The organism is Chondromyces apiculatus DSM 436 (assembly GCF_000601485.1).
Lineage (GTDB): Bacteria > Myxococcota_A > Polyangia > Polyangiales > Polyangiaceae > Chondromyces > Chondromyces apiculatus.
On the sequence record NZ_ASRX01000061.1, the window covers coordinates 1 to 56,529 of the forward strand.

Here is a 56,529-nt window from a genome sequence, read left to right on the forward strand (position 1 = left end):
TCCATCCCTCCCCCACCCGTCTCCATCCCCCGGGCACCCTCTCCCCCTTCATCACCCCCCGGCGAAAGCCCCAGCCCTTCCAGCGCTGCCCGTGCCGCCGCCTGCTCCGCCAGCTTCTTCGAGCGCCCGCTCCCCTGCCCCAGCATCTCCCCATCCGCCTCTGCCACCGCCGTGAACATCCGCTCGTGGTCTGGCCCCTCCATCCCCACGATCCGGTACCGCGGCGACGGCCCCCCGCGCGCCTGGATCCGCTCCTGGAGCTGGCTCTTCGGATCCCTCCCGATCCGCCCTCCCCCCTGCAGCTTCCCGATCGGCCCCGACGTGATCCGCCGGCTCAACGCCCGCGCCACGTCCAGCCCCCGATCCAGGTACACCGCGGCCACCAGCGCCTCCGTCGCGTCTGCGAGCACGTTCGTCTGATCCCGCTCTCCGGCCACATCGGCTCCCCGCCCCAGCCGCAGCGCCGCCCCCAGATCCACCGCCCGCGCCCACGCGGCCAGTGCATCGGTGTTCACCAGCGCCGCCCGCATCAACGACAGCTCCCCCTCGCGTGCCTCCGGGAACCTGTCCATCAGGATCTCCGTCACGCACAGCCCCAGCACCGCATCACCCAGGAACTCCAGCCGCTGGTTGTCCAGCCGCCGCGCTCCTCGCTGCTCGTTCGCGAAGCTCGCGTGCGTGAGCGCCTCTTCCAGGTGCGGCAGCTCCCCCGCCAGCTCCGGCAACTGCCCGAGCTCCCCTGGCAGCGCCGAACCGTCCACGCGTCGCTCCCCTCCCTTCAACCGACGTGCAGCCGATCGCAGAGCGTGGCCATCTCCGCATCGAGCCCCGTGATCCCACCCGCATCATGCGTGGACCACGACACCCGCACCTTCCCCCAGCTCAGCAGCATGTCTGGATGGTGATCACGCCGCTCTGCTGCCAGCGCCACGCGCATCACGAACCCCACGGCCGCGCTGTAATCCGCAAACGAGTAGATCCGCTCGAGCGCCTCTCCCGCACGCGCCCACCCGGGGGAGACCCCGAGGAAGGCCGCGACCGCGTCGCCAGAGAGCAGCTCCCGCTTCGACATCCAGCGCCGACGATGGGCCAAGCGGCGGGAGATCGCAAGAGCCGCTAAACTCCCCCCGTGCTCGAAGCGTGCCCCTTCTGCCGCCAGCTCTTCAAACCTGGCGAAGTCAGCACCTGCCCCGAGTGCGACCTTCCCCTCGCCGACCTCTCTCGCCTTCCCCCCTCCCACGACGCCCAGCACCTCGATCCCGATCTCCCCGAGCCCCCGCACCACCAGACGCTCCCCTGGACCTATCCCGGGCGTGGCCGCGCCCTCCTCCTCATCCTCGCCCTCCTCGGCCTCATCGCCTTCTTCGTGCCCTGGGTTCACGAAACTGCGCCTGAGCTTCGCGACCTCAGCGGCTTCGATCTCGCCCGCCGCCTCTTCTGGATGTGGGCCCCCCCCATCGCCTTCTTCGTGATGATCCCACTCGTCCTCACCCGGCGATCCATCCACCGCATGCGCGGCGCCCGCCTCGCCATCGCCCTCCTCGCCACCACCGCCCTCCTCACCGTCGTCCTCCGCGTCGGCTTCACCCCCCCCACCACCACCCTGCGCCCCGTCCGCTTCACCTGGGGCGCCGGCCTCTACGCCACCGCCGCCCTCGCCATCGCCACCCTCGCCGCCTCTGTCCGCTTCGGCGGCCGCCTCCCCCCTCCGGTCGACACCACCCCCCGCACAGCGTAACCTTCCCCTGCTGGCCACCCCGGCCCGCGTCGAAGGTGCGCCATGGGCAACAAGCCAGCCATCGACCGTCGCCAGCCCCTCCGCGACGACGAACCCTTCGACGTCCCCGCCGCCGTCCTCTGCGCCACCTGTGGCCAGCCCGACTGCGCCGGCTGCCTCCCGGCCACCGAAGAAGGCTCGGGCATCGTCGCCGTCATCCCCTGGGAGCGCCGCGACACCGGCACCTGGACCCGCCTGTGGGCCACCTCCAAGGCCACCACCCTCGGCGCCAGCACCTTCTTCGCCGCCCTCCCCGACGGCGCCCTCGCCCCTGCCCTCCGCTTCGCCTTCCTCGCGGAAGCCCTGGCCGTCCTCGCCATGCTCACCGCCCTCCTCCCCCTGGGCGCCATCGCCCTCCCTGGCCTCACCCTCGAACTCACCCGCAACCCTGCCGCCCGCGCCAGCGCCTTCCGCTGGCTCGCCCTCGGCGTCCCCGCCCTGGTCACCTGGATGGTCATCGCCCACGCGGCCCATGGCGCAGCCCTCGACCTCGGAGCCCGCCGCCAGGGCGCCCGCCCTGCCCGCCGCCGCGCCCTCCGCTTCGGCCTCTACGCCTGCGGCTGGGACCTCATGACCGGCCCCCTCGGCGCCCTCACCTTGCTCTTCAGCCAGGGGAAGAAAGGCATGGGCGACCTCCTCGCCACTGCTGCCCGCGCTCCTGGCACCTCGGCGGTCGCCTTCCTGCAGGGCATCCACGGCCTCCCTCCCGCCGCTGTCGCCCGCGCCCGCCGCACCAGCAGCATCGCCGCCGCCGCCCTCACCCTGCTCTCGGGCTTCGGCATCATCACCGCGCTCATCCTCTTCCTTTGAGCGCGCGCAACCTCCGAACTGAGCGAGCGCAGCCTCCGAACGCGGCCTCAACCACACGGCCGGGACAAGGTCCGCTTCCTGAGGCGACGGGCGTCAGGCCCGAAGCGGCAGAACGCTCCGGAGATCGCGGGTGGATCGCGGAGTGGGGGCCCGACGAGCTTTGCTCGGCGGGGGGCGGGGGCGCGAGCCCCTGCCGCGGGAATTAATGCTGGTGCTGCTGATCCTTCGGCGAGGGTGCGAGTGGCTTCCGGCTCGACGGCAGCGCCCCCGGACGTCGCGCGGGCTGCAGCTCCCCTGCCCCTGACACCTCCAGCAGCGCCACCGCCTCTGGATTGAAGTTCTTCACGTGCTCCTTCCGGAGCCCCTCCAGGAGCTGCTTCACCCGCGCGTCAGCCTTCTGATGCGCCAGCACCTGCCGGATCCCCGTCGCCTCTTGCTCCAGGGGCCGCGTCACCGCCTTCATCCCTTGCCGGCGCCACACCACGGCCCACCGCCCTCCCTCGGCCACGGGCTCCGGCACCAGCTCACCGTCCTTCACCTGCGACGCCGCCGCGAGCAGCGCTGGATCCACCCTGATCTCCGGGTCTGCCGTCGACCCGTCAGGCAGCACCGCCCCGAGGTTTCCCCCGCGCAGGCTTGTCGACTTGTCGAGCGACTTCTCGCGCGCGAGATCGTTCCAGATCTGCGGCGTCGGCGGCACCTTCTTCAGCTCTGCCAGGATCCCCTCCGCCTCCTCCCGCGTCCCCACCAGGATCCGCCACAGCGCCACCCGCGAGGGCGCGTTGAACTTCTCCCGGTTGCGCTCGTAGTACACCCGTACCTCGTCGTCCGTGACCGGCGACTCCTTCGCCACCTCGGCCCGCAGCCGCGCGAGCAGCGCGCCCCGCAGCAGCGCCCTCATCCGCTCCTGCACCTCCGGCATCTTCTCCATCGCCGAAGCCTCCGCCCCCTGGGCGAAGAGCAGATCACGCACCACCACCTCGTCCACGAAGCGCGTCCGGATCTCCTCCGGCGTCTGACCGTAGGCCCGGAGCTGGAAGGGCGCGAGTTGCCCCATCCGACGCTCCACGTCCCCCACCGTCACCGCCTCGGCCCCCACCCGCGCCACCACCGCATCTCCCCGCGTATCGGCCTGCACGGAGCGGCTCACCGCCACTGTCGCCCCCGCCGCGAGCACTGCGAGCACCACGAGATCCAGCCCGAGAGCCGCCGATCTCCCCCACCGCGACCACAGCGTGCGCATCGCCCGCGTTATTGTCGCGCCACGGGGTCGGGTCAAGGACCCTGGCAGCGCCCCAGCACCGCCGCTGCCGCCGCGATCACCCACAGCGGCCACGTCACCCGCAGAAACCCCAGCACGTCTGCGAGTGCCCCCCGCCGCGCCCGCCGCGCAGACTCGGCGACGCCCACCCGCCGCACCTCCTCCGTCGCGATCGCCCCCCGCTCCTCCTCGTCCAGCGGATCCACCCCCGACAGGAAGTGCAGGTGGTGCGTCACCTCGTGATCGAGCGTCTCCTCGATCTCCCCCCGCACGTCGAACCCTGGATCCTCGCGGAACGCCGCCTCGAATGATCGGTAGAACACCCGCACCTCCGGCGCCCGCGCGATCCCCAGCTCCGGGTCCACCCCTCCCGGCGTGTAGCACCCGAGGAGCGGCTCCCCCCCGTCGTCGCAGAGCGGCACCCCTGCATCCACGAACAGATCGACGTTCCGCACGCCCCGCGACCGGTACACCCGCTCCGCCGCCCCCCGCACCTCCTCCTCGAACGCATCCAGATCCGGGAACGCCGCCTCCCGCCTCCGCGCCCTCCCGCGCACCGTCCGGCGCCCCCACGCCTCCTCCACCTCACCCCGCGACAGCTCCCGCTCCAGCGGCACGTCCAGATCGTTCCGCGCACCGCACCCCGCGCACCGCTGCACCCCCACCAGCCTCGCCGGGTACCGCGCCTCCATGTACAGCTCCACCACCGCCGCCCACGCCCCCTCCGGCGCCTCCGCCAGCGCATCCGCGATCGCCACTGCACGCCGCTCATTCCCGAGCCCCGTCACCCCCATCGCCGCCGCCACGGCCGGCGTGATCCGCAACGACCGCTTCCCCGCCGCCACGAGCAGCGCCATCGCCTCGTCCACCGTCCGCTCCGCGAACCGCACCCGCCGGCACACCCGCCCTCTTACGCGCAGCGCCGGCAGCGCGTGCCACGCCCTGACATCGAACGGCCGATCCAGCTCCGGATCGTGAAGCTCACCGTCCGTGAACGGCCCCACCTCCAGGAGCGGCGAAGGCGCCACCGCGAACGCCTCCCCGCAGTTCCCGCACGTGAACTCCCCCGCCTCCTCCGGCACCACGCCCGCCCACGCGAGCAGCGCGCGCAGCACGTGCGCATCGTCGAGCCGCATCTCCCCGACCGCGACCGCCGCCCCCGCGTCGTCCGTCACCACCTCCGCCCCGCCGAGCACCCGCAGATCCCGCAGCCACGGCGCCTCGCCCCGCGCCTCCCCATCCGCCGCGACCTCCGCAGCCCGGGCCCGCGCCACCGCGTCCGACAGCCGCACCACCCGCCCCGAAGGCAGGTGCACCCGCCCTGGCAACCTCCGCGCCTCGACGCGGCTCTCGCTCTCGCTCTCGCCCACCAGGCCCGCTCAGCGCTTCGATGCAGGCGACAGCCGACCCTCGCTCACCGGCTGCAGCGACCGCAGCGACGACGAAGGAGGCCCGCTCACGCCGGACTGCTCGTCGTCCATCAGCTCCGGATCCGACCGCCGGTCCCGCCCCTTGGCCCGCCCCGAGATCGGCGCCCGCTCACCATCTCCCGAGGGATCCGGCGCCGCCGCGCCCACCCGGTGCAGCGTCGGCCGGAGCTGCATCCGCCCGAGCCGCTGCGACGTCGAGCTCACCGGATGCACCGACGGCCTCACCCCCAGCGGCGTGGCCCCGGTCCCCAGATCGATGTACCGCGTGATCGCCAGCGCATACACCAGGCTCCGGATCGTCTCCTCCGGCGCCACCCTCGAAGCGAGCAGCGCCTCCAGCGTCGGCGCCTCCACCCGCAAGGCCCCGAGCACCGAAAGCTCCTGCCCCCCGAACCCGAACGTCCCTGGATCCAGCGCCGAGTGCACCTTGAGCGGCAAGGCCGCGATCCGCTCCAGCATTGCCTCGCGCTGCGTCGAGCATCTGCCGTGCTCCCGCAGCCCCGCCCACAGGAGCGCCAGCGGCGCCACGCTCGCGGGCTCCCCGCCCCACTCCTCCAGCGCCGCCTGCCGATCGAAGTAGCTGTACTCCGTCTCTGGAGGCAGCGCGAACAGCCGCACCATCCGCTTGACGAACTGGACCTCTGCCACCCACTCCAGCGTCACCGAGTCCACGCACCCCGACAGGAGCAGCACGTCCCCGATGAGCCCCCGCGTCGCCAGCGCCGCCTCCACGATGTCCGCCGGCACCAGCCCATCCTCGACGAGGAGCTGCCCGAACAGCGCGTAGTCGTCCCCCGGCCGCACCTTCACCGCCGCCCCGCGCACGAACTGGATCACGTGCTCGGCGCCCCCCGGCTCCGTGAGCGACATCGCCCCGGTGAGCTGCCGGTCCGCCGCGTACACGAGCAGATGCGCCATCGGCGTCCCCTCGAGCTTCCCGGCGGCGGTCACAGCGCCCGACAAAGGCATGATCGTCGCTCACGCTATCACAGCCCGGCAACCCAACACCGGCTTTCCCGCGCCGGTCACCTCGCCTGCCACCTCGGCGTACCCTCACCCCTGGCTGCGGCCGGCATGGTCCTGGTTTACCGTGCTCTCCATGCCCCGCGGCCATGTCCTCGTGCTCGATGACGAACGCTCGATCCTCACCACCTTGCAGAAGGCGTTGACCCTGGAAGGCTACACCGTCGACGTCGCTGGAGGCATCGCCATCGCGGACGACAAGCTCCAGAAGCGCAGCTACGACATCGCCCTCTTCGACGTCGCCCTCCCCGACGGCGACGGCGTCGATCTCCTCAAGCGCCTCCGCGCCTCCGGCTCCGACCTCCCCGTCATCGTCATGAGCGGACACGCCACCATCGATGCCGCCGTGCGCGCCACCCGCCTCGGCGCCCTCGACTTCCTCGAAAAGCCCATCTCCACCGACCGCCTCCTGCTCGTCCTCGACAACGCCCTCCGCCTCGTCCGCGCCGAGGCCGAAGCCAAGATCTTGCGCGCGCAGACCGGCAAGATCGGAGAGCTCATCGGCGACAGCCGCGCCATGCTCGACCTCCGCGATCAGATCGCCCGCGCCGCCAAGGCCACCGCTACCGTCCTCGTCACCGGCGAGCGCGGCACCGGCAAGGAACTGGTCGCCCGCGCCATCCACCTCGCCTCGAAGCGCGCCAAGGGCCCGCTCGAAAAGATGAACTGTGCCGCCGTCCCCAGTGAGCTGATCGAGAGCGAGCTGTTCGGCCACGAAGCCGGCGCCTTCACCGGCGCCACCAAGCAGCGCCGCGGCAAGTTCGAGCGCGCGAGCGGCGGCACCCTCTTCCTCGACGAGGTCGGCGACATGCCCCTCTCCATGCAGGCCAAGCTCCTCCGCGTCCTGCAGGAGCGCGAGATCGAGCGCGTCGGCGGCAGCGAGACCCTCAAGGTCGACGTCCGCGTCGTCGCCGCCACGAACCGCGACCTCACTGCCGCCTGCCAGGCCGGCCAGTTCCGCCCCGACCTCTACGACCGCCTCAACGTCCTCCCCCTCGCCCTCCCCCCGCTCCGCGCCCGCCGCGAGGACATCCCCCTCCTCGCCCGCCACTTCCTCGCCCTCGCGACCGAGGCCAACGACCGCCCTGGCATGAAGCTCAGCGACGCCGGCCTCACCGTCCTCGCCGGCTACAGCTACCCCGGCAACGTGCGCGAGCTGCGCAACGTCATCGAGCGCCTCGTCATCCTCACCCCCGACGACACCATCGACGCCGACGACGTCCGCACCTGCCTCGGCACCCCCGTCACCGGCTCCAAGATCAGCCTCTTCCGCCCCGGCGTCCCTTACCGCGTGCTCTCCGAGGAAGCCGACCGCATCCTCATCGAGGAGGCCCTCGCGCACTACGGCGGCCAGATGGCCGGCACCGCCCGCGCCCTCGGCATCGAGCGCAGCCACCTCTACAAGAAGTGCCGCGCCCTCGGCATCCGCAACGCCGACAAGGGCGAAGGCGACGATCCCCCCGCCGGCTGACCCACCTCCGAGAAAGCCGAAGGCAGCGACGACGCCGACCAACGTCGCGCCATCGCCGCCCAGCCTCACACCGACCGACGCTCAGCGTGCGACGACGGCGCCGCGAGTCGACGCAGCGCCGTCACCGCCCGGCCTCGCGCCCGCCGACGCTCAGCCCTCCTCGGTCTCGCCCTCTTCCTCCGGCTTCGACCGCTTCGGGCGCACATCGAGGAAGAACCGCTTCACGTAGTCGCGCTGCCGCGGGAACCGCGGCTCCAGCGTTGGCGCAAGCTCGCCAGCGCCAGCGCCAGCGCCGACTCCACCACCAGCCGCGTCGCCTCGCTCTTCCTCTGCAGCAGTGTCTTCTGCCCTGTCTCACGGTCCTTCAGGAACTGCTTCTGCTGCTCCGCCCTGCGCGTCAGGTCCCCCTGGATCGCCACCTTGTCGTCGAACCCGGGCACCTCGTTCAGCCGCTTCACCGCCTCCAGCACCGCGCCTGGCTCCGCCGCGAGCGGCATCTTCACCAGCTCGTCCACGCGCGATCCGAAGGCGTGGTTCGCACCGAGCCCGCTCTTCCCTTGCAGCCCGAGCTTCGTCCGCGTGTTCGCCGCGCGCACCCCGCGATCGAGCACCTCGTCCCCCATCTCCACCTGGCCCTGCGCCACCTCCGCAGGCCCCAGCTCGTGATCCTCGATCGCCAGGTGCACCGTCCTGAGCTGCGTCGAGAGCGGCGCGAGCTTCACGCTCTCCGCCTCGAAGAAGGCGATGTCCTCCTCCGAGCGATCCAGATCCGCCGCGACCGCCGCCGCCATGGCCCGGAGAAGCGCAACGACCTCCCGCGCCGACGCGTGCACGCACTCCGCACGCACGGCTGCTCGCCGCGGCGACGTGCTCGACGAGCTTCCCTGGGTCCGGTATGGCGACGCCGTGGGCTGGCTCCTCTCCGATGTCTTCGACATGAAGATGAGACGCGGCGACTACACGCGGCACCCCTCCGGGGCTCCGAGCAGCCTGACGGAGTTGGACGAGAGGGCCCCGCTGATCGCCAGGGCGATCTGCAAGCAGCTTCAGCAGGCAGCTCAGGGCGTCACAAACACGTCACCACCGCACATTTCAAAATGACTCGGAGGGCTGCTCCGTAAGCATGTTCTCGCGCATCTCACGTGCTGCCGACATGCTGGTGCAGCGCGATCCGCTTTGCTACGCAGGTCCTCGTGGGACGCGCCGAGCAGTTCGCCAAGCAGACGTTCGCCAAGGAGACAGAGCGCCTCACGCACGGTGGCGCTGCGTGGCAGGACCCGCCGGAGACCCGCCTCGGACCGCTGCAGGCAGATGGGTTGCTCGTGGTGCGTCACGCCGAAGCGCTCACCCACCTGCCGCAACCCTGGCCCGCAGCGCTCGCCAGCGACGAGACGCTCGTGGAGCTGAAGATGGCACGCGATCACCTCGACGCCGTGGCCGTGGAGCGCGCGTTGCTCCGGCGGCAGGCGCGGCAGGTGCAGCGCGTGGAGGCCGCCGCAGAGCAGGACGCACCGCGACCACGGCAGCAGCCGCTCTGGGTGGTGGCGCCGCACGTGCCGATGTCGCTGCGGGACGACTACGTGCTCGATCCCCTGGGACCCGGTTGCTTCCGGGCAGGCCCCGCCCACTTTCCGCTCCTCTGGATCGAGGCCAACGCCTTGCCTCTCCAGGATGAGTTGCTGCCTTTCCTGCTCGCCAGGTCGGGCAAGTCCCTCGACGACTTCGTTCGCTGGGCGGCGGCACGACGCCCGCTGCCATGGGTGTACCAGATGCTAGAACTCCTTCCGATGTCGACCGCCATCAGCCAGGAGATCCTCGACGCCTTCCCGCCGACCGACGATCCGGAGCGGATCGCGCGCCGGCGGCAGATCGTCCAGTCGGTGCTCAAGGCCGATGCCGAGCTGAAGCAGGAGATCGTGGACGAAGGCATCCAGACAGGTCGCCTCACGGAGGCTCGCTCCGGGCTGCGCCGTCTGCTCAACCGACGCGGCCTCGGGCTCAGCGCGGCGGAGGAGAGCCTCGTCGAAGGCTGCGAGGATCTCTCCACGCTGGAGCGCTGGTTCGACCGCGCCGTGACGGCCACGAGCGCCGCCGAAGCGCTCCAGTAGCCCAGCACCTCACCTGGCGCTGCTGGGCCTCACCCCGGCGTCACCCCGCCTCTCGCCCTCACTCCGGCAGGAGCTTCGGCCTCGGGCTGGTGCCGCCGCTCTTCTGGATCTCCTGCTGGTGGGCGAGGGCCTGCTTCACCAGGTCGTCGCGCTTCAGCTTCTCGTAGGCCTTGGCCAGCTCGCCGTAGATCTCCACGGCTTCGGCGGGCTTGGGGTGGGCGATGAGGGCGCTGTTCAGCTCGTAGATGGCGGACAGATGGTGGCCGGTGCGGGCGAGGGCGCGGGCGTAGAGGCGGTGGGTCTCGGAGCTGGCGACGTCGACGAAGAGCGCGCTCTCGCCGACGCGGCGGGCCTCTTCCCACTGGCCTTGCTCGACGAGGAGGCGCAGAAGCTGGCGCCACACGCGGCGGTCGTGCTGGTCGACGAGGGAGAGGCGGCGCAGGGCGGAGAGCTCGCCGGCGGTCTCCTTGGCCTTGTGGGCGAGATCGTAGAGGGCCTGGAGGGGCTCGGACTGGGAGGGGTCGAAGCGGTTCGCGGCTTCGAGGTGGGCCTTCATCTTCACCCGGTCCTTCTTCACCTCGGCGAGGTCGGCGGCCTTCATGCGGAGGGCGTAGCCGTCGTGGCCGTCGGCGATCATCTTGGTGATGATGCGGTCGGCCTCGTCGAGCTTCTTCTGGCCGAAGGCGAGGCGCAGCTTCATGTAGTGGGCATCGGGCTGCTTGGGATCGATGCGGAGGGCCTCGGCGAGGACGGCGTCGCCCTCCTGATCTTGCCCATCGGCGTAGAGGGAGAGGGCGAGCTGCACGTGCTTCTTCGCGTCGCGCGGGGCCTTGAGGACGGCCTTGCGGGCGTCGTCGAGGGGGGGCGCGTGCAGGTCGGGGACGTACTGCTTCTCGTAGCGGGAGAGGCGGGGCTTGAGCCAGGCACGGAAGCGGCGATCCAGCTCGGTCGCGGAGATGCCGAGGCCGTTCTGGATCACCTCGGGGGTGCGCTCACCGTTGCCCCAGCGAGGGAGCAACGCGGCGACCTTGGGGAAGCCGAACTCCTCGACCATGAACACCACGATCTGGCTCGCGGCGAAGTAGGCCATGGTCACGTCGGAGACGTCGTCGACGTGGGTGAAGGCGCGGTTGAAGGAGTTCACCGCGGGGACGCGGCCGGCCTTGAAGGCGGCGTAGAGGGCGGGGTCCTCCTCGCGCTGCCACTCGGGGCGGCGCACGATGGTCTCGTACTCGCTGAGGCCCTCGGTGAACCAGCGGGGGACGTGGTTCTTCGAGTACTGGATGGCGAAGACGTGGCCGAGCTCGTGCCAGATCACGTTGCCCCAGTTGAACTCGGCGGCGGCGGGGCTCATCGCGGCGAGGGTCTGGCCGAAGCACACGCCCTGGATGCCCACGTTGGGGAGGCCGCTGGTGCGCACGCTGAAGTGCTCGCTGTCGGCGTACAGCTCGATGGCGACGGGCACCTTGGGGGTGAAGCCGTAGCGCTGCACCATCGAGGACCACGCCTCCTCCAGCATGCGGGGGACGTAGCGCTCCAGGATGGCCTTCTCGTTCTTGTGGTAGCGCAGGGAGAAGCGCTGGCCCTGCACGGTGACGTACGAGGTGGCGATGTCCTTCTCGTAGAGGTTCAGGGTGTTGAAGACGCGGACGTTGAAGCGGTCCTTGTCCCAGGCGCGCTCCAGGGCTTCGACGCCGTTCTTCTCGTCGCCGCCGCGGATGAGGTTCAAGCCGAGGCTCGCGTAGGCCTTGGCGTCGGAGCGGTCGATCTTCACCGCGTCCTGCATCATCCGCACGATGTCGTCGTAGCGGTGCTCCCACTCCGCGTACTCGGCGACGATGCGGTAGAACTCGGAGTAGTCGGGGTTCAGGCCGAAGACCTTCTTGCGCGCGGCCTCGAAGCCGGGCTGGTCGTCGGCGAGGAAGCGGATCGCGGCCTTCATCGAGAGCAGGTCGAGGTTCGTGGGGTCGACCTTGAGGCCGCGGTCGGTGGCGGCGTCGGCGAGCTCGATCTCCAGGTCGCGCAGGTGCAGGCCCGCCTTGACCACCTGGGCCTCGGCGAGGTTCGGGTTCACCTCCAGGGCCTGGGTGATCTCGCTGAGGGCGCCGCCGAAATCCATGGCGTTGTCGAGCTTGACGCGGGCGGCCATGACCCGGACGCGCGGGTCGCGGGGGGAGATCTTGAGGGCCTCCTTCACGACCTCGCCGGCGTGGCCAGGGTCGTACTTGTCGAGGAACAGGTCGGCGCGCCAGAGCAGGAGCTGGACGAGCTTCTTGCCGCCCACCTTCTCGGCCTGGTTGAAGGCGTCGTTGGCGTCGCGCGGGCTGCGGAGGAGGTGCGCGGCGTGGCCGACCATGCTCAGGCCGACGGGGTCGCTCGAGACGATCTTGTCGTTGTTGTAGTCCTCGATGAGGGTCATCAGCGGGGCGCGGGCCTCGCCGCGGCGGCCGGCGCGGATGAGCAGCTCGCCGAGGACGAGGCGCGCGCGCTGGGCCTTGTCCTCGCGCTCGACCTCGCGCACGGCGTTGATGGCGTCGGCGAGCTTGCCGACGCTGGCGAGGGCCTCGGCGCGGAGCGGGGCCGCGGAGGTCTTGACGTCGAGGCTGATGCCGGAGGCCTCGGTGGCGGTCTTCTGGGCCTCGTCGTAGCGGCCGGTGCGCAGCTCGATCTCGGCCTTGAAGAGCAGGGCGTCGGAGCGGGCGGTGCCGGCGCGGAGGAGGGGCGCGAGTTCCTTCTCGGCGTCGGCGTAGTCGCCGCGGTCGATGAGGGAGCGCACCCGATCTGCTGCAGCGCCTGCCGCCGCACCTGTCGCCGCGCTGGCAGCAGGCGCTGGGGCCGTGGGCGCGCGGCCAGCCGGTGCTGGCTGCTGTGCGTGCGCGGTGCCCGCGATCCCCACGGTCCCGGCCGTCACGGCGCCGAGGCAGAGGGCGGCGACGAGGGGCGTGAAGTGCGCGGCGCGGTGGGCGAGGGAGCGGCGGGAAGGGTGGAGAGGTCGCATGGGTCTGGCAGGGCGCGCGGTGCGGTGCATGAGCGCTGGGGTGAACGAAGGATGCAAGCGCGGACGCGCTGGCGCCACCAGGGCGACGATCCTCCCGAGCGGTGTCCGCCGGGCAGCGGGCTCGGGCGGCATGGTATCCCAGGCGGACACGCGCAGCGACACGCGCGGGAAGCGGCGTACGCAGGGGCGCAGGGGCGCAGGGTCGGCCCAGGGTCCAGAGCGCAAGGTCGAGGAGCGGCATGCATGAGCACGGCTCGGGGGCGCGGGCGCCGTTGCGCCAGGGTGGGGTCTCGGGACACAGTGGTCGTGCATGGCGCAAGCGGTGTCCGGAGACCGTCGTACGGTGGTGCTGGCCGATCTTCACCTGGTGAGGGGGACACCACCCGAGGTGAGCCAGGATCTGGCGCGGCTCCTCGCAGACCACGCCGGGGCGCGGGTGGTGTTCGCGGGCGACCTGTTCGATCTGTCGTCGGAGGCGCCCGGGATGCCTCGGCCCAAGGCGCTCCGCGAGGCGCTGGGTGTGCACGCGGTGGTGCGGGCGGCGCTCGCGGAGCACGTGGATCGCGGGGGGGAGCTGTGGCTCGTGGGCGGCAACCACGACGCGGAGGTGGGGGACGATGGGTTCGGGGGGGAGCTGTCCAGCGCGCTGGGGCTCTCGCGGGAGGCGCAGGGGCGGGTGCGGACGACGCCCTGGTTCTTCCGGGAGGGCGGGCTGCACATCGAGCACGGTCATCTCTACGACCCCGACAATGCGCCAGCGCACCCGCTGGTGTCGGGGCAGCGGAGTCTCGGGGTGCACTTCGTCGAGGAGTTCATCGCCCCGACGGGCGCGCACCGGTACTTGCAGGCCAACGATCAGACGCCGCTCAAGCTATTCCTGTCGGCGTTCACCTGGTACGGGCCACGCGCGCCGTACGTGATCTACCGTTACTTCCACGCGGCAATCGGGGCGGTGCTGCAGAGCGGGCCGTTCTACCAGGACCGAGGTGAGGCAGAGGGGGCCGACGCGCGCGTGGCGCGGTTCGCAGAGGCGGCAGGCGTGGGGCGCGAGGTCGCAGACGCGCTGCTCGGGCTGTCGGCGACGCCCACGATGGAGAGCGTGGCGCGGACGTTCTCGCGGCTGTACTTCGATCGGGTGCTGGCGACGCTGTCCCTCGGCGCAGGCGCGACGGCGATGGCGCTCGGCAAGCGGGGGGTGGGCGCGGCAGCGCTCGCAGGCGGGGCGATGGCGATGGCGGTGAGCTGGGCAGCGGGTCACAACCGCTACGCGGGGACGGTGACGGAGCGGCTGGCGACGAGCGCGGCGGGAGTCGCCGAGGCGACCGGGGCGCGGCTCGTGGTGTTCGGTCACACCCACAAGGAGGCGCTGGGAGAGCGCTACGCGAACACGGGGAGCTTCTCGTTCCCGCGAGGCGCGCCAGGGCGGCCGTTCGTGGAGGTCGAGGGGACGGGGACGTTCCCGCGCGCAGTGACGCGCTACTGGGGACAACGCGCCGCCTGAGCGCGGCCTGAGTCGAGGCGATGTTCTCAGGTGCCGGCGCCGCCGCTAGCGTGGGCGGTGAGGGCGCCCTCGACGAGATCGAGGGCGGTGCGGAGGTCGTCGGGGGCGATGGCTCCTTCGCCGCCGCTGGCGAGATCGGCGAGGCGTTCGCGAAGCTCGGCGCGAAGGAGAAGGCGCCCGCCGCCGCAGGCGCGACACACGAGGCCGCCGCGGGCAGGGTCGGCGTAGGCGGAGGTGCCTGGATCACAGGTGCGGCCACAGCGCACGCAGCGGCCGAGATCGAGGCCCCAGCCGAAGGCGTTGAGAAAGCGAAGGCCGGCGACGACGAGGACGGCGTCGGGGGTGAGCGGGGGGTGCTCGGGTGAGGTAGGCGCGCCGGGCGGGGTGTCCAGTTCGTCGAGGAGGCGGTTCAGCTCGCGCCAGACGTCGGGCTCGGCGATGTGGGCGGGGGTGATGTCGCGCACCCAGCGCAAGGCGCGGCCGGCGGCGTCGAGGCGCGGGAGATCGGCGGTGAGGTGAAGGCGTGGGCGTTCGATGGAGGCTTCGACGAGCCCGGCGAGGTCGGCACCCGCGCGCTCATCGAGTTCGAGCCGGAGCAGGTGCATCGGTTCGAGGCCCCCGAAGCGCTTGGTGGAGCGACGGGCGCCGCGGGCCACGGCGGCGAGGAGACCGCGCTCCTCGGTGAAGAAGGTGGCGATGAGGTCGGCCTCGCCGACGGGGACGCGCCGGAGGAGCAGCGCGGAGGTGCGGAGGCGCTCGGCCCTGCGGCGGAGGGGGCGGGCCATGGGGTTCAGCCGGAGCGACCGGAGAAAATTTGGCCCTCAGGTCAGGTGCGAGATACCGGAGGGAGCGACGTCCCGGGAGGCGAGCTCCGGGGGCATGTCGTGGCCGCGGGGACGGAGCACGATGCTCAGCGCCAGCGTGAAGAGGATGAGGAGGAGCACGAACGCGATGGCCACGCCGAAGCGCTTGCCCTGGGACCTGCGCGCGGGTGCCGAGATGGGCATCGGCGTCACCAGCGCCACGCGACGGCTCGCGGTGTACCTGGCGAGGACGTCGTCCATCGCGAGCCCGACGGCCCTCGCATACGCCTTCAGAAAGCCGCGGACGAAGACCTCCCCGGGGAGATCGTCGAAATGATCCGCCTCGATCCGTTCGATCGAGATCACGGGGATGCGCGTGGCGCGGGAGACTTCCTCCACGCTCATCGCCCGGGCCTCACGGGTGCGCCTCAGGTAGCGGCCGATCGAGTCCATCCCAGTTCACCCATCATCGTGCTTCCATCACCTGGCTTATTCCCCTCAAGTTCTTCCAAGCTCCGTGACGGCCTCCCGGGGGAGGCAAAGTGCTCTCCGGTCATGGTGCGCGCAAGAGCGCGGCGCAACGCTGACCTGCCGGGGTCGAGGATGCAAGCTCTCGACACCGCTCGAGATCGGCCCTCGCCTCGTCGCGCTGGCCTTCCCGTGCAACCACGCGGGCCCTCGCTTCGAAGGCGTCCTGCATCCGCTGACACTCGGGCTGCTCGGTCTCGACCGCGGCCGTGAAGGCCTCCCGCGCGAGCTGAAGCTCGCCCCGTTTCTCGTAGGCGAGGCCGAGGCGGTAGTGACCCACGCAGAAGAGGGGCTGGGCCGCGATCGCGCGCTGGAGCGCGTCGATGGCGAGATCGGCGTTGCCCTTCATGAGGTAGGCCCAGCCGAGGTTGCCCCAGGACTTCTCGGGGGAAGCGTAGAGGATGTCCTCGGCGAGGGGCTTGAGGACGCCGATCGCGTCGTCGTAGCGACCCTCGTGCACGAGGATGACGCCGAGGGTGTTCTTGGCGTCGCGCATCTCCGGGCGGATCTCGATGGCGCGGCGGGCCATGCGCTCCGCCTCGTCGAAGCGGCAGTCGCTGGAGCGCGCGTCGGAGGCGCAGAACATGAGCATCACCAGCGCGCCGAGGTGCGCGGCGTCCGCGTTCTCCTCGTCGAGATCGAGCGATTTCTCGATGTGCGCCAGGGCCTCGCGGAGGCGGCCGTTCTGGAAGGCGTCGCGGGCGAGGTCGTACTCGGCGAGCGAGCGTTGCTCGTCTCCTACCCCGCCGGGCTGCGCGGCTGCACAGCCGGATCCGAGCGTCAACCCGAACATCAACCCGAACGCGGCGCCGACCGTCACGCTGGACCGCCGCGAAGACAACCGCCGCGAGGACACCCGCCGCGAGGACGGTGTCTGCACGAGGGCGGACGCGGTCGCGCGCGCTCGCCCTTTTCGTGCAGGTCCTCGCTCGTGCGTCATGCAGCTCCGGTCCTCATCATCGGGTCACTCGGCGGTTCCACCGCGCTTTTGCTGCTTCCGCAGCATCGGGACCACGACGCGGTGTGGCGTCATGGCCGGAATGGCCATGGGTTCGGCCTCAGGGACCCCCTGAGTAAACCAGGGCAACAGTTCAGTCAACCTGCGAATCTGCCTGGAATGACGCTTTGCGCGATGCGTCTTGAGCTGTCTGTTCCGTCCGCGCCCGCGCAGAAGTAAGCTTGTCTGAGCCTCTGTTTCTATCAACGTCACGTCGTCGCGAGCCCGCGCAGCCCCACCGTGGTGCTCACGAATCGCCGCGGATCTCGTCCTTCACGCCGAGCAGGTGGTAGAGGCGGCGGAGCGCGTCGAGGTCGGGGATCTCGAGCCGCTCGTCGGAGACGCGCAGGTACTGCCCTTCGCGGAGCTGCTGCACGGCGCGCTTCACGGTGTCGACGTCGAGACCGACGCGGATGGACAGCTCCATGGGCGAGACGGAGAACGAGATGGCGCCGCCTCCACCCTCGTCACGCGCTTGCTGCGAGAGCTTGAGGAGCGCGTTGACGACCTTCGACTGGGTGTCGGAGAGCATCATGCTCTCGATCTGATCCTCCGCGTCGCGCAGGCGGGCGACGAGCTGCTTCACGATGCGCAGCGCCACCGCGGGGTGGTTGTCGAGGAGGCTCTTCAGCGTCGCCTGATCGAGGGCGAGCGCGACCACCGGAGAGAGCGCGATGGCGGTGGACGAGCGCGGCACGCCCGCGAGCAGCGCGGACTCGCCGAGCAGGTCGCCGCTCTTCAGGACCATCAGGCTCCGCTCGGCGCCGCGCACCCGTTTGATGAGGCGCACCCGCCCCTCCTCGATGAGGAAGGACTCGGTGCCGGGATCTCCCTCGCGGAAGATGACCTCGCCGGCGGCGAAGTTGCGGCCGAAGCGGGTCCGCAGGCGCTCGGGATCGGGGGCGCCAGGCGCGCCGCTCACACCGAAGGGCGCCGTGGGCGACACGCGGGGCGGCAGCGGGTTCGGCGGGAGACGCGGCGGCGGCGCGGACGCCACCGGCGGGACAGGTGCTGCGGGCTGGTCGGCGGATGAGCGCTGGAGGTCGGGGGGCGCCAGGGTACGTCGGGCAGGGGCCGGGGGCGCGGGAGCTGCACTTCCTGCCGGCTGGGGAGCGTTGGGGCGCGCGGCACCGGCCTGGGGTTCGGGCTCCTTGTCGCCTCGGTTCTCAGGGGGGCGAGAGGTCATCGCGGGGGAGCATATCCCGGCTGGGCTGGCTTCGCGTCGGGCGCGCGCACGTACAGGGGCTCGATGGCGGCGGCGTCGAGGTCTTCGCGGCTGGAAGGCCCGCGCGCGAGCCTCTCGGCCGCGAGCCGGCCGATCCAGGAGGCGTCGGGGAGGCCGAGGCCCGGGCCCTGTGCGAGGTGAGGCCGGAGGGCGGGCAGCTCCTCGGCGACCACCCCGACGACGACGACCCGTGCTCCCTCTGCGAGCGCGGCGAGCGCGGCGGGGACCTCGTCGCGCGCGAGGTGGCGAGGTGCAACGCGCGGGGGGGCATGCGGGGCGTCGTAGACGGCGAGAAAGAGCTCGCCCTTCTTCGCGTCGATGACCGGGACCACGAGGTCCCCCGGGGCTGCGGCCGAGGCGAAGGCCGCGGCGGCCATGGCTTCGAGCGAGATCACGCCCACGGCCGGGGTGGCGAGGGCGAGGGCGATCCCCTTCACGGTGGCGACGGCCACGCGGACGCCGGTGAAGGAGCCAGGGCCGATGTCACAGGCAAGGGCCTGGATGTCGGCGCGGGTCGCGCCTGCCGCGGCGAGGGTCTCCTCGATGGCGGAGATGATCCGCTCGGCGTGGCCATGGAGGTCGTCGTAGCTCATCGAGGCAAGGACGCGCTCGCCGTGCTTGCCGTGATCGCTGTGCTCGACGTCGAGAAGGGCCACGCTGCCGCGGGGAGTGGAGGTGGAGAGGGCGAGGATCTTCATGAAGGATGGGCAGCGACCGGGGGGCGTGTCAGGATCCCGGGAACGGGATGGCGAGGCCGGTGTCTGGCAGAATCGGTGACCACCGGCAACGCCTACCTGGAGATGCCCGCGATGCGCGATGCCATGCGCAAACCACCAGTGCTGTCAGCCGCCGGGGGTGAGCGGAGGCCCGGGGCCTCGGTGGCGGCGCTCGTGCTGTCGGTCCTGGTGCATGCGGCGCTGTTCAGCGCCTTCCGCACGGCCACGGGTGGGGGAGCCCACGCGCACGCGCAGCCGCCGAACGAGCCCGCGGATCTGTGGGTGGGAACCACGGCGGCGCTGCCAGGGGCGGGCGACGTGCACGAGGTGGAGGTGGAGGTGACGGAGGCGGCGCCAGCAAAGGCAGCCCCCGCGATCGTCACTCCGGCCCCTGCAGCACCTGCAGACCCGGCCGTCCCTGCAGAGCCGGACCCGAGCCCGCCCGCGCCCAGGCCGGAGCCAGCAGCGCCGCGAGCGACCGCAGCGCCACAACCGCAACCTCCGAAAGAGGCTACACCGAAGGCGAAGCCTGAAGCGGTGAAGCCGGCCGAGGTGAAGGCGAAGCCGGAGGTGGCCAAGCCGGAGGACGACCCCTACGCGGAGGCGCCTCGGTCGGCAGAGGCCGTCTCAGAGCGGGAGAAGCGACGCTCCAAGGTGCGCGCGCAGGAGAAGGCTCAAGGGACGACGCAGGAGAACGAGCCCGCTCCTGCCAAGGTGTCGAGCGCGAACGCCGGACAGCCTGCAGGGCGCGACGGTGGCGAGGCGCACTCGGGCGGGGATCGCGGGCAGTTTGGCGCGGAGGGGGTCAACGGCACGCGCAGCCTGGGGCGGGCGTTCACGCGGGCGATCCCGCCGGCATGTCAGACGGATCCTGTCTGGCGCGCGCTGCCCGCAGGGATCGCGGGGACGGCGCGGGTCGTGGTGGAGATCGACGCCGCGGGGCGGGTGTCGGGCTGGAAGGCGGAGGGAGCGAAGCCCGCACCCCACTTCGAGGGGCTGATGAAGCGGACCCTGGCGATGCTCGGAGCCGGCGTGTTCGCCGTGCAGGGCGGCGAGGTGTCGGCAGGTTCGCAGACCCTGGAGCTGGGCGCGGAGGTCATCGAGACGGGCGAAGCCGCAGCCCCCGACGCGCTGGCGTGGAAGTTCCAGGAAGGGCGCGGGGAAGCCTCGTTCGTGCCCATGGCAGGGAAGCGGGTCGAGGTGCGGCTGCGGGTGATCCGCGCTGCCGTGTCGGGGGCGAGACCGCCTGGTTGAGACGCGCCAGATGGCCGGGTCGTCTCCGGAGTGCAGGGGATTGCGCGGGATTGTTGCCGGGCGTGGTCAGCACGCGGGTCCGCGCGCTAGGGTACGGGAATGGAAGTGCGCTCGACGTCCAGGTGCTCCCAGTGCGGGAAGCCAGCCGCTCCGCCCGCGGAGAACCCTGCGTTCCCCTTCTGCTCGCCGCAGTGCAAGCTCCTGGATCTCGGCAGGTGGCTGGACGGGAGCTACCGGATCCCCGGTCCGGCTGTGGACCCCGGCGAGAGTTCGCGCTCGGAGGAGGACGAGACATGATCAAGCGTCGCGTGCAGTGTGCCTCGATCCGGCTGGGCGCGTTGACGCTCGGTCTGCTCGGGGTGGTGGCGTCGTCGGAGGCCCATGCGCAGCCCGCGCAGCCCGTGGCGCCTGCAGGCGGTACAGGCATGGGCCCGGAGGCCTCACCGGCGCCGACGGCGGCCCCGAACCCTTACGATCCCTCGATGCAAGCCGGCGGTCTGGCGCCTCCCCCTCCCATGCAGGAGCCACCGCTCACGCCGGTGACGCCGCCGAGCACCACGGAGCAGCGCCTCGACGACGCCAAGAAGGACGACTCGGGCCGCGGGCTGGAGTTCTTCTACCTGAACGTGGAAGGCGGCTTCCAGCACGTGGGGCTCACGACGTTCTCGGTGAACGAGGAGGAGCTGACGGCAGGACTCACGGCGAGCTCGGCGAGCGGGGCGATGGTCGGCGCCGGGCTCGGGCTGCGGCTGTTCGTGCTGACGCTCGGCGCGCGCGCGCGGGCTGGGTTCTTCAGCGACTGGCAGCTCTTCAGCCTGGGCGGGGAACTCGGCGTGCACATCCCCATCGGCCGGCTCGATCCGCACTTCGATCTGGGCTTCGGGTACGCGGCACTCGGGAACGTGTCGAGCGCGATCCAGGGCGCCGAGGACGCGGTGCGCATCCGGGGGTTCTACGGGCGGGTCGGCGGAGGGCTCGATGTCTACGTGCTGCCCGCGCTGTCGATCGGCGCGAACGTGAGCGGTGAGCTGCTCGGGATGACGCGCCCCGGGCTCTCCCCGAGCGAGCTGGCCGCAGTCCAGGAAGATCCGGGGAGCGACCCGGAGCAGAGCCGCGCGGCTGCACTCAGCGCGGATGGCACGAGCTACGGCTCGTCACTCGCGATCACGGCCGTCATCGGGCTGCACCTCTGATCGGAACCGCGCGACCGTTGAGCGCCCTCTCGCTGATCCTCGGGCTCGTCGCGGTCGCGGCACCCGCCGTGGTGTGGTTCCTGCTGCTGCGGCGCGTCCGCGGCGGCGCGCGCAGGTTCACGGCGGCGCTCGCCGCGGCGGCACTCGGGGCGCTGGCGTTCGTGCCGGCGGCGCTCCTCGAAGGTCTGCTGATGCGGTGGGCCGGGCTCGATCGCCACGCGCGCGCCATGGACGTGGCCACGCTGGTGTACGCAATCCTGGTGGCCGCCCCCATCGAGCAGGCGCTCAAGGTCGCCGCCGTGACGCCGCTCGTGCGCACGCGCAAGCTGGCGGCGCCCATCGACGGGATCCTCTACGCCTCCACCGCAGCCCTCGGGTTCGTGACGGCGCACAACGCGGTGTTCCTGTGGGGGCGCGCGCTGCCATCCGTCGACATGGTGCGGGTGCTGATGGCCGTGCCCGGGCACGTGGCGTTCGCGGCAGCGTGGGGATACGCGCTCGGACGGGACCGGCGTCACCGGATCGGGGGGCGCTGGTTCAACGCGACCTGGCTCGCGGCGACGCTGTTCAACGGCGTCTACGACCACCTCGTCTACGCACGCGCGCCCATCGCCATGCTGGGCGCGCTGCCAATCCTGGTCGCCGTCGGCGGGATCGCGCTGTCCGCCGCGCAGGATCTGCTGCGCCGCGACCAGCTCCCGTCCGATCCACGGGTGCGGCGTCTGCTGAGCAGCATCGCGCCTCCGTCGATCGGCGCAGTGCGGGCAGCACTGCGGCGGACGGAGCGTCCGGTGACGCTGACCTGGATCGTGTTCGGAGCGCTGGTCACCACAGGCGTGCTCACCGCGATGCTCGTCGGGAGCGTGGCCCTGGGACACTACCTGGGCATCGACTTCGCCGCCGTGGATCGGGCCGAAGCGAACACCCAGGCGATGGTGCCCCTGGCGCTCATCGGAGGCGCCGCGCTCCTCGCGTTCCCCGTCGCCGGCTACCTGGTGGCGCGCGCATCCGCGACACGCAGCGTGCTCGAACCCGCAATCGCCGCCGCACTCGCCATCGTGGGCTCCCTCGTGCTGCTCGGCCTCGCCGCCCCCATCGCCGTGGTCTTCGCGATCGCCTTCGCCCCCATCGCCTTCGGCCTCGCCTGCGCAGGCGCCTGGATGGGGATGACGCGGTAAGTCGATGGAGGCTCGTGCCCGCTTCAGGCGCTCTTCGCACCGCGCTTGTCGCTCTTCGCCAGCTCGTGCTGGAACTTCTCAAGCAGGTCCTTCGCCGCCGCGCTCAGCTCCTTGGGCACCTCGACCTGCACGAGCACCTGCAGCGCGCCCCGCCCGCGACCCTCGCCACGGCCGTCGAGCTTCGTCACTCCCTTGTTCCTCAGGGTGATGACGTCATTGGGCTGGGTCCCTGCGGGCACCACCACGTCGACCTTGCTCTCGTCGGGAAGCTCCACCTCGATGGAGGTGCCGAGCGCCGCGCTGACGAACGGGATCTGCAGCCGGTAGACGAGATCCGAGCCATGCCGCTCGAAGCGGTCGTCCGGGAGGAGATCCACGTCGACGTACAGGTCACCAGGAGGTGCCCCCTGCGCGCCCGGCATGCCTTGACCGGGAACCCGCAAGCGCTGACCACCGTCGATGCCCGCGGGAAAGGTGACCACCACCTTCCGTGACTTGTCCACCGCACCCGCGCCCTTGCAGGCAGAGCAGGGCGTCTTCACGACAGACCCCTCACCGCTGCACTCGGGGCAGGTCTGCGAGAACATCACGAAGCCGCGCGCAGTCGAGACCTGCCCCTGACCGTTGCACGTGCCGCACGTCTTGCGCTTCGTCCCGGGCTTGGCGCCCGTCCCGCTGCACTCCTCGCAAGGCCACGGCGTGCGCAGGAGGACCTCGCGCTTGCAGCCGACCAGCGCCTCCTTCAGCGTGAGCCGCTGCTGCACGCGCACGTCTTGACCACGCGCGGGGCCACGGCGACCCCTGCCACCACCACCGCCCATCCCCCCGAAGAACTCGGAGAAGATGTCCTGGAAGTGGGAGAAGATGTCGCCGTCGAACCCGCCCCCGCCCTCCAGGCCAGCGTGCCCGAACTTGTCGTAGCGAGCGCGCTTGTCGGCATCGGACAGGACGCCGTAGGCCTCGGTGGCTTCCTTGAAGCAAGCCTCGGCGGCGCTGTCCCCGGGGTTCCGGTCCGGGTGGTGCTTCAGGGCGAGCTGTCGGTACGCCTTGCGGATGTCGTCGGGAGAGGCGTCGCGCGCAACGCCAAGGATTTCGTAGTAATCGCGCTTTTCACTCATGGGCGGCCAGATCGCGGCGTCAGGGCGCCGCGGCAGAGGAGAGATGAGGAGCCGCGCCAGACGATAAGTCGCAGCACGCCGAAGTCAACGCTGCGTTGCGTCAGGTGAGCCTCACTGGCCGCGACGCTGGAAGGTGGGGGTGTCCCAGTCACCATCGAGGGGCGGGACAAAGCTCGACCGGTCCCGCGCGCCGCCAGCCGCGCCTGCCTGCGACGGCACCGGCGGCGCTGCAGGCCTGCGGCTGGTCGGGAAGGCGACATCCTCACGGCTCTGCGGGCGCTGGGTCATCGGAGGCGCGCTCACGCTGGTGCGCGCCGACATCGGCGCAGTCGACGCCGCGATCGGGGAGAGCGCGTGCGCGCTGCCGCGGCCCACGGACGACGACGCGAACTGCTGCGGCACCTCGACGACGGGGTGATCGAAGCCGGTCGCGATGACCGTCACCTTGATCATGTCGCCCATGCTCTCGTCGATGGTCGCGCCGAAGATGATGTTCGCGTCCTCGTGCGCCTGCTCCTGCACCAGGGTCGCGGCCTCCTCGATCTCCTTCATCCGCATGTCGGGCCCGCCGACGATGTTGATGAGGACCCCCGTCGCGCCCTCGACCGAGATGTCGTCGAGCAGCGGGGAGCTGACGGCCATCTCCGCGGCGAGGCGCGCGCGGCCCTGACCCTTGGCGCAGCCGGTCCCCATGAGGGCGCGGCCCATGTTCGACATCACGGTCTTCACGTCGGCGAAGTCGACGTTGACGATGCCGTTCTGGGTGATGAGGTCGCTGATCCCCTTGATGGCCTGGTACAGCACCTCGTCGGCCTTCCGGAACGCCTCGACGAACGAGAGATCCTCGTCACCGAGCGAGAGCAGCTTCTGGTTGGGGATGGTGATCAGCGTGTCGACGTGCTCCGCGAGCATCGCCAGGCCGAGCTCCGCGCGCCGGGCACGCTGCTTCCCCTCGAAGAAGAACGGCTTCGTGACGACGCCGACCGTGAGGCACCCCTCTTCACGGGCGAGCTGCGCGATCACCGGGGCGGCGCCGGTGCCCGTGCCGCCGCCCATGCCGGCGGTGACGAAGACCATGTCCGCGCCCGAGATCATTTCCTTGATCCGGGTCACGTCCTCGAGCGCCGCCTTGCGGCCCTTCTCGGGGTCGGCGCCGGCGCCGAGGCCGCGCGTCACGCTCTGACCGATGTGCATCTTCGTCGGAGCGAGGCTCGCGCCGAGCGCCTGCGCATCGGTGTTGACGACGATGAACTCCACGCCCTCCAGGCCGAAGTTCATCATCGTGTTGACCGCGTTGCCGCCGGAACCGCCGCAACCGATGACCTTGATGCGGGCCTCGTAGCCGGCGTGTTCAGGGGCGAACTCGATGGAGAAAGTCATGAAATCCTCCCGGGGGATGTGCGTGCAGCCGCTCTGCCCGCCGCCTCGCGGGCACTCGATTGCTCTCTCAGGGGCGCGGGGGCTCTTCGCCTCGCGCCGGACGCGCAGTCAAGGGATGCTTCATCGCCTTGACGCTGTCTCTCGTGAACCTTGAACGGGGCCGGTCGAAGCCGACCTCTCCTAACAACTTTTGAATGCTCCGTCATGCTCAGAAAGCAGCACGGAGCCAGCTCCAGAACCTCCCCCCGGACTTCTTTTCGATCCTGGTGTCATCGGAAGCGTCACGCAGCACCTCACGCGAAGCCTCGCGCACCTCGCGACGTGATTCCTTGATTCTGTCGCGGCGTCCATCCATTCGCGCAACTTCGGGCGGCGGCGGCGTGAGCGCCCGGGCCTGCGCGAGCGCGTTGGCCCCGTATTGCACGAGCCCCACACCCGTCGCGTACTGAGGTCCGGCCACGAGCTGGGTGATCCCGCGCACCCCCACCGGGACCCCGAGGCGCACCGGCATCCCGAGGATCTCCTCGGCGAACTCGGTCATGCCCTCCATGAGCACCCCGCCACCCGTGAGCACCGCGCCCGCGGAGAGCTGCTCGAGCAGGCCGGTGTCTTCGATGCGCTTGCGAATCACCGCGAAGATCTCCTCCACGCGAGGCTCGATGATATCCGAAAGTACGCGTCGTGCGGTCCGCCGTGGCGGGTGTCCGCCGACACCCGGGACCTCGATCTCCTCCTCGTCACCCACCATGCGTCCGAGCGCGCATCCAAAATTGCGCTTCAGCCGCTCCGCCTCGCCCATCGGGGTGCGCAGGCCCGCCGCGATGTCCGCCGTCACGTTGTTCCCGCCCGCCGGGATCACGCTTGCATGCGCGATGCCGCCGTCGACGTAGAGGAGGAGATCCGTCGTACCACCGCCGATGTCGATCAGCGCGACACCGATCTCCTTTTCGTCCTCGGACAGTACGCTCTCTGCACTCGCCACGGGTTCCAGAACCACGTCTGCAACCGTGAGACCACAGCGCTCGGCGCAGCGGACCACGTTTTGCACGCAGGAGGTCGCGGCGGTGATCAGGTTCACCTTCGTCCCCAGCCGCACCCCGCTCATCCCCACCGGGTCCCGGATGCCATCCTGGTTGTCGACGGTGAACTCGCGCGGGAGCACGTGGAGGATCTGACGATCGGCGTCCACGGGGATGGCGCGCGCGCCTTCGAGCACGCGCTCCACGTCGAGCCGGGTGACCTCGCCACCGGAGATGGCAGCGACGCCGTCCGAGCTCTGGCACCGGATGTGGCTGCCGGCCACGCCCGCGTACACCGTGCGGATCTCGACGCCGGCCATGGTCTGGGCGGCCTCGATGGCCTCGGTGATCGAGCGAACCGTCCAGTCGATGTTGCTCACCACCCCCTTGCGGAGGCCGCGGCACGGGACGTTCCCCACCCCGAGGATGGTGATCCCGTCTGCGTCGACCTCACCCACGACGGCGCAGACCTTCGTGGTCCCGATGTCCAGGCCCACAACAATCTCGGTCGTCTCCATCCGGCTCTTCATCGCGTGCACAACCCTCATGCTCGGCGGGAAATCACGCCCGGGAGCGGCCCTTTCCGCGGCATCTCGGGATCTCCTCCGAGGCGCTCAGGGCCGGTCCCGTATCGGGCAGGGGGGACGCTGACATGGCCTACGCGATACGGACAAATTTTGGTCGCGCCTCTCATCGCATCCTCACCACGACCCGCTCGGGATGAGCCTCGCTATCGAGGAAAATCACCGAAGCATTGGCCTTGCGGCGCGCGAGCTCGTTCAGGACCTGCGCCGCCTGGGCGATCTTGTCGCGGTACGGTGGACTACCGAGGTGGAGCGCGATGGCCTCCTTGCCGAGGATGAAAACCAGGGTTCCATCCTTCTCGACGTGCAGCTCCTCGACGGGGTAGCGCCGCGAGATGCCCGACCTGTCGATGTCGTCGAGCACGTCGAGGGTGCGCCGCACGGAGAGCACCACGCCCGGACGATCGCGCGCCACGTGCTCGGGCGTGATGCCCGTCACCACGGGGAGGTCCGCCGGATCGTCGTCCACGCGCTGCTTGAACAGATCGCCGTCACGCGTGGCCAGGTAGAGATCACCGCCGATCGCCACGAGCGCGCGCGCCTCGCGCTCGACCACCGCGACGTGGATGGTCGACGGCAGGCGCCGCGTCACCGTGGCCTTCTCGATCCAGGGATCCGCCGCGATGGCCGCCCCCGCCATGGCCGGGTCGAGCGTGAAGATGTTCTTGCCCACCGCGATGGCGCCCGCGTCCGCGACCTGCTGCGCGCTCCGCCGCTGCTCGCCCTCGATCAGCACGGTGCGGATCGCGAAGCGCGGGCTCGACATGACGTAGCGGCGCGCGCCCCACCCCACGCCGATCGACGCGGCGACGACCACCACCACGCCCGCGAGGAGCTGCAGCCAGCGCAGCCCCCGCGGCAAGCTCGGCGCCTTCTTCACGGGCGGCGCGGCCGCGCCGGTCCGCCCCGGAGGCCGGACCGAGACGCTCGTCGCCGGCGGCGCGGGTGAGTCCTCCGGAGACGACGCGCGCCGATCGTTCGGCGGCGGCGAGGACGGTGACGCGGACGTCGTCCCCCGCTTCACCGGCGGCACCGAGTCCCCCTTGCGCGTGTTCGCCTTCGGCGCGGGTGCCTCGGGCGCAGGCGCGATCCTCCGGTTCGGCGGCGGCGGCGCGCTCGAACGACGACCAGCGTTCATGGCTCTCCTCCTCCTGCCAGCGCCGCTCGATTCCCGCGGGCTTCGAGCCGCTCCCGGAGCGCGCGCACCGAGAGGTTCACGTCGCCAGCGCCGAGCGCGATCACCACGTCACCCGGCCGCACCACCCGCTCCAGCACCTCGGGCAGCTCCGCCTTGTCGGCCACGAACGTCGCGTCGTGGTGCCCGTGCTCGCGCACCGACTGCAGCAGCCGCTCCCCGCTCACCCCCGGGATGGGGTGCTCCCCTGCCCCGTAGATCTCGGTCATCACCAGGATGTCGGCCAGGTTGAACGCGCGCGTGAACTCGTCGAACAGGTCGCGGGTGCGGCTGTGGCGATGCGGCTGGAACACCACCACGATCCGGTGGTCCTCGCCCGGGTACGCGCGCCGCGCGGCCTCGATGGTCGCGCGGATCTCCGCGGGGTGGTGCCCGTAGTCGTCGACGAGCGTCACGCCGCCGAAGGTGCCGAGCACCGTGAAGCGCCGCGCCACGCCGCCGAACGTGGCGAGCGCCTGCTTCGTCACGTCGAGCGGCACCTCCAGCTCGTCGGCCACCGCGATGGTGGCGAGGCAGTTCAGCACGTTGTGCGCGCCCGGCATCCGCACCGTGAAGCCCCCGAGCGGCGAGCCGCGCCGGTACGCGTTGAAGCTGGTCTCCAGGCCGCGGAACTGGATGCCCCGCGCCGAGTAGTCCGACTGCGGCGACAGACCGTACGTCACGTGCCGCCGCGGGATGCGCGGCAGGAGATCCTGCACGTGCGGGTGATCGAGGCACAGCACCGCGAGCCCGTAGAACGGGACGCGCATCGCGAACTCCACGAACGCATCCTTGAGCTTCTCGTGCGACCCGTAGTGGTCGAGGTGCTCTGGATCGATGTTGGTGACCACCGCGACCGTCGGCGTGAGGCGCAGGAACGATCCATCGCTCTCGTCCGCCTCGGCGACGAGCAGATCCCCGGCTCCGAGGCGCGCGTTCGATCCGAGCGCCTCCATCCTCCCGCCCACCACCACCGTCGGATCGAGCCCCGCCGCGTGCAGCACGGTCGCCACGAGCGACGTCGTGGTGGTCTTGCCGTGCGAGCCGGCGATGGCGACGCCGTACTTCACCCGCATCAGCTCGGCCAGCATCTCCGCCCGGGCGATGGCCGGGATCCCGAGCGCCTTCGCCTCCTGCAGCTCGGGGTTGTCCGGGTGGACCGCGCTCGAATACACCACCACGTCGACGCCGCGCACGTTCGCGGGCCCGTGGCCGACGTCCACCCGCACACCGAGGGAGCGCAGGCGCTTGGTCGTCGATCCTTCCTTGAGATCGGAGCCGGAGACCTCGAACTCGAGCGAGCGAAGAATCTCCGCGAGACCGCTCATCCCGATCCCGCCGATGCCCACGAAATGGATGTGACGAACACGACCACGAAACATCAAGCTCTCTCCTCTGCAACGGCGGCGCGCTCGGACCTGCCCCCACGATCCTCGCGACCACCGCGACCCGCGAACCAGGCGCGTGGCCTCTCCTCGGCGGCCCTCGCGAGCGCCAGGAGATCCTCCGCGACGCGCTGCGCGGCGTCCGGCGCGCCGAGGGTCGCTGCGGCCTCGGCCATCCGCTCCCGCCTGCCGGGATCCCCGGCGAGCGCGGCGATCTCCTGGGCGATCCGCGCCTCGCTCGCCTCGGACTGCGCGAGCGCGAGCGCGCCGCCCACCCGCTCGACCGAGCGCGCATTCTTCATCTGGTGATCGTCGGCCGCGAACGGGTACGGGATCAGGATCGCCGGCCTGCCGACCGCGCAGAGCTCCGCCACCGTGGAGGCGCCCGAACGCGCCACCACCACGTCCGCTGCGGCGAGCGCCGCGGCGATGTCGTCGATGAACGGCACCACGCGCGCGTGCGCCTCGATCCCCAGCTCCGCGTAGAGCGCGCGCACCTCCGCCTCGCGCGCCTTGCCAGTCTGGTGCACGATCTCCACGTCGAGGCCATCCGCGCGACAGCGCGCAAGCGCCCGCGGGAGCGTCTGGTTCAGCGCCACCGCGCCCTGGCTCCCGCCGAGCACGAGGAGCGACAGCTTCCCCGCGCGCGCCCCGTAAGGTGCCCGGGAGAACGCGCGCCGGAGCGGCACCCCGAAGCGACGCACCGTGCTCGCGCGGAGCCCGCGCGCCGTCTCCGGAAAGTTGATGTACGCCCGCGCCACGAACGGCACGAGCAGCCGGTTCGACAGACCGAGCACGCTGTTCGGCTCCAGGATGGTGATGGGGATCCCGAGCGAGCGCGCCGCGAGCGCCGCAGGCCCACCCGCGTACCCACCGAGCGACAGCACCGCGCGCGCATCGAGCCGCTGGATGAGGCGACGCGCCTCGGGGAGCGCCCGCGCCGCCGCGGCAGCACCGCGCGCGAACCCCCGCGCGCCCCCGCCGCGCAGCGGCAAGATCTCGAGCAGCTCCAGCGTGTCGCCGCGACCGCCCATCACCTGGACCTCGATGCCGCGGGCCGTCCCCACGTACACCACGCGCACCTCGCCCGCCGCGCGCTCGGCGCTCCCGGCGGATCCCATGGCGCGCAGCGCGTCACCGACTGCCACCATCGGGAAGACGTGCCCGCCGGTGCCGCCGCCCGCGATCACGATCGTCGTCAAGGCGCCCCCTCGCTGGCCGAGGCCATCACCACCGCCGACGCGCTCGGCAGCGGCTCCCTCATCGCCGCCTCGTCCACCGCGGGCGCCATCCGCCGCGATCTGCTGATGCTGAGCAGGAGCCCCGCGGCGACCGCGTTCACCAGCAGCGACGAGCCGCCGTAGCTGATGAACGGCAAGGTCAGCCCCTTCGTCGGCAGGATCGCCATGGCCACGCAGAGGTTCACCATCGCCTGCACCCCGAAGAGCGTGGCGATGCCGAACGCCATGAAGCTGCCGTAGTCGTCGTTCGCTTCGAGCGCCGCCTTCACCCCGCGCGAGACGATGACCAGGTACGCGGCGCACAGCCCGACCACGCCGAGGAAGCCCAGCTCCTCGCCGACGATCGCCGAGATGAAGTCCGTGTGCGCCTCGGGGAGGTAGAGCACCTGCAGCCCGCGCCCGAGCCCGAGCCCGCTGAGCCCACCCGAGCCGAAGCTCATCACCGACTGGAACGGTTGGTACGCGAGGTCCGCGCGGTTGCTCTCCATGTCGATCCAGGCCAGGTAGCGCGCGTAGCGGTAGCCGCTGAACCGCACCAGCGCCGCCGCCGCGAGCGCGAGCATCGCCGAGAACGACGCGATGTACGGCACCCGCGCGCCCGCCACGAAGAGCAGCGTGAACGTCAGGAAGAGGAGCACCATCGCGCTCCCGAAGTCCGGCTGCTTCAAGCAGAGCAGCATCAGCACGCCCACCACCAGCAGGTGGGGGAGGAAGCCGACGGAGAACGACTTGATCTGCTCCTGCTTCTTCGAGAGCGAGTACGCCAGCCAGATGACGATGCCGAGCTTCGCGCACTCCGCGGGCTGGATGTGCACCGGCCCGATCGCGAGCCACCGGTAGGCGTTGCCCGCGCGGTGCCCGAGGCCGACGACGGTGGCGAGGAGCATCCCGACCACGCCGATCAGGATCGGGTAGGTGAACGGCTTGAGCCTGCGGTAATCGAGGCGGCTCGTCACGAACATCGCGGCGATGGCCACCACCGCGTACACCGCCTGCCGCTTCAGGAAGAACTGCGCGTCCTTGTAGCGGACCGTCGCCTCGATGGCGCTCGCGCTGTAGACCATCACCACGCCGAACCCGACGAGCGCGATCACCATCGCCGCGAGCACCGCGTCCACCGGCCCTCGCGGCGCCCCGATGGGCGCGTCCACCACCCGCCTCGCAGCGCCCCCGCGCGCTTCTACGTCCGAGCGCGCGCCCCCGTGCTCGGACGCGCCCGACCGGCGCGCGCGCAGCCACCCCGCGATCCCTCCGGCAGCGGATGCGGCGCCCTCTCCCTTCGCCTTCCCCTGCGCCTCCGGCCGCTCCACGTGGCGGTTCCGGGGCGCCGGGTTCGTCGTCCCAGCGGCTCCACGCAGCAGTGCGCTCATGCGTCGTGTCCTCCGGCCAGGGCACGCACCTCGCGCACGAAGGCATCCCCGCGATCCTTGTAGTCCCGGAACATGTCGAAGCTCGAACACGCGGGGCTGAGCAGCACCGCGTCGCCAGGCTGCGCGAGTCCCTGCGCGCGCAGCACCGCATCGCCCATCGACGTCGCGCGCGCCACGGGTACCGCGCCCTGCACCGCGGCCTCGATGCGCTCGGCGGCCTCTCCGATCAGCACCACCGCCCTGCCCCGCGCCCGCAGCGCGTCCACGAGCGGCGCGTAGTCGCCTTGCTTGTCGCGCCCACCCGCGATGAGCACCGCCTTCGGCTCGCCGAGGCCCGACAGCGCCGCCACCGACGCGCCCACGTTCGTCCCCTTGGAGTCATCGTAGAAGCGCACCCCCGCGATCTCCGCGACGAGCACCGTCCGGTGCGGCAAGCCCTCGAAGCTCGCGAGCGCCTCCGCGATGGCTCCCGGCGCCGCGCCCATCGCCGCCGCGACCGCGACCGAGGCGCAGGCGTTCGCCACGTTGTGCGCGCCGCGCAGCCGCAGCGACGCGAGCGGAACCCGCGCGCCCGAGGTCCGGTCCACGAGGTCGTCTCCCTCGACCGTGACGTCGGCGCGCGCGTCCGTCCCGCTGAACGTCACCACCCGCGCGCCACCGCGCGCCGCCTGCCGCGCCACGATCGCGTCTCCGTACGGGATCACCGCCACGTCGTCCGCCGTCATCAGCGTGAACGGCTTGCCCTTCGCGTCCGCGTACGCCTCGAAGGTCCCGTGCCGGTCCAGGTGATCGTCGGTGATGTTCAGGAGCGCGTGCACCCGCGCGTGCAGCGTCGACACCCGCTCCGCCTGGTAGCTCGAGATCTCCACGACGAGCGCGTCGAACCCGGCGCCGATCGCCTCCACCAGCGGCGTCCCCAGGTTGCCGCCCACGAACGTCTTCTTCCCCGCCCGCCCCAGCATCGCCCCGGTCAGCTCCGTCGTGGTGCTCTTGCCGTTCGTGCCGCCGATGAGCGCGATGGGCGCGGAGAGCCAGCGCGACGCGAGCTCCAGCTCCCCGATCACCTCTCCACCGCCGCGCTCGAAGGCGTCGAGCGCCGGGAACGGCGGCACCCCGGGCGACACCACCACGAGCTCCGCGCCCGCGAAGAGCCCCTCGTCGTGACCGCCCGTGACGAGCCGCGCGCCCTCGCCTTCGAGCGCCCGCGCCTCGGCCGAGAGCCGCTCGCGCGGCGCCGCGTCATTCGCGATCACCTCGGCACCGCGCCCGAGCAGGAGCCTCGCCGCGGAGACGCCGCTCCGCCCGAGCCCCACCACCACTGCTTTGCGTCCTCGCATCTCCAAGACGGCCCTCACCTGAGCTTCATCGACGCCAGCGACACCAGCGCGAGGAGGATGGAGATGATCCAGAAGCGCACGATGATCTTCGGCTCCGCCCACCCCTTCTTCTCGTAGTGGTGGTGGATCGGCGCCATCAGAAACACCCGCTTGCCGGTGAGCTTGTACGAGGTGACCTGGGTGATCACGCTCAGCGTCTCCACGAAGAAGATGCCCCCGAGCAGCACCGAGAGGATCTCGTTCTTGGTGAACACGGCGAGCATGCCGAGCCCACCCCCGAGCGCCAGCGCGCCCACGTCCCCCATGAAGAGCTGCGCTGGGTACGTGTTGTACCAGAGGAACCCGATCCCGGCTCCGATCACCGCCCCGCAGTACACGGACAGCTCCCCCGCGGAGGCGATCTTCGGGATGTCGAGGTACGTCGCCAGCGAGAAGTTCGCGATGGTCGCGCCCGCGATGTACGCGAGGATCAGGTACGTCCCCGCGTTGATCATCACCGGCCCGATCGCCAGCCCATCGAGGCCGTCGGTGAGGTTCACCGCGTTGCTCGTCGCCACCACCACGAAGACGGCGAACGGCACGTAGAACCACAGCGGCAGGTCGAGCGGGTACTTCGAGAACGCGACGAACGGGATGGAGAGCCGGGTCTTGATCGCCGCCCAGTCCGACGGGATCTTGTCGGTGATCACGAAGGTGTACGCGATCGCCGCGCCGCCGATGAGCACCTGACCGATCAGCTTGTAGCGCCCGGCGAGGCCGCCCGTGCTCTTGCGCTTGATCTTCAGGTAGTCGTCCAGGTAGCCGATCACCCCGTAGCCCGCGGTGACCGCCGTCGTCGCCAGCACGAACGGGTTCCTGAGATCGGCCCACAGCACCGTGGGCAGAAGCAGCGAGAGCAGGATCAGCGCCCCGCCCATGGTCGGCGTCCCCGCCTTGATCTTGTGCGTCTCGGGCCCCTCGGCGCGCACCACCTGCCCGATCTGCTTGCGCCGCAGCTCGCGGATGAACCACGGCGCGAGCACGAAGGTGAGCAGCATGGCCGTGATGGTGGCCATGATCGTCCTGAAGGGGATGTACCGGAGGACGTTCAGCCAGCGCAGCCAGCCGTAGTGAAACTTGAGAGGGTAGAACAGCTCGTAGATCACGTTCCGACTCCGGACACGGGGAGTGATGCCCCGCCGCGCCCTTCAAGCCCTTCACCCACCTCGCGCACCTCGCGCACCTCGCGCACCTCGCGCTCTGCACGGCGCGCCGCGAGCGCCCGGCGCGCCTCGACGCGATCGTCGAAGGGCTGCGTCACGTCACCGATGATCTGGTAGGGCTCGTGCCCCTTGCCGGCGATGAGCACCACGTCGCCCGGCGCCGCGCGCGACACCGCGAGCGAGATCGCCCGCGCGCGGTCCAGCTCCACCTCGACCCTGGCGCGCCCCCCGCGGAGCCCGGGCAGGATCGCCTCGACAATGGCGCGCGGATCCTCGCTGCGCGGGTTGTCGTTGGTCACGATCGCCTCGTCCGCGCCGCGGCCCACGATCTCCCCCATCAGCGGGCGCTTCAGCGGATCGCGATCCCCGCCGCACCCGAACACGCACCAGATCTTCCCCCCGCCGAACCCCTCCACGCTCCGGAGCACCCGGTCCAGCGCGTCGGGCGTGTGCGCGTAGTCCACCAGCACCACCACGTCGTCGGTACCGGGCACGTCGCAGCGCTCCAGGCGCCCCGCCACCTGCACGGGCTGGCTCAGCGCGCGCGCCGCCTGCGCCACGTCGAGGTCGAGCAGCCACCCCACCGAGAGGGCCGTGAGCAGGTTCGACACGTTGTGCGCGCCGATGAGCGGCGACCGCACCTCGACCTCGCCCGCAGGCGTCCGCACCACCATCTCGATGCCCCCAGGATCCTGCGCGAGCGTCACGGGCGCGACGTCGGCCACCGCCGCCGAGGCCCCGGGCACTGCCGAGATGCGCGCGATCCGGCACGTCGCCGGGGCGCCCTCGCGCTTGTCCATGCGCCGCACCAGCGCCTCGCCGAACGGATCGTCGACGTTCACCGCCGCCGCCGCCGGGCCGAGATCCAGGAAGAGCCGCGCCTTCGCCTCGGCGTAGGTCTCCATCGACCCGTGGTAGTCGAGGTGGTCCTGGGTGAGGTTCGTGAACGCCGCCACCCGGAACCGCACCGCGTCCGCGCGCTTCGCCGCGAGCGCGATCGACGACACCTCCATCACCAGGTGCGTCGCCCCGCGCGCGTCCATCTCGGCCGCGATCCGCGAGAGCGCGTCGGCCTCCGGGCTGGTGTGCGTGGCCGGCAGCTCCAGATCGCCGAACCGGTAGCCGAGCGTGCCCACGATCCCCGCCCGCCCGCCACACCCGTCGATCACCGCCTGCACCAGGTGCGCAGTCGTCGTCTTGCCGTTGGTCCCGGTGATGCCCACGACCTCCAGCCGGAACGTCGGGTGCCCGTAGACCGCGTGCGACGCCAGCGCCAGCGCGAGCGGCACGTCGGCCACCTCCACGCGCGGCGTCCCCTCGGGCACCGCGCTCTGCCCAGCCCCGCCGCCCTCCACCAGCACCGCGCACGCACCGCGCGCGATCGCGTCGGCGATGAACTTCTCCCCGTGCGCGTGCGCCCCCGCCCGGGCGACGAACAGATCTCCGGGCGTCACCGCCCGCGAGTCGTGGTGCACGCCTTTCACCACCACGCCCGCAGCCTCCGCGGGGACGAGACGCGCCCCCGGGATCTCGCGGACCAGCTCCCCGAGGGAGAGCCCTCTCGCCGCGCGCTCCGCGTGGATCTGCATCGAAGGCTCCGGGGCGCTCATGAAGGCGGCTCGAAGAAGAGCTTCACGGCCGCCCCCTTCGAGAGCACCGAGCCCGGCGCCGGCTCCTGCCGCGCGATGCGGCCCGTGCCCTCGATCGACGCGGAGAGCCCCAGCTCCGTGACGCTCTTCAGCGCCGCCCGCGCCGGCAGCCCCGTCAGATCCGGCACCCGCACCTCGCCGATGCGCACCGGCGCCGCCGGCGGAGGAGCCGCGCTCGGTGCGGGAGCCTCTCCGGCGCGCCCCTTCCCGAGCGCCTGGTAGGTGCTCTCGGCGATGTCGCCCCCCGCCTGCTCTGCCACCTCCGACAGCTTCATCGGCGTGTTGCCCCGCGGCGTGACGCCCAGGTAGCGCAGCGACATCTCGCCCACCCGCCGGAACACCGGCCCGGCGACCGAGCCGCCCGCGTAGGTGCCGCCCATCGGCTCGTCGAGCACCACCGCGATGGTCAGCCGCGGCCTGTCGTTCGGGATGAAGCCCACGAACGACGCCACGTAGTGCGTGTCCGTGTACCTGCCCGTGGCCGGATCGATCTTCTGCGCGGTCGCCGTCTTGCCTGCCACGCGGAAGCCGGGGATCGCCGCCTCGATGCCGGTCCCCTCTCCTTCCGTGACGGCGACCAGCATCTCCGAGACGAGCCGCGCCACGTGCGCCGGCACCGTGTCGCGCCGCACCTTGGGCGCCGCCTCGAAGAGCGGCAGCCCCGTGCTGTCGGTGACCCGCTTCACCAGGACAGGCTCCATCAGCCGCCCCTGGTTCGCCACCGCCGCCATCGCCATCGCGAGCTGCAGCGAGGTCACGCTGATGCCCTGCCCGAACGCCGCCGACGCCGTCTCCACCTGCACCCAGGGGCGCCCGCGCGGCCGGAGCACGCCGCTCGACTCGCCGGGTACCGGCAGCCCCGTCACGTCGCCGAAGCCGAAGCGCCGGTAGCCCTCGTAGAGCCGCTGCTCCCCGAGCCCGAGCCCGATCTTCGCCATCCCGATGTTCGACGACAGGCTGAGGATCTGCGTCGGCGTCAGCCACTTCGCCGGGTGCGTGTCGTGGATGACCACGTTGTCGATCGGCATGTTGCCCTCCTCGCAGTAGAGGGTCGCCGTGGGCGAGATGCTCTTCGACGCGATCGCCGCCGCCATCGTGAAGACCTTCATCGTCGAGCCGGGCTCGAAGCGGTCCACCACGCAGCGGTTCCGGCGCGCGTCCGGATCGCTCGACGAGTAGTCGTTCGGGTTGTAGCCAGGCGCGCTCGCCATCGCGAGCACCTCGCCGGTCGACGGCTCCACCACCACGATCGACCCGCCGAGCGCCTCGTATGTGCGCATCGCCGCAGCCAGCTCCCGCTCCGCGGTGAACTGGATGGCCTTGTCGATGGTCAGGTGGACGTTGTGCCCCGCGAGCGACTGCTCGTTCTCCACGCTGTCCGCGAAGATGAGCCTCCCCGACCTGTCGCGCAGGCCCTTCACCTCGCTCGCCTCACCCCGCAGCTCGTGCTCCAGCGAAAGCTCCAGGCCTTCCTTGCCCAGCCCATCGGGCGCCACGAAGCCGAGCAGCGGCCCCGCGAGCTCGCGGTTCGGGTAGAAGCGGCGCCCCTCGCCCTCGATCACCAGACCGCGGATCGGGTGACGCTGCGTGCGCTCGGACAGCCCGCGGATCCCCTCCGCCTCCTGCTCCGAGATGCGGCGCTTCAGCCACGCGAAGCGGCGGCGCCGGCCGATCTTCTCGGCCACCTCCTCGACGGGCAGCGCGAGCACCTGCGCGATGCGCTCCGCGTACTGCTGGCTGCGCATCGGCACGTACCGCTCCTCGATGCCGCGCAGCATCTCCACCGCGTCGAGCGACACGCTGGGCACCTCCACGCTCTCCGCGAGCGGCGCCCCGTTGCGGTCGTAGACCGTGCCGCGCTTCGGCGTGATGTGCAGGCGCCGCTGCCGCTGCCGCTCTGCCAGCTCGTACCAGTCCTTGCCGTCCTCGACCTCGATGCGGTAGGCGCCGCTCACGATCGCCCCGAGGCCGCAGGCCATCAGCCCGCAGAGGATCCCCATCCGGATCCGGATCCAGCGCGCGCGCTTGGGATCGAGGTTCTTCAAGGCGTCGCCCCCGCGCTCGGGCTCTGGCCCTGCCCTTCCGCCCCTTCGGGCGCGCTCTCCGGCTCGGGCGCGAGCCTCGCGGCGGCGCGCATCGAGATCACCCGCTCCGGCGGCGGCTGCGTCATCCCGAGCAGCGACCGCGCGATCATCTCCACCCGCTGCGGCGTCTCGTAGCTCGCCGCCTCCAGCGACAGCACCCGCTTCACCTCGCGCAGCCGCGCCTGCTCCGCCCGCGCGCGCCCCAGCTTGTAGCCGAGATCCACGGTGCGGCCGCGCAGCGCCAGGTGCACCACGAACGCCGCCACCGTCGCCGCCACCGCGAGCGTCCACAGCACCAGGAAAGGACCCCTCTCCCGGCTCACGACAGATCCTCCGACGCCACGTCTTCCCCGTCTTCCGCGTTGTTCGACGCGTCTCCACACGCGTCCTCGCCCGCGTCCTCGCCCCCGTCCTCGCCCGCGTCCTCCGCGACGTCTTCCATGAACCGACGCGCCACCCGGAGCTTCGCGCTGCGCGCCCGCGGGTTCACGCTGATCTCCTCGTCCGAGGCGGTGATCGGCTTCTTGTTGAGCGCCTGCCACACCGCCCGGTTCCGCGTCGCCTGCTTGACCAGGCGATCTTCGAGCGAATGGAACGAGATGATCGCGAGCAGCCCCCCCGGCGCCACCAGCCGCGGCGCCGCGTCGAGCAGCGCGGTCAGCTCGTCGAGCTCACCGTTCACCGCGATCCGCAGCGCCTGGAACGTCCGCGTCGCCGGATCCACCCCGCCCACGCGGGCCGGACCCACCGCGCGCACCACCGCCCGCCGCAGCTCGGTGGTCGTCGAAAGCTCCCCCGCCACCTGCGCCTGCTTGATGCAGCGCGCCACCCGCCGGCTGCGGCGCTCCTCGCCGTAGCGGTAGATCACGTTGGCCAGCTCGTCGTCGTCGAGCCGCTCGATGAGATCGAGGGCCGTCTCGCCGGTCGACACGTCCATGCGCATGTCGAGCGGCCCCTCCATCCGGAAGCTCATCCCCCGGCCCGGATCGTCGAGCTGGATGGAGCTGAGCCCGATGTCCGCGAGGATCCCGTCCACGTGCGCCTTCCCCATCGCCGCGAGGTGCGCCGCGAGGTGCGCCTCGATCTCGGAGAACCGCCCGTGCACCGGGATGAACCGGTCTCCGAACCGCGCCAGCCGCTCCTTCGCGATCCCGAGCGCGCGCGTGTCGCGATCGATACCGATCACGGTCGTCCCCGGGATCTCCAGCAGCGCCTCGCTATGACCGCCGGCCCCGAGGGTGGCGTCCACATAGAGCCCGCCGCCGTGCGCGGTGAACGCCGCAATCACTTCCTGGAGCAGGACCGGCCTGTGCGGCGCGTCACCTTCTGGGGTGGGTGCAGGGGGACTGCTGAATTCGACGGGCAGCGCGTTCATAGCTTGAACTGCTCCGCGATCGCGGCCTTGAAGCTCAAGGCCTCTGCCTCTGACATCTGCTGAGCAGCCGTCCAGCATTCCTGCGACCACAGCTCCGCCGTCTTGCCCATTCCGGCCCACAGCACGCTCGCATTCAGCTTGGCGTGCTCGCGGAGCGACGGTGGGACCAGGATCCGCCCTTGTTTGTCGAGATCACATTCGACGGCCGCCGAGAGATAGCGACGGCGGAAAGCGACGACGTTGGTATCGAACTGGGGCATTGCAGCGACCTTGGCTTCCAGCTCTTCCCATGCCCGCATCGGATACACGTGGATGCAACTGTCGAAGAGTGCGGGCGTAATCACCAGACGCAGATCGTTCGTGGCAGCGAGCACCTCACGGAAGCGCGCGGGGAGGCTCGTCCTCCCTTTGGCGTCGATGGCGTGCTCGTAGTGACCGCGAAACATGTTGCTCACTGGTCCGTGAGCCTGGCTGGCCCCGAAGGCCTCCCCAGACTCGTCCTCTGCACGCCGCTCCGTGGCACTCTTTGCCACTTCCTCCCACGAGGCTGGGACACGCTACGGAGGGGGTCCCTGGGTGTCAACAGTTTGGACCTTTTCTGGCGCCCAAGGGACTACATGTGGGACAATGTGCACCAAGAAGCACCCCCTGAAGATTGCGTAACTCCCCGATACAATTGAGGAGCACGTGTCTCTTGCGCCCGACCTGACGGTCCCCAGAGGCGCCCAAGGGCGATCCAGGGCCGCGTGGTAAGAAGTGGGAAGCCGATCTTGGCTCCGTTGTCAAAAATGCGGATCCCATAGATTTGTGCAGCGTAACTGGGTGCTCCCACCCCCCCGATCGGGGTGCTGACTCCTGGCAAGGGTTCCAGGTGGGGTTTCGCTCCTGCTGAAGATCTGCGCTCTCAGCAGAGCAGAGACCAGACCCAGGGATCTGCTGGTGGGCGAAGTGCGTACTCCCGGTGACGCCCGTCCCGAGGGGGCGGGGCCATGGAGTGGGTGGGGGTGGGGCCCCGACCGGGAGGGTCGGGGCAAGAGGTGGGGAGGGGTGGAGCCCCGGCGAGGGTCACCGGGGCTCAGGTGATAAGGAGGGCAGCGGGGCCGGACCGGCCGGGATCAGTCGACCATAGCCGGCTTCGTCTCCGACTCCTCCTGGGCGGCCTGCTCATTGCGACGCCGGGTCTTCAGCGCCTTGATTCCAACGGACGAGCGATAGAAGCGGGTCTTCTGGTAGCGCGCCATCAGCAGCTCCCCGTCGCTCCGGGATTTCGCCCGGTCCTCCACGGAGCGCGCGAAGCCGTGCACGGCGCGCTGCCGCTGATCGTCGAGCATCGCCCGGGTCTCTTCGAAGATCTCGACCATCTTGCGCGCCGCCGGCAGGAAGACGTCGATCTGGGCGATGCGGTCGCTCGCGAGGGCGAAGTCGTCGAAGTCGGTCTCGGTGATCCCGGCCCGATCGCCGTACTCGGCCTGGTTGGCCATGATCTCCTGGCTCACCTCGTCGAAGCCTTTCTGCGCTGTCTGCATGCCTCGCATCGCTCCTTCGGACAGGTCCGTGAGGAAGCCCTCGAGGGCACGCGCGTCGATGAACACCTCGCCCATCTCGGGCTTGATCGGATCGTTTGCCATCGTCGTATCTCTCCTGCCCCTCTCGCCGGCGCCCGAGTCGCCTACCCATGCGCACGGTGGCGCACCAGGGCGTATATCCAGCGAGGGGGATTCGTTGTCGAAGCCGCGTCCGTTCGTGCGCGCCATCCGGTAGAGCAACGGCCGTTCCCGGTCCGCATCTGCTGGATTTTGCTCGATTCGCTGGAGCCAGAACGTCAGGAAGCGTGGCCCGGGAGCCGCGTGGGCGTGGTCAAAAGCCCACACATGAAAGGTGGCTCACCTGCCAGGAGTGGTCGACGACCTCTCGGGAGTGGTCACCGCATCTCTCCCGAGTGGTCGACGACCTCTCGGGAGTGGTCACCGCATCTCTCCCGACGGGTCGACGACCTCTCGGGACTGGTCGACGACCTCTCGGGACTGGTCGATGACCTCTCGGGACGGGTCGACGACCTCTCGGGACGGGTCGACGACCTCTCGGGACGGGTCGACGACCTCTCGGGAGTGGTCACCGCATCTCTCCCGACAGGTCCGCGACCTCTCGGGACTGAACGACGACCTCTCCAGACAGGACGACGACCTCTCCAGACAGGACGACGACCTCTCGGGAGTGGTCACCTCATCTCTCCAGCCAGGTCGACGACCTCTCCGGACAGCTCGACGATCTCTCCGGACAGGTCACCTCACCTCGCCCAGAGCGGCAGGGGACACTGTCCTCTCCGGAAGCGACGGGCGTCAGGGCCGAAGCGGCAGCACGCTCTGGAAACCGAGGGTGGATCGCGGGGAGTGGGGCCCTGTCGGGATTCACTCCCGGCGGGGCGAGGGGACGCGCGTCCCCTCGTGGAGACTCAAAGCAAGCCGAGCAGGTGGTCCTTGATGGACTGGCGCGTCGGATCGTCGGGGGCGACGCTGAGGGCGCGCTCCCAGGTCTCGATGGCTTTGTTGCGGAAGCCGGCCTTCTGGTAGAGCACCGCCAGGTTCTTCAGGGCGGGGAAGTGCTTGCTGTTCATGTGCAGCGCGGTCTCCAGCTCCTGGATGGCGTCGTAGAGCTGGCCCTGCTTTCCGTAGAGCAGGCCGAGGTGGAAGTGCAGGCGGTAGGCGAGCGGGTCGATCATCGTCCCCTCGCGCAGGTGCTTCACGGCGGTCTCGAAGTCGCCCTCGCGGTAGGCGGCGATGCCCGCCGCAAGGAGGCGCTCGGCTTCGGCGGAGATGCGCTCCTGGTCGCCGCGCACGGAGCGGGTGTGGACCGCGTTCTCGACAGCGGCGACCACGTCGGCGACGCGGAAGGGCTTCTCGATGTAGGCGTCGACGCCGTAGCTCGACTTGAGGTCCTCGGCGAAGCGCCAGCCGCGGTACACCGCGGAGATCATGATGATCGGGATGTGGCCGTAGCGCTGGGTGCCCTTCATCCGGCGGGCGATGTCGAAGCCGTGCACCTCGGGGAGCATGGCGTCGAGGATCATCACGTCGGGCGGGTTCTCCTTCACCATCCGCAGCGCGAGCAGGCCGCGGTCGGCCTCCTCGACGCGGTAGCCGCGCTCCTCGAAGATGCGGCGAAGGAGCCTGCGGATCTCGGCCTCGTCGTCGACGACGAGCACCGTGGGGTGGTCGTCCTGAGAGGCCTCGCGGGGGAGAGTCCCCACCATCGACAGATCGCGATCGGCCTCGCCGAAGTCGGCGTCGCTGAACTCGTCGGCAGCGGCGGCGCGGCTCATGGCGTCGTCGACGATCACCGGAGGCTGGCCGGAGGGACGGCTCGGCGCGGGGGCGTCGAAGGGGTCGGGAGGCGGAGGCGCGGCGAACGGATCGTGGGCCGGCGTGTAGGGCGGAGGCGCTTGTGGCGCGAGAGGCGGCGGCGCTTGCGGCGCGAAGGCCGGCGCTGGCGCCGCGGCGGCGGGGGCCGGCGCGGGCGCGGGCGCGTCGTCGTCCAGGCTCTCGACGATGCCCTCGAAGGAGAACTCGTCCTCCATCAGGCCCGCGAACGAGTTCTCCTGCGGGACCTTCACGGTCGGCGGCGTGGGCTGCTGGACCGGGGCAGGCGCGGCAGGGGCATGCGCGAGGGGCGGCGCGGAAGGGAACTGGCGCCCAACAGGCATGGGCGGCGGGGGCGGCATGGGCGGGGGCGCTGCCGGCCGCGGAGGCTGAGGAGGTGCTTGCCGGGCCTGCGCCGGAGGGGGCGCGGGCGGAGGCGTGTGGCGCGCGGGTGCGGGGGCCTGGGCCGGCTCGGGGGAGCCGCTCGAAGGCGCGAGGCCGGCGCGGCGGAGCACTTCCGGGGGGCACTTCGGGCCCACGTAGAACGGCTCGCCGCTGTCCTTCATGTCGTAGGCGGCGGCGACGGTGCGCATCAGCGGGCCCGCGAGCGCGATGTACGGGAAGACGCGCTTGCCGGTGACGAACTCCAGCTCGTCGATGACCTTCTTGTCGGTGGGCGCGGCCATGGCCACGAGGATGCGGTCCTCGCGCACGAGCACCGGGAGGAGCTTGTGCTTCATGGCGATCTCCCGCGGCAGGATGGAGAGATCGGTGAGGCGGATGCAGACCTGGTTGAGATCGATCCCGGGGACGCCGCTCTGCTCGGAGAGCGCCTTCAGCGCCGCCACCTCCGAGAGGGTGCCGCTCTCGATCAGGCCAGTGGCGAGGGGGACGCCTTTGGCACGGGAGTCGACCAGGGCCTGTTCGAGCTGCGGCTGGGTGACTGCGCGCTGCTGGAGCAGGATGCGCCCGAGGGGTTTCTTGTTGGGATCTTGCGTCATTCCGCGCGTTGGGGGGTCCCGAGAAGGCTAACGGAGATGCGTTGGGTGAGCAAGGAACCGGCCGGTACGGAGGAGGCCTCGGCCCGGGGTCGGGTGCACGAGGAGTGCCCCATCGCGGTGAGAGTGTACCCCGATCGGTGGGGCGGCTGTATCCCGTTGCGCGGCGGGGTCGGCGCGGGGGCAGCGGGGGGTCGGCGCGGGGGTGGCGCGGGGTGGCGCGGAGGTGGCGCGGAGGTGGCGCGGAGGCGGCGCGGAGGCGGCGCGGAGGCGGCGCGGAGTTCAGGGCTCGTCGCCGTCGCTCCCCAGCCACGCGCGCGCGAACGACGCGTACCGTCCGGCGGCAATGGCCTCCCGGGCCTCGCGCACCAGCCGGCCATACAGGTGGAGGTTGTGCTCGGTGATGAGGCGGAGGACCAGGATCTCGCCGGCGAGGTAGAGGTGGCGGAGGTAGGCGCGGGTGTAGCCGCCCGTGCAGGCTGGACACGAGCAGGTGGGATCGAGGGGGGTGAAGTCTTCCTTGTAGCGGGCCTGCTTGATGACGATGCGCCCCCGCTGGGTGAGGGCCTGGCCGTTGCGCGCGTTCCGGGTGGGTAGGACGCAGTCGAACATGTCGACGCCGGTGCCGATGGCGCGGACCAGATCGGAGGGGGTGCCGACGCCCATCAGGTAGTGGGGGCGCGCGCGGTCGAGGGTGGGGGCGACCTCGCCGAGGACCTCGTGCATGCGCTCGATGGGCTCGCCGACGGAGAAGCCGCCGAGGGCGAGGCCGTCGAAGGGCATGGCGGCGAGCTCCTCGGCGTGGGCCTTGCGCAGGGCGACGTCGGTGCCGCCCTGCACGATGCCGAAGAGGGCCTGGTCGGGGCGCTTCGCGGCGAGGCAGCGGCGCGCCCAGCGGGTGGTGGTGGCGCAGGCGCGCTCGAGCTCGGGGCGCGCGGACATGCCCGGAGGGCAGACGTCGAGCTGCATGGCGATGTCCGCGCCGATCTTGCCCTGGACCTCCATGGCGACCTCGGGGGAGAGGGCGAGGCGGGAGCCGTCGATGTGGGAGCGGAAGACGAAGCCGTCCTCGGTCATGGTGCGGCGGTCGGCGAGGGAGAAGGCCTGGAAGCCGCCCGAGTCGGTGAGCATGACGTGGGGCCAGGAGGCGAACTTGTGAAGGCCGCCGGCCCTGGCGATGATGTCGGGGCCAGGGCGGATCCAGAGGTGGTAGGTGTTGCCGAGGACGATGCGGGCGCCGGTCGCCGCCACCTCGGTGGGAGAGAGCGTCTTGACGCTGCCCTGGGTGCCCACGGGCATGAAGGTGGGGGTCTCGACCTCGCCGTGCGGGGTGACGAGGAGCCCGGTGCGCGCGTTGCCGTCGCGTGACGTCTCGCGGAAGCTGTAGCCCGGCGAGTGCATCCTTCGATCAAGCCTTCCCGGAGATGAGCATGGCGTCTCCGTACGAGTAGAAGTGGTAGCGGGCGGCGATGGCTGCCCGGTAAGCCGCGAGCGCCCTGTCCACGCCGGCGAAGGCGCAGACCAGGGCGAGCAGGGTGGACTCGGGGAGGTGGAAGTTGGTGAGGAGCGCGTCGACGACGCGGAAGCGGTAGCCGGGCTGGATGAGCAGGCGGGTCTCGCCCGCGGAGGCGAGGACGTGGCCCGGGCGCTCGGGATCGGCGGCGCTCTCCAGGGTGCGCACCACGGTGGTGCCGATGGCGACGACGGGCGCGCCGCGGGTGCGGGCATCGGCGATGGCGGCGCGGGCCTCGTCGGAGACGAGGTACTGCTCCTCATGCATCGGGTGCTCGTCGAGGTCGTCCACGGTGACCGGCTGGAAGGTGCCGAGTCCTACATGAAGCGTGATGCTGGTCAAGCGCACGCCGCGGGCGCGGAGGCGCTCGACGAGGCGCTCGGAGAGGTGCAGGCCGGCGGTGGGCGCGGCGATGGCGCCGGGGGTGCGGGCGAAGATGGTCTGGTAGCGCTCGCGATCGGCGCCGTCGTCGGCGCGCCGCAGGTAGGGCGGCAGCGGGATGTGGCCGCAGGCGTCGAGCGCCTCGGCGAGGGGCAGGCCCGCGGGGGACGAGAGGCGCACCTCGAGCATGCCGCCGCCGGAGGCGAGCACGTGCGCGGAGAGGGTGCCTGGCTCGCCGAAGTCGAGATCGGCGCCGGGGCGGATGGGCTTCGAGGCGCGACCGAGGGCGCTCCATCGCTCCGCTGGCGTAGGGGTGGATGCTGGCTCGTCGGCGAGCTTGCGGACGAGGAGCAGCTCGACCTGACCGCCGGAGGTGCGCTTGCGGCCGAGGAGGCGGGCGAGGATCACCCGGGTGTCGTTGACGACGACGAGCGCCCCCTCGGGGATGTGCTGTTCGAGGTCGCGGATGTGCGCGTGCGCGACCTCGCCCGGGGGGAGCGCGCGGTCGACGAGGAGCAGGCGGGCGCCGTCGCGATCCTCGGCGGGGCGGGAGGCGATGAGCTCGGCGGGGAGATCGAAGTGGAGGAGGTCGCGGCGCACGGGGCGCTACTAACACGTCGCCGGGCGCGAGGGCTCACCCGGCGGGCGGGTAGACGATGGTGAGGCGGTTCATCTTGCGCCAGAGGGTGGTGGCGCTGATCCCGAGGACGTCGGCTGCCTTCTCGCGGTTGCCCTCGGACTCGCGCAGGGCGGCCTCGATGGCGTGGCGCTCGGCGTCGTCGACCACGTCGGCGAGCGCGCGCCCCACGCCATCGGCGCCCACGCGCTTCGGCTGGGTGGGCGCGGGGAGGATGTCGTCATTGGAGATGACGCCGCCGCTGGAGAGGGCCACGGCCTGCTCGACCATGTTCTCCAGCTCGCGGATGTTGCCGGGGAAGTCGTACTGGGTGAGGGCCTCGATCACGCCCTCACCCGCCTTCGCGCGGCAGTTCATCTTGCGGTTGTACTTGTCGAGGAAGTGCTGGAAGAGGAGCGGGACGTCCTCCCGGCGCATGCGGAGCGGGGGCAGGTTGAAGCGGGCGACGTTGAGGCGGTAGTAGAGGTCCTGCCGGAAGCGCTTCTCGGCGACGGAGCTGAGCAGCTCCTGGTTGGTGGCGGCGATGATCCGCACGTCGACGGAGATGGCCTTGTTCTCACCGACGCGGCGGATCTCGTTCTCCTGGATGGCGCGGAGCAGCTTCGCCTGGAAGGTGAGGGGCGTCTCGGCGATCTCGTCGAAGAAGAAGGTGCCGCCGTCGGCCTCCTCGAAGAGGCCCTTGCGCGCGCTGACGGCGGTGGTGAAGGCGCCGCGGGCGTGACCGAACAGCTCGCTCTCCAGGAGGGTCTCGCTGATGGCGGCGCAGTTGACGGGGACGAAGGGGCGGTCGGCGCGCTTGCTGTTGGCGTGGACCGCCTTGGCGACCAGCTCCTTGCCGGTGCCGCTCTCGCCGGTGATGAGCACCGTCGCGTCGGTCGGGGCGATCTTCACGATCCGGGCGAGGACGTCGCGGATCGGCTGCGAGCGGCCGATGATGTTCTCGAAGCGGTAGCGCTCCTTGAACTCGGTGGCGAGGAGCTGGACCTGACCGGTGAGCTTCCTGTTCTGCAGGGCCCGCTCGACCTTGAGGAGCAGCTCGGGCTCCTCGATGGGCTTCTGGATGTAGTCGAAGGCGCCGAGGCGCATGGCCTCGACGGCGCTCTCGATGGTGCCGTACGCGGTCATCACGATGACCTCGGTCATCGCGTTGGCTTCCTTCACGGCCCGGAGGACGGAGAGCCCATCCGAGCTACCCATGCGCAGGTCGGTGAGGACAGCGTCGTACGCGCCCTTGGCCCCGAGATCTGCGCCCTCCACGCCGTCGGTGGCCTCGTCGACCTCGTACCCTGCCCCGCGCAGCAGCATCGCGAGCAGGGTGCGCATGTTTCGCTGGTCATCGACGATGAGTATCTTCGCCATCACATTCCCCCGCTGTCGCGCCCTGCTCCGGCGGAGTTCCTCGGGCCAGGGCCGAGGGGTTCACCTGGAGTCACGGGCCGCACGCCGCATCTCAGTGCCCCATGGCCGTTCCGGTGTCACCAGAGCCGCGTGCTCCGCAGCGCAGACCGTGGGGTTGGCCGACATTCTAGTGCGCGGGCGCAGGGAGCGCACCGAGCCTCGTGCCCAGGCAGGGAGTCCGGTCCCGAGCGACGACGCGTCACGGCATGCCCGGATCGGTCACTTCCGGATTTGCTGGGCGAGGTAGCCCTGCTCGCCGAGCTGGGCGATGAGCCCGAGCTGGGTCTCCAGCCAGTCGACGTGCTCCTCTTCCCCCTTGAGGATGTCAGCGAAGAGCTCCTCGGTGGTCCGATCGCCCTTGTCGCGGCAGAGGGCGATGTAGTCGTTGAGGCGCTTCACGGCCTTGTACTCCAGATCCAGATCGCTCTTGAACTGCTCGGGCACGGTCTGACCGATGCGAAGCGTGTCCAGCCGCTGCAGGTTGGGCAGGCCCTCGAGGAAGAGGATCCGATCGATGATCGCCTCGGCGTGCTTCATCTCGTCGATCGACTCGGCGCGGGAGTGGGACGCGAGCGTCACGTAGCCCCAGTTCAGGCACATCTTGGCGTGCAAGAAGTACTGGTTGATGGCGACGAGCTCCGCTGCGAGCACCTCGTTCAGCGCGTCGATGACTTCTTTCGACCCCTTCATCCCAACCTCTCGCCAGCCTCTGGGTGGTTTGCCCCCCTCGCTTCGTCGCCGAAACGGTGGGAGGGGCAACCGCCATATGGAGCGTTGGGCACGTCAAACGCAATAAAAAACCAGCCGCCCGGTGGCGTGAACCTCCGGGACGCGGTGCTTGCAGCGTCCTGGTCGGGATGGGCACCCGAGCCAGGGCTGCGTCTGTGCACCCCTTCAGGCCGCCGTGGGCTGCTCCACCGGCCGTTCGGGGTCAGGGATCAGGCTCAGGGAGCGCTTCGCCGAAGCTGGCGCCGCCTTTTCGAGCAGCGATTGGATCGTCGGACGGCAGGATCCGCAGCGGGTTCCTGCGCTCGTACACCTCATCACCTCGGTTACGGAGCAAGCGCCCTTGCAGATTGCGTCGTTGATCTCACTGTCGGTCACGCCCTTGCACAGGCAGACGTACATGCTTCAACCACCTCACCGAAGTCACCGCGAGACGTTGTTGAATGTAGAATTCAGTATCTGTTCGGTCAAGCGTGAGGCGAGGGTGTTGAAGCGAAAGATCAGGGATCTCGCGGCAGCTCCGCGCGGAACGGGAGCAGGCGGAAACGGAGGAGCGTCAGGGGAGGAAAATCACGCGCAGGAGCGCGCAGGAGCGCGCAGGAGCGCGAAGAAGTGCGCGGGGAGGGGTGGTGCGCGAAGGGGATTACGCGCGCCGGAGGAGCGTCACATCGAGAGGCCGCCGTCGACGTCGATGCAGCGGCCGTTGAAGTACTCGCATTCGATGGCGAACTTCACGGCGAGCCAGATGTCCTCGGGGACGCCGATGCGGCCACACGGGATGGCGGCGACGAGCGCGTCGCGGGCCTTCTGGTTCATGCCCTGGGTCATGGGGGTCTCGACCATGCCGGGCGCGACGGCGACGACGCGGATCCCCAAGGGCGCGAACTCGAGCGACCAGGTGCGGGCGTTCACCGCGAGGGCTGCCTTGGCGGCGGAGTAGTTGGACTGGCCGCGGTTGCCGTGGCGCGCCACGGAGCTGATGTTGATGATGACGCCCTTCGAGCCCTTCTCGGCCATGTTCGCGGCGACGTCGCGGACCATGTAGGTGGCGCCGGTGAGGTTGACGTCGATGACGGCCTGCCACTGCGCGGCGCTCATCTTCACGATGGCGCCGGTGTTGCGGTCCTTCTTCACGAGCAGGCCATCGCGGAGGATGCCGGCGTTGTTGATGAGGCCGTTGAGGCCGCCCATGGCCTCGGCGGCCCAGGAGACGAAGGAGGTGACCTCGGCCTCGACGCCGACGTTGAGCTTGCGGGTGTGGATCCGACCGGAGAAGGCCTTGCTCGCCTCGGCGAGAGAGGCGAGCCCTTCCTCGTTCACGTCGCCAGCGGCGACCTGGGCGCCTGCCTCGGCGAGCCGCTCGGCATAGTGGCGGCCCAGGCCGGAAGCCGCGCCCGTGACGATGAACTTGGTGTCTTGCAGTTGCATCCTTAGCTCTCCTGTCCTGATGTGCCCGACGAGGCGTGAGGCGCTCGTAAAGGCGGGCGGAACCTGCGGGCGCTTTTATGAGGTGCCCGGCGGGATGTCCAGATGCGGCGAGGGGATCCAGGGGCGTCACCGTGAGCGGGGCTGGGCGCTTGCACGGGGTGCAGGGGCCCGCTATTCAGCGGGGATGAGGTCAGTCGTATTCGCCGCCGCGCTGATCGTCAGCAGTCTGTCGTTCGTTCCCGGATGCGGGAAAGGGGGGCCGTCGATCCCCGCCACGAAGCCAGACGAGAAGGAGCTGGTCAAAGGGACGGTGGTCGCCGCGACCGAGGCGAGCGGCGGGGTCCGGCTCTACAAGGTCGTGGAGGTGGAGGACTTCCCGCCGCCGCTCACGCGCGAGCTGCACATGGTCGCGTACGATCCGAAGGCCAGCACCTTCGAGGATGCGGCGCGCATGTGGGAGCACAAGGAGAGCCTCAAGGTCGCTGTCGATCACGTGTTCGTGCAGATCAACCAGTTCATGACCCGCGACTCCCGGATCATCCGCAACGAGCCCGTGACCGACGCCGAGCGCGCAGGCTACTTGAAGAGCAAGCGGCAGTGACAGGTCAGGCGTCCTGAGGAGGATCCTGGCCGCCGTCGTCGCGGAGGGTGCGGCTCAGGGTGGCGATGGCCTGCGTGTGGAGGCGGCTCGCGCGGCTCTTGCTGATGCCGAGTTCCTCGGCGATGTGGTCGAAGCGTTCGCCGCCGTAGTAGTGGCGCTCGATCAGGACGCGCTCGCGCTCGGGCAAGGCCTGGACGGCGCGGCGCACGACGCCTGCGATCTCGGCGGAAGCGATGCGCTCCTCGGGGCTGTCGCTCTGGTCGGGGAGGGCGAGCTCGGGGGCCTCGCTCCAGGCTGCCATGCCGAGCACCATGGCTGCGGTGTGGCCGGCGAGGAGGTCGCGGAAGGCAGGGGCTGGGTCGTCGGGGAGCTCGGGGGCGGGAGTGCCCGCCTCGCGCGCGGCGTGGGCGTAGCGCTCGGAGGCGGCGAGGGCGCCGGCACGGGGGGCGTCGAGGCGGAAGCGGCGCTCGCGGCGGATGCCCTCCAGCATGGCCCAGGTGAGCTTTGCCCGGGCGTAGCTGGGAAAGCTCGAACGGGCAGGGTCGTAGCTCGCGACGATGGCCTGGAGGGCCGCGTTGCCGGAGGCGTGGAGGTCGTCGACGGGGATGCGCCCGCCCAGGCGGCGCGCGAGGCGGCGCGCCACCGCCATGGAGAGGTGGATGCCCTCGGTGTAGAGCGCCTGGTCTGCAGCGAGCACCTAGGACTCCATCTCCGGAAATCGCCCAGGATCCATGGCGAGGCGAGGTCTACGGGCAAGGGTGACGGCCATCGGGAGCGCAGGGAAGTGCAGGACCGGGTTGACGGGGTGCAGGTCTAGCCCAACTTCGCGCGGACCGGGCCGAGATCGTCAGCGAGATCGTCGGACAGACGTGCCGTCTCCGTGGCGCCGGGGGTGAGGCGCTCGCCGCTCTGCTCTACTTCGCGGGGGTGCGCCTGGCGCAGGAGGCGCGAGGCGTGCTCGTCGTGGGTCAGCATCTCCGCGAGCTGCTCGCGCATCCAGTCCAGCTCGCGCGCGGGGAGGCGCCCGGCATAGGGGGCCACGGCGGACTCGATCTGCTCCGCAATCCAGGGGTCGGAGAGCAGGGGGTGGGGCATCGCGGCTCTACTTCTCGCCCGTCTTGGTGTTGAGACACTCGTCGAAGGCTTTCACGGTCTTCGACGAGAGCGCGCAGACGATGGACTGGCGGTCGCCGATCTTGCCGACGAGGCTCTCCTCGCAGCCGGCGGTCCACTTCTCGCCCATGCGGGTCGCGACGTCGGTGATGTTCTTGTCGGCCTGGGTCCGCTGCGCCGCGGTGAGCTTGGGGCTGAGCTGCGCGAGCTGATCGGAGCGGGTGACGGTGGCGAGCTGGTTGCCGAGCTGCGCGCAGTCGCCGCGCGAGATGGAGTAGTCGTCGGGGATGGAGGTGTCGGTCGAGGCGGACTTGAGCCCGGGGGCGACGCGCTCGGGCTCGGGTTCGGGCTCGGCGGCGGCGGACGGGGGCTCGGGTTCGGGCTCGGCGGCGGACTCGGGTTCGGCCGTCTCGGGGGGCGGGGTCGAGCCACCACACCCGAGCTGACACGCTGCGAGCGCCATCAGGGCCGGCAGGAACGAGGAGAACGTGCGCATGGAGGGCGAGGGTTGATCGGTTCCGCGCCGATGTCCACAAGCCAGGGGAGGCGGGGGGCGAGGTGCGAGATCACTGCGCCTTGAGCGAGCTGCACTCGATGCTGTCGCTCAGCACGCCGATGCTGCCGGACCAGCGAGAACCGACGGCGTAGGACGACCATTTCGGCTGGTCGAACGCGCAGCGCTGTTCCTTGCTGGTCTTGATGTCGACGAGCTTGACCTCGTACTTCTCGGTCCTCTTGCCTTCGCGGTCGCAGCCGACGCAGGTGCCTGGGCGCTTGAGATCGACCCGGGGCCAGGCGGGGGCCTCGTTCAGGGAGGAGCCGCTCGCCTTGGCCATCCCCTTCGTGCTCCAGACGTTGATCTCGTACTCGCAGCGCTCCGCGTACACGGGCTCCTCGCGGTAGCGGGGTTTGCACTCGCGCGTCTCCTTGAAGGTTCCGTCGCCCTGGTCCTTGCGGCGGGTCTGGCAGTCCTCGCCGTCGGCGACCTTCTTCGAGGAGCGCTGGTCCTTGCGGCGGCTCAGCTCCCGGGCGCCGGCGGGCATGTCGCTGCACCAGTCCGACTTGCGCGCGGGGCCGAACGATTCGATCTCGACGGTGCGCTCCCAGGAGTGGCCCGACACCTGGAACGCGGCGGGCTTCGTCCAGAAGATGCAGGTGCACACCAGACCGAGGGCGCCGACCCCGAGCACGACGAGGAGTGCGAGGATGATCTTGAGGGCGCTGCTCGTCTGGGGCTTCGGGGGCGCCCCGTGGGCGGGCATGAAGCCTTGTGCATGCGCGCGCTGCGCGTCCTGCAGGTTCTCGGTGCCGAACTGCTGACCCTGGGCGCGCACCTGGTCGGCGCGCACCTGCGCGACCTTCCCGGCGGCCATGGGACCGCCGCACTGGGTGCAGCAGTTGACGTTGCGGCTGTTCCAGGCGCTGCACGCGGGGCAGCGCAGATCTGCGCCGACGTACTGATGATCCTGGACGGCCACCTTCTCGGCGTCGGAGGGGAAGTACCGCGCGGTGGCGTCCTGGGGCGCGCCGCAGTTGGCGCAGAACCGGTGGGTCAACCCGAGGAGCTTCTTCTGACCGCAGTACTTGCAGTCCCAGAACATCTCGTAGGTCTTCTCGGAGCCGCTCATGAGGGCCATGCTAATGCATGACCGCATGCGCCGGAGCAGCGGGCTCAGCGTGGCTCATGCCGTTTTGCTGAAGACTGGAGCCAGGCTCTGAGCACCTCTCGGCTCCTGCTCACTCGGTGCAGCCCTGGTCACGCGTCACGCGATGCAGCGACACCGCCGGGTAGCGACCATCGGGAGCGTAGGGGCCGATAGGCCCCTGAGCCAGGGTACGCAGTACCGGGAGCGTAGGGGCCGATAGGCCCCTGATCTAGATTAACGGGTGGCGGCGGAGGCGGGGGAGGCGCCGCGGACGGCGCCGCGGTCGGGGCGGGCGTCGATGGCTTGCAGGAGGCGACCGGCGTCGAGGCCTTCGCCTTCGCGGTGGTGGTAGAGCACGCCGACGACGCGACCGCGGATGAGTTGACGGGGCACGGAGCCGATCTCGCGGCTGTCGAGGGAGGAGGCGCGGTTGTCGCCCATCATGAACACGTGATCGGGGGGGACGACCACGGGGCCGAAGGCGGCGAGATCGACGGAACCGGCGGCGTGGGAGGTTGGGCCCAGGTGTTCCAGCATCTGCCCGTCGCCGAGCACTTCCACGGTCTGGGGCACGCCGTCGATGAGGAGCACGCCGGATTGCACGGCCACGGTCTGACCTGCGACGGCGACCACGCGCTTCACGAGGGGCACTGCGCCGCCGCGGGGATCGGAGAACACCACCACGTCGCCGGGGTGAGGATCTTCGGCTTCCATCAGGTAGCGGCTCGTGAAGGGGAGCCGCACGCCGTAGGCGAGCTTGTAGACGAAGATCCGATCGCCGGGCGCGATGGTGGGCCACATCGAGCTGGTGGGCACGTGGTACTGGTCGGCCACGGTCGTGCGCAGCAGCGTCAGGAACAGCGCGAGGGCGACTGCGCGTGTCGCGATCCAGCGCAGACCTGGCAGCCATTGCTGCATCCGGCTCCGCACGGAGGGCGGGGCTGCGATCTCCACGGGTGCCACCTCGGCAGTGCTCGAAGGCACCAGTGCCGTGAGTTCAACCAGCTCGCCAGCCTGCCCGGGGCCACCGTGTTTGAACATCGGGATTACCCTGAGTAGCATCCTCCGCGTTCCCAGGCCAGCGTCTCTGCATGGCTGAGCCTTCGGTGTCAGAGCGCAACTCGGCGCCCGTCGACGACGGCATGCCGCCGTCCGCACGCTCACGTGCCATGGCCATGCTCACGCTCTGCGGCTCGCTCTCGCTGCATCCGGTGCCGACGGGCGCGGCCATGCACCTCGCGGCGTATCGCGCGCTTGGCTTGCCGTTCACGTATGTGCCTTTCGCGGTCACCGACCTCGAGGGTGCGCTGCGGGGCATGCGTGCGCTGGGGATTCGCGGGCTTGGCGTCTCCATGCCCTTCAAGCAGCAGGTCTTGCCCCTGCTCGACGCCGTCGATCCCGTGGCGGCGCGCATCGGGGCGGTGAATACGCTGGTCAATGACGGCGGCCGGATCACCGGGCACAACACGGACTGGATGGGCGCGGTGCAGGCGCTGGAGGAGATCACCACGCTGGCGGGGCGGCGCGTGCTCCTGCTCGGCGCGGGTGGTGCGGCGCGCGCGGTTGCTTTCGGGCTGCGCGAGCGGGGGGCGGTGGTGACCCTCGCGAACCGTGACCGGGCCAAGGCGGAGAGGCTCGCGGCGGAGGTCGATGCGACGCCGGCGGGGCTCGACGAGGAGACGTTCCGGGGGGATCACGCGATCCTCGTCAATGCCACCTCCCGGGGCATGGCCGGCGTGGCGCCGGGGAGTCCCGTGCCGGAGGGGGTGCTCCGGCCGGGGCAGGTGGTCATGGACATCGTCTACAAGCCCCTGCGTACCGAGCTGTTCGACGCAGCGCAGCGCGCGGGAGCGACGGCGATCCATGGCGGGCGCATGTTGCTTTACCAGGCGGCGGCACAGTTCCAGCTCTACACCGGCCGACCGGCGCCGCTCGCGGCGATGGATGAAGCGCTGCGGACGCAGCTCGGGTAGCGAGAGGGAATCGAGCCGCGGCCGGATCCAGGGTACAGAGGGTCCGTGGGTGGCGGACGCATCTTGACCTCGTTGCTGATCGTGATGGCCGGGTGTCACGGCGAACCTGAGAGCACGGCGACCTCGGCGGCATCGGCGGCATCGCCGACCACGACGGCGGTGCCAGCGCAGGTTCCCGCGGCAGTGGCTGCGCCGGTCACGCCGACGGCACCACCGCAACCGGTGACGCCGCCGGACATGGTGGAGATCCGGGGGGGGCTGTTCCTCATGGGATCGCGGATCTCGGAGGGGTCGCCGGAGGAGCGGCCCATGCACGAGGTTGCGGTGGCCACCTTCCTGTTCGATCGCACCGAGGTCACGGCGGCTGCGTACCAGGCGTGCGTGAAGGCAGGCGCCTGCTCACCTATGCAGGGACCGAGCTCGCTGTGCAATGGCCCCGAGAGCGGGCGCAAGGACCATCCTGCCAACTGCATCGACTTCACGCAGGCCGAGGCGTTCTGCAGCTTCGCGGGCAAGCGCTTGCCCAGCGAACGGGAGTGGGAGTACGCGGCTCGCGGGGGCTCCGAGCTGCGGAGGTTCTCGTGGGGCGAGGAGGTGCCCGACGGCGAGAGGGCTTGTTACAACCACATCGGGACGTGTCCTGTGGGCAGCTTTCCTTCCGGTGCGTTCGGGCTGCGTGACATGTCTGGGAACGTCTGGGAGTGGACGTCGAGCTTCTTCGGCGCGTATCCCGACGAGCGTGCCTCGGGGACGCACCGCGTCTACCGCGGCGGGAGCTTCAGCCGACGCTTCCCCAAGTGGCTGCGCAATGCGCTGCGCAATCGCTACCTCCCGCACGAGTGGAGCGCGTCGCTCGGCGTGCGGTGTGCGCGTACGGTCTCGCCGGTGCAGTGCCCGCAGGACACGGAGGCGCGGCCGGCAAGCGATCCGAAGCTCCCGCCGGCATGCGAGCGCACGCGCGGAGTGCCGGCATGTGAGCCGGCGATGGAGTGGGACGGAGAGCGCTGTGTGCTGAGTGTTCCAGGTGGGGTCACCGCCGCGGCGCACGTCACGCCGAGGGCGACGGGTGACGGACAGCGCGCACCCGACGCGCAGGGTCAGGGCGCAGGGGCCGAGGCTGGGGAGGTGGCCCAGACGTCCGCCAAAACAGACGCTGTTGTCCGGACGCGCACCCCGGCGCATGATGGGGACTGCAAAAAGAACTACCCGGGGCGGCCTGCTGCGTTCCGGTTCACGGGCAAGACGTTCCACGGCCGGAACCCGGCGATCCGCGCAGGTAACTGCGTGCGACGCGACATGGGTGAGCAGTGGACGAGCGCCTGCTGTCCTGGGACCCCGTGATGACGTTGCCTCGCAGGAGGCTGCGGAGCTTGGCGGAACGAGGGCGGCGCGCGTAGGCTGCGCGCGCATGGTCTCGTTCGAGATACGCGCTGCCCTCCCGGGTGACGAGGAACAGCTCCTGGCCGTCGCGCGCCACCTGAACTCGGTCAACCTGCCCAACGACCGAAGCGCGATCCACGAGATCGTGGACATGAGTCACCGGAGCCATAGCGGTGCGATCCAGGATC

The 56,529-nt window shown here is 70.8% G+C and carries 54 protein-coding genes (1 of these 54 only partly in view); 14 read left to right on the forward strand and 40 right to left on the reverse strand.

The window, feature by feature from the left end; all coding sequences use genetic code 11:
* Together rnc and CAP_RS31300 are read right to left on the reverse strand one after the other, a co-directional pair.
* The coding region (gene rnc, locus CAP_RS31295) for a ribonuclease III (protein ID WP_231511785.1) at window positions 1-761 on the reverse strand (761 nt) is incomplete at its 3' end.
* Between the two features lie 17 nt (window positions 762-778).
* Entirely contained in the window at window positions 779-1,072 is a 294-nt protein-coding gene (locus CAP_RS31300; protein WP_044247561.1) for a 4a-hydroxytetrahydrobiopterin dehydratase, read from the reverse strand.
* Window positions 1,073-1,129: 57 nt separating this feature from the next.
* Here CAP_RS31300 and CAP_RS31305 point away from each other — a divergent pair, with 57 nt between their 5' ends.
* Together CAP_RS31305 and CAP_RS31310 are read left to right on the forward strand one after the other, a co-directional pair.
* Window positions 1,130-1,738 (forward strand): hypothetical protein, encoded by a 609-nt coding sequence (locus tag CAP_RS31305; protein WP_044247564.1) that lies wholly within the window; start codon window positions 1,130-1,132, stop codon window positions 1,736-1,738.
* A 42-nt stretch (window positions 1,739-1,780) separates the two neighbouring features.
* Window positions 1,781-2,587: a hypothetical protein gene (locus CAP_RS31310; RefSeq protein ID WP_044247567.1), complete on the forward strand. Its 807-nt coding sequence runs from the start codon at window positions 1,781-1,783 to the stop codon at window positions 2,585-2,587.
* 202 nt (window positions 2,588-2,789) lie between these two features.
* On the opposite strand, the gene CAP_RS31315 is transcribed toward CAP_RS31310, so the two are convergent.
* The 3 genes from CAP_RS31315 to CAP_RS55250 are packed head-to-tail and all read right to left on the reverse strand — an operon-like array spanning window position 2,790 to window position 6,196.
* Window positions 2,790-3,830: a peptidyl-prolyl cis-trans isomerase gene (locus tag CAP_RS31315; RefSeq protein ID WP_081865458.1), complete on the reverse strand. Its 1,041-nt coding sequence runs from the start codon at window positions 3,828-3,830 to the stop codon at window positions 2,790-2,792.
* A gap of 32 nt (window positions 3,831-3,862) precedes the next feature.
* A complete protein-coding gene (locus CAP_RS55245) occupies window positions 3,863-5,218 on the reverse strand; it encodes a metallopeptidase family protein (protein WP_044247568.1) in 1,356 nt (451 codons plus the stop codon).
* A gap of 9 nt (window positions 5,219-5,227) precedes the next feature.
* Window positions 5,228-6,196 carry a hypothetical protein gene (locus tag CAP_RS55250; RefSeq protein ID WP_197041439.1) on the reverse strand — a complete coding sequence of 323 codons (969 nt, stop codon included), beginning with the start codon at window positions 6,194-6,196 and terminating at the stop codon, window positions 5,228-5,230.
* 181 nt (window positions 6,197-6,377) lie between these two features.
* On the opposite strand from CAP_RS55250, the gene CAP_RS31330 reads away from it, so the two are divergent.
* Window positions 6,378-7,772, forward strand: a complete 1,395-nt coding sequence (locus CAP_RS31330; RefSeq protein WP_044247703.1) for a sigma-54-dependent transcriptional regulator — start codon at window positions 6,378-6,380, stop codon at window positions 7,770-7,772.
* A 221-nt stretch (window positions 7,773-7,993) separates the two neighbouring features.
* Here CAP_RS31330 and CAP_RS31335 read toward each other — a convergent pair whose 3' ends face one another.
* Window positions 7,994-8,563, reverse strand: a complete 570-nt coding sequence (locus tag CAP_RS31335; protein WP_197041440.1) for a hypothetical protein — start codon at window positions 8,561-8,563, stop codon at window positions 7,994-7,996.
* Between the two features lie 76 nt (window positions 8,564-8,639).
* Between CAP_RS31335 and CAP_RS52750 the strand changes: the two genes are divergently transcribed.
* Together CAP_RS52750 and CAP_RS31345 are read left to right on the forward strand one after the other, a co-directional pair.
* On the forward strand, window positions 8,640-8,873 hold the full coding sequence (locus CAP_RS52750) for a hypothetical protein (RefSeq protein WP_044247573.1): 234 nt from the start codon (window positions 8,640-8,642) through the stop codon (window positions 8,871-8,873).
* A gap of 92 nt (window positions 8,874-8,965) precedes the next feature.
* Window positions 8,966-9,880 carry a hypothetical protein gene (locus tag CAP_RS31345; protein ID WP_044247576.1) on the forward strand — a complete coding sequence of 305 codons (915 nt, stop codon included), beginning with the start codon at window positions 8,966-8,968 and terminating at the stop codon, window positions 9,878-9,880.
* 58 nt (window positions 9,881-9,938) lie between these two features.
* Here CAP_RS31345 and CAP_RS31350 read toward each other — a convergent pair whose 3' ends face one another.
* Complete coding sequence (locus CAP_RS31350; RefSeq protein WP_156041312.1) at window positions 9,939-12,878, reverse strand: tetratricopeptide repeat protein; 2,940 nt, start codon at window positions 12,876-12,878, stop codon at window positions 9,939-9,941.
* Between the two features lie 322 nt (window positions 12,879-13,200).
* On the opposite strand from CAP_RS31350, the gene CAP_RS31360 reads away from it, so the two are divergent.
* Window positions 13,201-14,379, forward strand: coding sequence for a metallophosphoesterase (locus CAP_RS31360; RefSeq protein ID WP_231511786.1), 1,179 nt, complete (start codon window positions 13,201-13,203; stop codon window positions 14,377-14,379).
* Between the two features lie 26 nt (window positions 14,380-14,405).
* Here the strand turns inward: CAP_RS31360 and recO are convergent, their stop codons facing one another.
* From recO to tsaB, 5 genes are all read right to left on the reverse strand, one after another.
* Window positions 14,406-15,164: a DNA repair protein RecO gene (gene recO, locus CAP_RS31365; RefSeq protein ID WP_044247583.1), complete on the reverse strand. Its 759-nt coding sequence runs from the start codon at window positions 15,162-15,164 to the stop codon at window positions 14,406-14,408.
* Between the two features lie 36 nt (window positions 15,165-15,200).
* Entirely contained in the window at window positions 15,201-15,635 is a 435-nt protein-coding gene (locus tag CAP_RS31370) for a helix-turn-helix domain-containing protein (protein WP_044247585.1), read from the reverse strand.
* Between the two features lie 100 nt (window positions 15,636-15,735).
* Window positions 15,736-16,530 carry a tetratricopeptide repeat protein gene (locus CAP_RS31375; RefSeq protein WP_044247588.1) on the reverse strand — a complete coding sequence of 265 codons (795 nt, stop codon included), beginning with the start codon at window positions 16,528-16,530 and terminating at the stop codon, window positions 15,736-15,738.
* Between the two features lie 424 nt (window positions 16,531-16,954).
* Complete coding sequence (locus CAP_RS31380; RefSeq protein WP_081865461.1) at window positions 16,955-17,893, reverse strand: Crp/Fnr family transcriptional regulator; 939 nt, start codon at window positions 17,891-17,893, stop codon at window positions 16,955-16,957.
* A complete protein-coding gene (gene tsaB, locus CAP_RS31385) occupies window positions 17,890-18,630 on the reverse strand; it encodes a tRNA (adenosine(37)-N6)-threonylcarbamoyltransferase complex dimerization subunit type 1 TsaB (RefSeq protein ID WP_044247591.1) in 741 nt (246 codons plus the stop codon). The genes CAP_RS31380 and tsaB overlap by 4 nt, the downstream gene beginning before the upstream one ends.
* Before the next feature lie 75 nt (window positions 18,631-18,705).
* Between tsaB and CAP_RS52755 the strand changes: the two genes are divergently transcribed.
* The 4 genes from CAP_RS52755 to CAP_RS31405 all read left to right on the forward strand — a co-directional run bounded on the left by CAP_RS52755 (window position 18,706) and on the right by CAP_RS31405 (window position 22,273).
* Window positions 18,706-19,902 carry a hypothetical protein gene (locus CAP_RS52755; RefSeq protein WP_044247593.1) on the forward strand — a complete coding sequence of 399 codons (1,197 nt, stop codon included), beginning with the start codon at window positions 18,706-18,708 and terminating at the stop codon, window positions 19,900-19,902.
* Between the two features lie 99 nt (window positions 19,903-20,001).
* Window positions 20,002-20,199: a DNA gyrase inhibitor YacG gene (locus CAP_RS55875; RefSeq protein WP_044247595.1), complete on the forward strand. Its 198-nt coding sequence runs from the start codon at window positions 20,002-20,004 to the stop codon at window positions 20,197-20,199.
* Window positions 20,196-21,095, forward strand: coding sequence for a hypothetical protein (locus CAP_RS31400; protein ID WP_156041313.1), 900 nt, complete (start codon window positions 20,196-20,198; stop codon window positions 21,093-21,095). The genes CAP_RS55875 and CAP_RS31400 overlap by 4 nt, the downstream gene beginning before the upstream one ends.
* 17 nt (window positions 21,096-21,112) lie before the next feature.
* Window positions 21,113-22,273 (forward strand): PrsW family glutamic-type intramembrane protease, encoded by a 1,161-nt coding sequence (locus CAP_RS31405; protein WP_044247599.1) that lies wholly within the window; start codon window positions 21,113-21,115, stop codon window positions 22,271-22,273.
* A gap of 23 nt (window positions 22,274-22,296) precedes the next feature.
* Here CAP_RS31405 and dnaJ read toward each other — a convergent pair whose 3' ends face one another.
* The 23 genes from dnaJ to CAP_RS31520 form a co-directional block, all read right to left on the reverse strand.
* A complete protein-coding gene (dnaJ, locus tag CAP_RS31410; protein ID WP_044247602.1) occupies window positions 22,297-23,391 on the reverse strand; it encodes a molecular chaperone DnaJ in 1,095 nt (364 codons plus the stop codon).
* Between the two features lie 111 nt (window positions 23,392-23,502).
* Window positions 23,503-24,771 (reverse strand): cell division protein FtsZ, encoded by a 1,269-nt coding sequence (gene ftsZ, locus CAP_RS31415; RefSeq protein ID WP_044247605.1) that lies wholly within the window; start codon window positions 24,769-24,771, stop codon window positions 23,503-23,505.
* 208 nt (window positions 24,772-24,979) lie between these two features.
* Window positions 24,980-26,338 (reverse strand): cell division protein FtsA, encoded by a 1,359-nt coding sequence (ftsA, locus tag CAP_RS31420; RefSeq protein ID WP_231511787.1) that lies wholly within the window; start codon window positions 26,336-26,338, stop codon window positions 24,980-24,982.
* Between the two features lie 142 nt (window positions 26,339-26,480).
* Window positions 26,481-27,512, reverse strand: a complete 1,032-nt coding sequence (locus tag CAP_RS31425; protein ID WP_044247608.1) for a cell division protein FtsQ/DivIB — start codon at window positions 27,510-27,512, stop codon at window positions 26,481-26,483.
* Entirely contained in the window at window positions 27,509-28,930 is a 1,422-nt protein-coding gene (gene murC, locus CAP_RS31430) for a UDP-N-acetylmuramate--L-alanine ligase (protein ID WP_044247610.1), read from the reverse strand. The genes CAP_RS31425 and murC overlap by 4 nt, the downstream gene beginning before the upstream one ends.
* Entirely contained in the window at window positions 28,930-30,135 is a 1,206-nt protein-coding gene (gene murG, locus CAP_RS31435) for an undecaprenyldiphospho-muramoylpentapeptide beta-N-acetylglucosaminyltransferase (protein WP_044247612.1), read from the reverse strand. Before murG ends, murC begins: the two co-directional genes overlap by 1 nt.
* Complete coding sequence (gene ftsW / locus CAP_RS31440) at window positions 30,132-31,544, reverse strand: putative lipid II flippase FtsW (RefSeq protein WP_052376386.1); 1,413 nt, start codon at window positions 31,542-31,544, stop codon at window positions 30,132-30,134. The genes murG and ftsW overlap by 4 nt, the downstream gene beginning before the upstream one ends.
* The gene (gene murD, locus CAP_RS31445) at window positions 31,541-32,881 is read right to left on the reverse strand and encodes a UDP-N-acetylmuramoyl-L-alanine--D-glutamate ligase (protein ID WP_052376392.1); all 1,341 of its coding nucleotides are present in this window, start codon (window positions 32,879-32,881) and stop codon (window positions 31,541-31,543) included. Before murD ends, ftsW begins: the two co-directional genes overlap by 4 nt.
* 14 nt (window positions 32,882-32,895) lie before the next feature.
* Entirely contained in the window at window positions 32,896-34,026 is a 1,131-nt protein-coding gene (gene mraY, locus CAP_RS31450; protein WP_044247617.1) for a phospho-N-acetylmuramoyl-pentapeptide-transferase, read from the reverse strand.
* The gene (locus tag CAP_RS31455) at window positions 34,023-35,693 is read right to left on the reverse strand and encodes a UDP-N-acetylmuramoyl-L-alanyl-D-glutamate--2,6-diaminopimelate ligase (protein ID WP_081865462.1); all 1,671 of its coding nucleotides are present in this window, start codon (window positions 35,691-35,693) and stop codon (window positions 34,023-34,025) included. Before CAP_RS31455 ends, mraY begins: the two co-directional genes overlap by 4 nt.
* Window positions 35,690-37,777 carry a PASTA domain-containing penicillin-binding protein gene (locus tag CAP_RS31460; RefSeq protein ID WP_044247625.1) on the reverse strand — a complete coding sequence of 696 codons (2,088 nt, stop codon included), beginning with the start codon at window positions 37,775-37,777 and terminating at the stop codon, window positions 35,690-35,692. The genes CAP_RS31455 and CAP_RS31460 overlap by 4 nt, the downstream gene beginning before the upstream one ends.
* A complete protein-coding gene (locus tag CAP_RS31465; protein ID WP_044247628.1) occupies window positions 37,774-38,139 on the reverse strand; it encodes an FtsB/FtsL family cell division protein in 366 nt (121 codons plus the stop codon). Before CAP_RS31465 ends, CAP_RS31460 begins: the two co-directional genes overlap by 4 nt.
* Entirely contained in the window at window positions 38,136-39,191 is a 1,056-nt protein-coding gene (rsmH, locus tag CAP_RS31470; RefSeq protein ID WP_081865463.1) for a 16S rRNA (cytosine(1402)-N(4))-methyltransferase RsmH, read from the reverse strand. The genes CAP_RS31465 and rsmH overlap by 4 nt, the downstream gene beginning before the upstream one ends.
* Entirely contained in the window at window positions 39,188-39,637 is a 450-nt protein-coding gene (gene mraZ, locus CAP_RS31475) for a division/cell wall cluster transcriptional repressor MraZ (protein WP_044247714.1), read from the reverse strand. Before mraZ ends, rsmH begins: the two co-directional genes overlap by 4 nt.
* Before the next feature lie 669 nt (window positions 39,638-40,306).
* Window positions 40,307-40,819 (reverse strand): hypothetical protein, encoded by a 513-nt coding sequence (locus CAP_RS31480; protein ID WP_044247631.1) that lies wholly within the window; start codon window positions 40,817-40,819, stop codon window positions 40,307-40,309.
* Window positions 40,820-41,155: 336 nt separating this feature from the next.
* Entirely contained in the window at window positions 41,156-41,413 is a 258-nt protein-coding gene (locus CAP_RS31485) for a hypothetical protein (protein WP_044247635.1), read from the reverse strand.
* 230 nt (window positions 41,414-41,643) lie between these two features.
* Window positions 41,644-43,548: a response regulator gene (locus CAP_RS54220; protein WP_044247638.1), complete on the reverse strand. Its 1,905-nt coding sequence runs from the start codon at window positions 43,546-43,548 to the stop codon at window positions 41,644-41,646.
* Window positions 43,549-43,827: 279 nt separating this feature from the next.
* A complete protein-coding gene (tgt, locus tag CAP_RS31495; protein ID WP_044247641.1) occupies window positions 43,828-44,946 on the reverse strand; it encodes a tRNA guanosine(34) transglycosylase Tgt in 1,119 nt (372 codons plus the stop codon).
* Between the two features lie 7 nt (window positions 44,947-44,953).
* A complete protein-coding gene (gene queA / locus CAP_RS31500; RefSeq protein WP_044247644.1) occupies window positions 44,954-46,039 on the reverse strand; it encodes a tRNA preQ1(34) S-adenosylmethionine ribosyltransferase-isomerase QueA in 1,086 nt (361 codons plus the stop codon).
* Window positions 46,040-46,073: 34 nt separating this feature from the next.
* On the reverse strand, window positions 46,074-47,435 hold the full coding sequence (locus tag CAP_RS31505) for a sigma-54-dependent transcriptional regulator (protein WP_044247716.1): 1,362 nt from the start codon (window positions 47,433-47,435) through the stop codon (window positions 46,074-46,076).
* A 258-nt stretch (window positions 47,436-47,693) separates the two neighbouring features.
* Window positions 47,694-48,164, reverse strand: coding sequence for a bacterioferritin (gene bfr / locus CAP_RS31510; protein WP_044247646.1), 471 nt, complete (start codon window positions 48,162-48,164; stop codon window positions 47,694-47,696).
* Window positions 48,165-48,368: 204 nt separating this feature from the next.
* Entirely contained in the window at window positions 48,369-48,602 is a 234-nt protein-coding gene (locus CAP_RS31515; RefSeq protein ID WP_044247649.1) for a (2Fe-2S)-binding protein, read from the reverse strand.
* Window positions 48,603-48,863: 261 nt separating this feature from the next.
* Entirely contained in the window at window positions 48,864-49,628 is a 765-nt protein-coding gene (locus tag CAP_RS31520) for an SDR family NAD(P)-dependent oxidoreductase (RefSeq protein ID WP_044247651.1), read from the reverse strand.
* Window positions 49,629-49,812: 184 nt separating this feature from the next.
* On the opposite strand from CAP_RS31520, the gene CAP_RS31525 reads away from it, so the two are divergent.
* Entirely contained in the window at window positions 49,813-50,229 is a 417-nt protein-coding gene (locus CAP_RS31525; protein WP_044247655.1) for a hypothetical protein, read from the forward strand.
* A 4-nt stretch (window positions 50,230-50,233) separates the two neighbouring features.
* Here the strand turns inward: CAP_RS31525 and CAP_RS31530 are convergent, their stop codons facing one another.
* The 5 genes from CAP_RS31530 to lepB all read right to left on the reverse strand — a co-directional run bounded on the left by CAP_RS31530 (window position 50,234) and on the right by lepB (window position 54,029).
* Window positions 50,234-50,926, reverse strand: a complete 693-nt coding sequence (locus CAP_RS31530; RefSeq protein WP_231511788.1) for a sigma-70 family RNA polymerase sigma factor — start codon at window positions 50,924-50,926, stop codon at window positions 50,234-50,236.
* Between the two features lie 116 nt (window positions 50,927-51,042).
* A complete protein-coding gene (locus CAP_RS31535) occupies window positions 51,043-51,324 on the reverse strand; it encodes a hypothetical protein (protein WP_231511789.1) in 282 nt (93 codons plus the stop codon).
* A 7-nt stretch (window positions 51,325-51,331) separates the two neighbouring features.
* A complete protein-coding gene (locus tag CAP_RS31540) occupies window positions 51,332-51,838 on the reverse strand; it encodes a hypothetical protein (RefSeq protein ID WP_044247657.1) in 507 nt (168 codons plus the stop codon).
* A 70-nt stretch (window positions 51,839-51,908) separates the two neighbouring features.
* Window positions 51,909-52,970 (reverse strand): hypothetical protein, encoded by a 1,062-nt coding sequence (locus tag CAP_RS31545; protein WP_156041314.1) that lies wholly within the window; start codon window positions 52,968-52,970, stop codon window positions 51,909-51,911.
* Window positions 52,971-53,222: 252 nt separating this feature from the next.
* Window positions 53,223-54,029: a signal peptidase I gene (gene lepB, locus CAP_RS31550; protein ID WP_052376388.1), complete on the reverse strand. Its 807-nt coding sequence runs from the start codon at window positions 54,027-54,029 to the stop codon at window positions 53,223-53,225.
* A 50-nt stretch (window positions 54,030-54,079) separates the two neighbouring features.
* On the opposite strand from lepB, the gene CAP_RS31555 reads away from it, so the two are divergent.
* The 3 genes from CAP_RS31555 to CAP_RS31570 all read left to right on the forward strand — a co-directional run.
* Window positions 54,080-54,961 (forward strand): shikimate dehydrogenase, encoded by an 882-nt coding sequence (locus CAP_RS31555; RefSeq protein WP_231511790.1) that lies wholly within the window; start codon window positions 54,080-54,082, stop codon window positions 54,959-54,961.
* A 45-nt stretch (window positions 54,962-55,006) separates the two neighbouring features.
* Window positions 55,007-56,302, forward strand: coding sequence for a formylglycine-generating enzyme family protein (locus tag CAP_RS45925; protein ID WP_081865464.1), 1,296 nt, complete (start codon window positions 55,007-55,009; stop codon window positions 56,300-56,302).
* Between the two features lie 67 nt (window positions 56,303-56,369).
* Window positions 56,370-56,529 carry the 5' end (the start) of an arginine N-succinyltransferase gene (locus CAP_RS31570; RefSeq protein ID WP_044247663.1) on the forward strand. It continues 890 nt past the right edge of the window, so 160 of the gene's 1,050 nt are visible here — the first part of the coding sequence; it begins with the start codon at window positions 56,370-56,372; its stop codon lies beyond the right edge, outside the window.

Excerpts from the sequence above, each read along its gene's own strand:
- murC (WP_044247610.1), bottom strand. The coding sequence starts at position 28,930 with ATGTTTCGTGGTCGTGTTCGTCACATCCATTTCGTGGGCATCGGCGGG.
- recO (WP_044247583.1), bottom strand. The coding sequence starts at position 15,164 with ATGGCCCGCCCCCTCCGCCGCAGGGCCGAGCGCCTCCGCACCTCCGCG.
- CAP_RS31535 (WP_231511789.1), bottom strand. The coding sequence starts at position 51,324 with ATGCCCCACCCCCTGCTCTCCGACCCCTGGATTGCGGAGCAGATCGAG.
- CAP_RS31400 (WP_156041313.1), top strand. The coding sequence starts at position 20,196 with ATGATCAAGCGTCGCGTGCAGTGTGCCTCGATCCGGCTGGGCGCGTTG.
- CAP_RS31335 (WP_197041440.1), bottom strand. The coding sequence starts at position 8,563 with ATGGCGGCGGCGGTCGCGGCGGATCTGGATCGCTCGGAGGAGGACATC.
- tgt (WP_044247641.1), bottom strand. The coding sequence starts at position 44,946 with ATGCACTCGCCGGGCTACAGCTTCCGCGAGACGTCACGCGACGGCAAC.
- CAP_RS54220 (WP_044247638.1), bottom strand. The coding sequence starts at position 43,548 with ATGACGCAAGATCCCAACAAGAAACCCCTCGGGCGCATCCTGCTCCAG.
- ftsW (WP_052376386.1), bottom strand. The coding sequence starts at position 31,544 with ATGAGCGCACTGCTGCGTGGAGCCGCTGGGACGACGAACCCGGCGCCC.
- lepB (WP_052376388.1), bottom strand. The coding sequence starts at position 54,029 with ATGTTCAAACACGGTGGCCCCGGGCAGGCTGGCGAGCTGGTTGAACTC.
- CAP_RS31310 (WP_044247567.1), top strand. The coding sequence starts at position 1,781 with ATGGGCAACAAGCCAGCCATCGACCGTCGCCAGCCCCTCCGCGACGAC.
- CAP_RS31380 (WP_081865461.1), bottom strand. The coding sequence starts at position 17,893 with ATGACCTCTCGCCCCCCTGAGAACCGAGGCGACAAGGAGCCCGAACCC.
- CAP_RS31525 (WP_044247655.1), top strand. The coding sequence starts at position 49,813 with ATGAGGTCAGTCGTATTCGCCGCCGCGCTGATCGTCAGCAGTCTGTCG.
- CAP_RS55875 (WP_044247595.1), top strand. The coding sequence starts at position 20,002 with ATGGAAGTGCGCTCGACGTCCAGGTGCTCCCAGTGCGGGAAGCCAGCC.
- bfr (WP_044247646.1), bottom strand. The coding sequence starts at position 48,164 with ATGAAGGGGTCGAAAGAAGTCATCGACGCGCTGAACGAGGTGCTCGCA.
- CAP_RS31350 (WP_156041312.1), bottom strand. The coding sequence starts at position 12,878 with ATGCGACCTCTCCACCCTTCCCGCCGCTCCCTCGCCCACCGCGCCGCG.
- dnaJ (WP_044247602.1), bottom strand. The coding sequence starts at position 23,391 with ATGAGTGAAAAGCGCGATTACTACGAAATCCTTGGCGTTGCGCGCGAC.
- CAP_RS31455 (WP_081865462.1), bottom strand. The coding sequence starts at position 35,693 with ATGAGCGCCCCGGAGCCTTCGATGCAGATCCACGCGGAGCGCGCGGCG.
- CAP_RS31330 (WP_044247703.1), top strand. The coding sequence starts at position 6,378 with ATGCCCCGCGGCCATGTCCTCGTGCTCGATGACGAACGCTCGATCCTC.
- CAP_RS31505 (WP_044247716.1), bottom strand. The coding sequence starts at position 47,435 with ATGGCGAAGATACTCATCGTCGATGACCAGCGAAACATGCGCACCCTG.
- ftsZ (WP_044247605.1), bottom strand. The coding sequence starts at position 24,771 with ATGACTTTCTCCATCGAGTTCGCCCCTGAACACGCCGGCTACGAGGCC.
- mraZ (WP_044247714.1), bottom strand. The coding sequence starts at position 39,637 with ATGTTTCGCGGTCACTACGAGCACGCCATCGACGCCAAAGGGAGGACG.
- CAP_RS31545 (WP_156041314.1), bottom strand. The coding sequence starts at position 52,970 with ATGAGCGGCTCCGAGAAGACCTACGAGATGTTCTGGGACTGCAAGTAC.
- murD (WP_052376392.1), bottom strand. The coding sequence starts at position 32,881 with ATGCGAGGACGCAAAGCAGTGGTGGTGGGGCTCGGGCGGAGCGGCGTC.
- ftsA (WP_231511787.1), bottom strand. The coding sequence starts at position 26,338 with ATGAGGGTTGTGCACGCGATGAAGAGCCGGATGGAGACGACCGAGATT.
- CAP_RS31540 (WP_044247657.1), bottom strand. The coding sequence starts at position 51,838 with ATGCGCACGTTCTCCTCGTTCCTGCCGGCCCTGATGGCGCTCGCAGCG.
- rsmH (WP_081865463.1), bottom strand. The coding sequence starts at position 39,191 with ATGAACGCGCTGCCCGTCGAATTCAGCAGTCCCCCTGCACCCACCCCA.
- CAP_RS31425 (WP_044247608.1), bottom strand. The coding sequence starts at position 27,512 with ATGAACGCTGGTCGTCGTTCGAGCGCGCCGCCGCCGCCGAACCGGAGG.
- CAP_RS31315 (WP_081865458.1), bottom strand. The coding sequence starts at position 3,830 with ATGCGCACGCTGTGGTCGCGGTGGGGGAGATCGGCGGCTCTCGGGCTG.
- tsaB (WP_044247591.1), bottom strand. The coding sequence starts at position 18,630 with ATGAAGATCCTCGCCCTCTCCACCTCCACTCCCCGCGGCAGCGTGGCC.
- CAP_RS31515 (WP_044247649.1), bottom strand. The coding sequence starts at position 48,602 with ATGTACGTCTGCCTGTGCAAGGGCGTGACCGACAGTGAGATCAACGAC.
- CAP_RS31555 (WP_231511790.1), top strand. The coding sequence starts at position 54,080 with ATGGCTGAGCCTTCGGTGTCAGAGCGCAACTCGGCGCCCGTCGACGAC.
- CAP_RS31520 (WP_044247651.1), bottom strand. The coding sequence starts at position 49,628 with ATGCAACTGCAAGACACCAAGTTCATCGTCACGGGCGCGGCTTCCGGC.
- CAP_RS31370 (WP_044247585.1), bottom strand. The coding sequence starts at position 15,635 with ATGGACTCGATCGGCCGCTACCTGAGGCGCACCCGTGAGGCCCGGGCG.
- CAP_RS31300 (WP_044247561.1), bottom strand. The coding sequence starts at position 1,072 with ATGTCGAAGCGGGAGCTGCTCTCTGGCGACGCGGTCGCGGCCTTCCTC.
- CAP_RS31480 (WP_044247631.1), bottom strand. The coding sequence starts at position 40,819 with ATGGCAAACGATCCGATCAAGCCCGAGATGGGCGAGGTGTTCATCGAC.
- CAP_RS55250 (WP_197041439.1), bottom strand. The coding sequence starts at position 6,196 with ATGGCGCATCTGCTCGTGTACGCGGCGGACCGGCAGCTCACCGGGGCG.